Here is a 55,646-nt window from a genome sequence, read left to right as displayed (position 1 = left end):
GACTCGGTACATGGCGTCGACGCTACCGGCGTCCAGGTGCAGCAGGCCCGCGGACACCAGGGCGTAGGGCAGCGACCCGGCGATCGAGATCCCCAGCCCGCCGATGGCAACACGGCGCAGCAGCGTGAGGTGTTTGCCCGGCTCTTCGAGGAGGCGGCGGTTGGCGGCCCAGATGCCCAGCCACACGATGACGATGAACGGGATGACCGTGGCGGTGTGCACGGGCCACTCGGCGAGCCGGTGGACCAGCGACGAGGCGTAGGACGAGGCGTCCAGGGACGGGTTGGGGCTGTTCACGATGGTGGCGTCGCCGGCGTGGGCGGTGGTAACCGCGATGACCGCGAGCACCGCCGCGTAGACGGTCTGGAAACCCCAGAGCCAGAGGATCAGGCGGTGGAAGCGGTCGCTGCGACGCAGCAGCAGCGTCGTGGCGAGAAGACCCACGATTCCGTACGCGCCCAGAAAGTCACCGAAGTACAGCAGCGTCGCGTGCACGAACCCGAAGCCGATCAGCGCGGCGTTGCGGCGCAGGAGCACCCGACGGGTGCGGTTCCGCCGCGAGAGCTGGACCAGCCCGTACCCGAACATCACCGCGAAAACCGGGTAGGCACGGCTGTCGACGAGCGTCGTCATCAGGAAGTTGACCACCCGCTGGAGGCCGTGCGGCGTGCCGTCGAGGCCAGGCTGACCGGCGAAGGCGAAGTTCGCGGCGTTGGCGAGGGCGATGAACAGGAGCATGAAGCCGCGGGTGAGATCGGGGGCGAGGGCCCGCTCGGAGCGGCGGACGGGACCGGCTTTCTCGAGGACTGTCGTCATGCCATCGAGCCTGGTCGAGGCGGGGTTCGGGCACGAGGAGCCTGGAACCCGTCCAGTGGGGGTGCTACTACCCCTATCCGTTGCGGATGAGGCCCCGGCACGCGACAAGCGGTCCACTGATAAGAAAGGAGGGTAGTCACGTGTTTAATGACAATGGGTCGTTCCTGCTGGCGCTGTTCGAGTTCTTCCTCTTCTTCGCCTGGTTCATGTGTCTCTTCTGGATCTTCGGGGACCTGTTCCGGGACAAGAGCCTCGGCGGGTGGGGCAAGACGCTGTGGACGCTGTTCCTGATCATTCTCCCGCTGCTCGGCATGCTGGTTTACCTCATCGTGCGCGGTGGCGGCATGAGCGAGCGGGCCCTCAAGGACGCGGCCGAGTCGCAGAAGCGCCAGGAGGCGTACATCCGGTCGGTGGCGTCGCCCGCCGACGGCAAGCGCAGCGCCACCGAGGAGATCGCCTCGGCCAAGTCGCTGCTCGACTCCGGGGCGATCACGGCGGCCGAGTTCGAGCGGCTCAAGGCGACCGCCCTGGGCCAGACCGCGGCGCCGACCGCGGCCTAACCGACGGACAACGCTGCGGCGATCGCGTCGCGGATCGCGGGCTCGGGCGGCAGCGGCCGCCCCTGCTCCCCGGCGAGACGCCGCAGCGAGGTCATCGGCACCCCCTCGAGGCTGCAAGCCGTGAACCGCTCGTAGACCGACAGGTCGGGGTCGACGTTCAGCGCGAATCCGTGGCTGGTGATCCCGCCCCGGATCCGCATCCCGATCGATCGATCCGCTCCACCCGCCGAGCCTACGTCGCAAAATGGTGAGGTGTTCCGCCTGCCCTCGCCGCTGCAGCCGCTGGCCGACGACCGTCTGACCGCCGCCGGCATCCGCATGTTCCTCAAGCGCGACGACCTGATCCACCCCGATTTCCCCGGCAACAAGTGGCGCAAGCTCAAATACAACGTCGAGGCGGCGCGAGAGGCCGGCCACAGCACGCTTCTCACCTTCGGCGGCGCATTCTCCAACCACCTTCTCGCCACCGCCGCGGCCGGTCACCATTTCCATTTCCAAACCGTCGGCATCGTACGGGGTGAGCGCCGCGACCCGCTCAATCCGGTGCTGGCAGCCGCCGTCCGCCACGGTATGCGCCTCGAGTACGTCGACCGTGCCCGCTACCGCGCCAAATCCATAGACTCATCCGGAGATTTCTTTGTCATTCCCGAAGGCGGCGCCAACGACCGGGGTGTGGCCGGCTGCGCCGAGCTCGTGGACGAGATCGACGTACCCTTCGACGTCCTCTGCTGCTCCGTCGGCACCGGCGCCACCCTGGCCGGCGTCGCCTCCCGGCTCGGACCCACCCGGAAAGCCGTCGGTTACGCCGCGCTGAAGGGCGGCTTCCTCCACCACGAGGTCAATCGCCTCCAGCGGGCCCCCACCGGCAACTGGAAGATGTGCGACGACTTCCACTTCGGCGGGTATGCCAGACGCACCGATTCCCTCGACGCTTTCATCGACGACTTCCGGGAACGGCACGGCATCACGCTGAATTGGGTCTACGAGGCCAAGATGATGTACGGCGTTTTCGCCGGCCTGGACCGCTTCAAGCCCGGATCGACCCTGATCGCCTTGATCGCCTAGCCTGGCCTGATGAGGATCGTCGTGGCCGAGGACCTGACCCTGCTCCGCGACGGCCTGATCCGCATGCTCGAGGCGTACGACTTCGACGTCGTGGCGGCCGTCGACAACGGTCCCGACCTGCTCAAGGCCCTCCTGGAGCACCGCCCCGACGTCGCCGTGGTCGACGTGCGCCTCCCGCCCACCCACACCGACGAGGGCCTCCGCGCCGCCCTGTCCGCCCGCGCCGAGATCCCAGGCCTCCCGGTCCTGGTCCTCTCCCAGTACGTGGAGCGTCTCTACGCCCGCGAGCTGCTGGCCGACGGCAACGGCGGCATCGGCTACCTGCTCAAGGACCGCGTCTCCGACATCGGCGACTTCATCGACAACGTCAACCGCGTGGCCGCCGGCGGCACCGCCCTCGACCCGACCGTCGTCTCCAAGCTGCTGCACAACCACGAGCTCGGCCAGCTCACCCCGCGCGAGCGGGAGGTCCTGTCGCACATGGCCCAGGGCCGCTCCAACTCGGCGATCGGCGCCGCCCTGTTCATCACCGAGAAGGCCGTCGCCAAGCACACCAACAACATCTTCGCCAAGCTGGGCCTCCAGTCCTCCGACGACGACAACCGCCGGGTCCTGGCCGTCCTGCGCTACTTGGACGGGTGAGCGGCGATGACATACAGCGCGTACGGCTCGCCGTCGATGTCGAAGTCCTTGCGGTAGGCGAAGCCCAGCCTCTCCATCACCGCCCGCGACCGCCTGTTTCGCACCTCGGTGAACGCCACCACCTCGTCGGCCCCGAGCTCGTCGAACGCCATCGCCAGCCCGGCCCGGCCGATCTCCGTGGCGTACCCGAGCCCCCAGAACCGCCGGTGCAGCACCCACCCGACCTCGAGCCGCGAACGCCCGTCCACCCGCTGCCGGGACAGCCCGCCCCGCCCGATCAGATCGCCGGTCTCGCGGTCGTAGGCCATCCACTTGTGCACGCCGTCGTCCCGCCAGGCCGTCGCCATCCGCCGGACCTCGGCCTCGATCCCCGGCCGCGTCCACGAGCCGTACCACTCGGCCACCGCCGGATCCTGATACAGCTTCAGCAGATCGTCAGCGTGCCGCGGCGCGACCGGCTCGAGCCGCAGCCGCGGCGTCAGCCGCGTCTCATCCGAGCTCAACGGGCACTCCGGTCGCCGCCGACCGGGCGAGCGCCGCCAGCACGGCCGCCTGCTCCACGGCGTCGTCCCGGCCGAACTCGATCCGCTTTCCCGCGGCGATGGCTTCCGAGACGACGTCGAATTCGATCCGGTACGCGTCGGTCTCGTTCCCGACGAAGCCGGGCAGGCTCGGCTCGTCGACGGGAAACACCTGCGTGCCCGACGGCGTCCGCAGCGAGACCTCGCGGGACCGGCAGATCCACGGGTCGGGCACGACGATGCTGCCCTCCGTCCCGACCAGTTCCAGCTCGTCCCGGCGTACGAGATCAAGCCCCACGTCGAAGAGCGCCAGCACGTCACCGGGCAGCCGCATGGTCGCCGCCGTCCGCAGGTCGACCGGCTCCGGCTTGTCCTCGACCCGCGTGGCCCACACCTGCGAGGGTCGCCCTCCGAACAACCGGGCCGCCGACACGCAGTAGCACCCGAGATCGAGCAGCGCCCCGCCCGCCATGGCAGCCGACCGCCGGATGTCCCCCGGCGGCACGTTCACCGTCAGTGCCGCGCGTATCGTCGCCAGCCGCCCGATCGCCCCCTCGGCCAGCAGCCGCCGGGCCAGCGCCGTCTGCGGATGATGCCGCCACATGAACCCCTCGACGACCATCCGCCCGGCCTCGGCGGCCGCGTCGAAGCACCGCGCCGCGTCCTCCGCGCTGGTGGCGAACGGCTTCTCACAGAGCACGTGTTTGCCGGCCCGCAGCGCCCGCACCGTCCACTCGGTGTGCAGCGAGACCGGCAGCGCCACGTAGACGGCGTCCACGGAGTCCGACGCGAGCAACTCCTCGTAGCTGCCGAACGCTTGCTCCAGCCCCACGGATGCCGCGAACTCCCGGGCCTTCGCCAAGCCGCGGCTGGCCACGGCGACGAACGACGTCGCCGCGGACTCCTGGTTGGCGCCGATCACCAGCCGGGCGATGTTGGCGGCGCCGAGCACTCCCCACCGGACAGGCCTCACGCCCGAGACCCTACTACCGCAGGTGTGACGTCTCGTTCACCGAGCGCACCGCGATGTTGCCGTCCGGCCAGACGTCCATCGTGGAGACTCCGGCCGCGTCCAGGAACAGCCGGTGCAGGAAGGCGTCCGACGCGGCCAGCGCATCCCTCAGGATCAGCTTGATGGGAGAGACGTGGGAGACAACGACGACAACCCCTCCCGCGTACGACTTGAGCACCGTGGCCATGGCGGCGCGCGTCCTCTTGGCGACCGCCTGGAACGACTCCCCGCCCGGCGGCGCCACCGAGGTCGACCCGAGCCACGCCGTCATCTCGGACGGCCAGCGGGACTGCACCTCGGCGAAGGTCAGCCCCTCCCACTGCCCGAAGTCGCACTCGATCAGGTCGTCGACGACCGTCACCGGCACCCCGCCCACCTCGGCGGCGATCAGCTCGGCCGTCCGCACGCAGCGGCCCAGCGGCGACGACACCACCGCCGTGACGTCCCGCGAGATGCCCGCGACCCGCCCGCCGGCCGCCATGGCCTGTGCCTGCCCCTCGTCGGAGAGCGGCACGTCCCCGCGGCCGGAATAGCGGCCCTGCTTGGTCAGCGCCGTCTCGCCGTGCCGCACCAGGATGATCCGGGTCGCGTTCTCCAGCGAGGCCGGCGGCGCCCACGAGGCCTTCACCGGCGGCACGTCGGCCTTGTCCGTGACGTCGGGGGCCGTGCCGCGCGGCACCTTTCCGGCCGCCTCGTCCATGGCGAGGTTGGCGAGCGCGTCCGCCGCCTTGTTGCGCTCGCGGGGAATCCACTCGAACGACACCCGCTCGAACTTGCTGACCAGCTCGGCGGCCGAGGCGGCGAGTGGCCGCAGCCCCGGGTTCTTGATCTGCCACCGCCCCGACATCTGCTCGATGACCAGTTTCGAGTCCATCCGGACGTCGACCTCGGTCGCCTTCAGCTCCAGCGCGGCCGAGAGCCCTTCGATCAGCCCCGTGTACTCGGCGACGTTGTTGGTCGTGACGCCCAGCGCCCCGTACCTCTCGAGGAGGACCTCCCCGGTCGGATGGGTGCGCACCACCGCCCCGTACCCCGCCGGCCCCGGGTTTCCCCGGGACCCGCCGTCGGCCTCGACGGTGACTCTCACAGCCCCGACTCCGCGGTACGCACCATGATCCGCCGGCACTCCTCGCACCGCACCACATCGTCGGCCGCGGCCGCCTTCACCCGGGCGAGGTCCGCCCCGTAGAGCTCGATCCGGCACCCGCCGCACCGCCCCGACCGGAACAGCGCCGCGCCCAGCCCCGAGTCCAGCCGGATCTTGTCGTAGAGCGCGACCAGGTCGGCCGGCAGGTCGGCGGCGAGCGGCCCGCGGCTGGAGGACTTGAACTCCTCCTCCTTGGTGATGTCCGCCAGCGCCTCGTCCCGCCGCTGCTCGGCCGCGGCACGCCGGGTCGACGCGGCGTCGAGGCGCGACCGCACCTCGTTGAGCGCCGCCTCGGCGGTCTCGCGCTGCTCCATCAGCTCGAGCTCGGAGTCCTCCAGCTCGGACTGCCGCCGGTTGAGCGTGGCCAGCTCGTGCTGGAGCCCCTCGATCTCGCGCAGCGCGCCGCCGGCGTCGAGCCGGGCCTGGTCGCGCTCCTTGCGCAGCCGCACCTGCTCGATGTCCTTCTCGAAGCGGCTGATGTCGCGGTCGAGGTCGTCGACCGCGACCTGGGCGCGAACCCGCTCGTCCTCCAGCGCGCTGAGCTCCCGCGACACGGTGTCGATCTCGGCGAGCTCGGGCATCGACTTGCGCTTGTGCGCGAGCTGGGCGAGGGCGGTGTCGACCGCCTGCAGGTCGAGCAGGCGGCGCTGGGCTTCCGGGGAGGCCTTCACGGCTGGGTCTCCTTCTCCGAGGAACTGAAAGCATGGACCGTCCAGGGGTCGGTGTCCACATCGGACACCACGACCTCCACGCCGAACTCGCCGCGGAGCCATTCGGCCACCTCGTCGAGCCACGGGCGCTCGGTCGCCCAATGGGCGACGTCGAGCAGTGCGGGGCCGCCCTCGGCGAGATGCTCACTGGCGGGGTGATGACGAAGATCAGAGCAGAGGTACGCGTCGACGCCCGCGTCCTTGGCATCGGCCAGGAAGGAGTCGCCGGCACCGCCGCAGACAGCGATCGTACGGATCGTCCGGCCGGGGTCGCCCGCGGCCCGGATCCCCGCCGCGGTGCCCGGCAGCCGCACCGCGACGAACCCGGTGAGCTCGGCGAGGTCCATCGGCTCGGGCAGCTCACCGATCCGGCCGAGCCCGCGCCCCTCCCCCGCGGCCGCGCCGATCGCCGGGACCAGCGGCCGCAGGTCGACCAGCTCGAGCCGGCGGGCGAGCGCGTCGGAGACGCCGGGGTTGGCGACGTCGGCGTTGGTGTGCGCCGCGTACAGCGCGACGTCGCCCCGGATCAGCCGGTGGATGATCCGCCCCTTGTACGTGTCGGGGGCGATCGACGACACCGGCTTGAGCAGCAGCGGATGGTGGGACACGACCAGGTCGGCCCGGGCCGCGAGCGCCTGGTCGACGGTCTCGGGGACGCAGTCGACGACGCAGAGGACCCGCGACACCGGGTGCGCGAGGTCGCCGAGCACCAGTCCCACCCGGTCCCAGGACTCCGCCCAGTCCCGCGGGTAACGCCGGTCGAGCGCGTTCACCACGTCGAGGACGGTGGGTGGTGCGGCGTTGTCGGTCACGGCCGACAACTCTATCTGGCTACCCCACCGTGTCCGGTTCGACTCGGCTGCTCATCGTCACCGGATTGCTGACCGCCTGCAGGGCGCGCCGCCACGGGAACTGTCCCCGGAAGCGATCGGTCTGCCCGGGGCCGCCGAGCCGGCACACGTCCTCGCCGTAGAGCACGTGGACTCCCCAGTCCCGCAGCTTCGCCAGGCTCTCGTGCAGGCTCGGATGCAAAGCCATGACCTTGTTCGTGTACGGGACGACGGCGGTCGGCACGCCGTACCCGTAGCCCTCGACGAGCAGGCCGAGGACCAGCGTGTCCGTGATCCCGGCGGCCCACTTGTTCACGGTGTTGACCGTGGCCGGCGCGACGATCATCGCGTCGGCCTCGGGCAGCACGTCCGGGTCGCCGGGACTCTTGTAGTAGGTCCGCACCGGATGCCCGGTCTGCTGTTGCAGCGCGGCCACGTCGACGAACTTCCGGCCGTCCGGCGTCGTGATCACGCAGACTTCCCAGCCCTCCTGCTGGGCGAGGCCGACCAGGATCCCGACGTCCCTGGCGATGGGCGATCCACAGACCAGGATGTAGAGGACGCCGGGTGAGTGGTTTCCGGTAATCACAGGCGGACCCACCTCATACGCCGACTCCCATCTGCTCGGCCAGCTCAGCGATCGGAGCCGGCGGCGTGCCACGCGTACGGCGGAGCACGTCGGAAAGGACTTCGTGGGCGAGCGGGCGGCAGCGGATCTCGGACGGCGCGAGGCGGTCGCCCTCGAGCAGCATCTCGCTCGCCTTCTCGATGTTGCCGATCTGCGTGTACCCGCGGGCGATGTCCAGGAAGTGGTGCGCCCGCCGCTCGGGCAGCAGCGAATGGAAGCCCACCTGGTCGATCTTCTCGTGGGTCTCCACCGCGGTGCGGCCGTCGCCGAGCTCGACCGCCGTGGCGCAGCGGTGCAGCTGCACGTTGGTCGGTCCGAAGCTGGTCCAGTAGTGGTTGTAGTCGCCGCCCAGCTCGAACGACGCCTGCTCGGCGCCGCAGAGCAGGTCCCGCACGGTCGCGCTGTCGCCGATGCGAGCCGCCGCCATCGCGCCGTTGAGCAGCAGCATCCCGTACACGGAGAGCCGGTCGCCCTGGGCGGGCTCGCGGCTCGGCGCGAGCCGGTTCGCGATGTTGACGTTGACCTCGAGGGCGGGCCGCACCCGGCCGAGTGCGAGCAACGCGCTGCCGACGCGATAGCTCGCCAGGCCCGCCAGCAGCTGGTCGCCGGCCCGCTGCGAGACCGCGATCGAGCGGTCGGCCGCGAGCCAGGACAGCTCGTGCTCGCCGACCTTGCGCAGCGCCGAGGAGGCGATCTGGTACACCTGCCCGAGCAGGTGAGCCGCGTCCTTGGCCTCGGCGGTGCTGGCGTGCGCGCTGTCCGCCGCCTGCGCGTCGCGCAGCAGCTTGGGCAGGGTTCGCGCCAGTACGCCGTATTTCGCGTGCTGATAGGTCAGCCAGGCGTGGCTGACCGCCTTGCGCATCTCCGCCAGCGGCGGCGAGTGCGGGACGGTCTGGAAGAACGCACTCATCTGGTCATACCGCTCCAGAGCCGCGCGAATCTCCTCGACCTCTACCTGGTCGATGCAGTTCTGTGTCTCGGGCCGGCGTTCCACGTCCTTGCCCAGCAGCAGCTGGACGTCGACCTGGAGCACGTCGGCGATCTCGTAGACGACGGAGAACTTGTCGAGCCGGCGGACCCCCCGCTCCACCTTGTCGACCCAGCTCTTGGATTTTCCCAGCCGGTCAGCGAAGACCTGCTGGGACATCTTGCGTCGGCCGCGCCAGTAGGCGACGCGGCGGCCGATCGGCAGCTCGTCCACGATGCCTCCCCCGACCCACCGGCGACCCCCGCCGGCGAGCCCTTGTGTCGTTCGCAGTCTGATCGCCGCACGTGTGCGCACGTCGCACATCGTGTGTGATCGCCTGCTCACCGATGCTCGTAGTTTTCGTTGCAACTTGCAAAGGGTGGATCTGCCGAACCCAACGACGCGTGTCGCGCTTGGATACGGCACCGGCGGCTGATATAGCCGTCAAACCGCCCAGATCGGGGGTTATCGAGCCATGCAGTGGACCGCCAACCGGCCGTTCGTCCCACCGCCGCTCGCCGACCGGCTGGACCGGATGCGGCTGCGGCGGCACGCCCTGCGGTACGCGGCCCACGGCTGGGCCGTCACGCCGGGCGCGTGCCTGGCCGGACACCGGTTCACCTGTGGCCGGCCCGGTTGCCCGATCATGATGTGCCACCCGGCGCTGGAGTCCTGGGAGGACTCCGCGTCGACCGACCCCGGCCAGGTGTCGGACTGGTGGCGGCGCCGGCCGTACAGCGTGCTGCTGGCGACCGGCGGGAAGTTCGACGCGCTGGAGGTGCCGGCGTCGCTCGGCCTGCGCGTCCTCGGCGCCGCGCGACTGCACCGCAGCCTGCCCGGCGCCGGCCGGGCGGATGCCCTCGGCCCGGTCGCGGTGACCGCGGCCGGGCGCTGGATGTTCCTGGTGCGGCCCGGCGAGCCGCTCCGGTCCGCATTGGATCATCGGCTGGACGTGGTGCGGCACGGCCGTGGATCGTGGATCCCGGCCGCGCCCAGCCGCATGCTGGAAGGGCCCGTACGCTGGGCCGTCCCGCCCGAGCGGACACAGTGGGCGCTGCCCTGCCCGGACCTCGTGCAGACCCTCATGGTCGACGCGCTCGGCACGACACCCGCCCGCCGACCGGCCGTCCCCCGCCAGCTGTCCACCGCCCGGCGAGGCGCATGAGGCCGAGAACGTCCCACCGACCGCCGGATCGTTGACCTTGCAAGCGGACGGTAACCGGGCATGGGCGGGGGCACGCATGTCGTCAGACAAGGTAGTTGCATTCTTGGTGACGGTCGAGTCACACAAAGGAATGAATTTGCGTGACCGCGGGGCGGGTACCCGTCCGCGCGGGTCACGACCGGTCGGTTCGCGGCCGCCGGGGGCGCCCCGCCGTTACTGAGCGGCGTTCTTCGGACGGGCACGCACGTGGATGCGCGCACCCTGCCGGTCGAAGATCGTCAGGAACTCGACCGGGCCGCCGGTGCTGCCGAACCAGTGCGGAACCCGAGTGTCGAACTCGGCCGCCTCACCCGCCGGGAGCACCAGGTCGTGCTCGCCGAGGATCAGGCGCAGCTTGCCGCTGAGCACGTACAACCACTCGTACCCCTCATGGGTCTTGGGGTCCGGCGCCATCCGCTGGCCGGCCGCGATGATGTGCTTGAACGCCTGCGGCCCGCCCGGGTTGCGGCTGAGCGGCACGATCAGCGCGCCGTGGTCGGCGATCGGCCGGGCGTAGATCCGCGGGTCGCCGGTCTGCGGCGCGCCGACCAGCTCGTCCAGCGGCACCCGGTACGCCTGGGCGAGCGGCAGCAGCAGCTCCAGCGTGGCCTTGCGCTGCCCCGACTCGAGCCGGGACAGCGTGCTCACCGAGATGCCGGTGGTCTCGGCCAGCGCCGCGAGGGTGATGCCCGACTTGCGGCGCAGCGCCCGCAGTCGCGGGCCGACCTCGCGCAGCACGTCGTCGGTTGCCGTCATGGCAACAATGATTCCCTCTCGGCCAGCTCCCGGTAGGCGCTGACCACGGCCGCGGTGCGGTCGGCCAGCTCGGGACCGGCGCCGGCGGGCTCGGGACCCGCGCCGAGCCGGGCCAGGGCCAGCTCGGCCTGCCGGGCGGTGGCGCCGATCCGCTGCTCCTGCAGGAACGACTCGCCGGCCAGGGCCGCCTCGTCGATCGCGCGCAGGATCCGGTTGGCCTGCTCGCCCGTCTCGAGCCACAGCCGCTCGGCGCGATCACGCTGCTCGGCGAGCGCGAGAACGGCGCGGCTTCCGTCGGGAACCTCCTCGTGGCGTACGCCGTCGAGCCCCGCCCGGAGCCGGCGGATCTCCTGCCGCCGGACCAGGACGGTGGCCAGATCGTCGAGGGCCTGGGTGAGCGAGCGGTCGGCGGAGTCGGGATCGATCATGCCGGGCAGCCCCGGCCAGGTGTGCCGGACGCGGCGGGCGGCGACGACGGCGTGGTTGAACGCGGCGCGCTCCTCCCGGGTGCGCAACACCCGCGCCTGCCCGGGCAGCGCGAAGACCGCCCGCTGGGAACGACGCCGATCGAGCCGGCCGAGCGCGGCGACCGTTGCGAGGATCACGCCGGCGAGCAGCCAGCCGGGCACGCCGGCGGCGAACAGCACCGCGCCGGCGAACAGCAGCGGCAGGCTCACCCGGGCCAGGAAGGTCACCCGGACCTCGCGGCTGCGCCCGCTCGGAAGAACCGGCTGCGACTCGATCAGGCTGCCGGTCCGCCGCCGGCGGGCGCGTCCGGCGCGGGTCCTCAGCGCGTACGCCGAGACCACGGTCTTCTCGGCATCCGCGCCGACGTGCAGCTCCACCGTCACCGGTCTTCCCCCCTTCGCGGCTCGTGCTGTGGCCCCAGGTGCTGTGACCCCAGGTGCTGGGCGGGCCCGATCGCCGAGGGGAATCCGACCGCGGCCCGCCCACCTGCGGGACATCCCGCGGGCACCATCACGAATCGGTACCCGGGGTGGCCGGCATGAAGGTTCCCGCGGGTGCGAGCGGGTTGCCGCGGTCCGACCCCCCGAAAACTGTCAGAGGCCACCCCTAAAGTCACCCCATGAACGACACCACACTCCAGAGATCGCCCATCACCCTCGACCGCCGCCTCATGATCGGCGACACGGATTACCAGGTCACGGCCTTCCCGGCCGACGATCACCGCATCGATCTGTGCATCGTGAGCAGCGACGGCGACGGCCAGGTGGTGAGCGAGATCAGCGGCGGCCTGTCCCCCGGCGACCTGGTCGGCCTCACCGACGTGCTGACCTCGACGCTGGCCGGGCTGATCGCGATGACCAGCCCGCCGATGTCCGCCCGGTCCGACCCTCCGCCCGAGCGACGCGGCCGCCACCCCAACCAGGGCGTCCGCTGGACTCCCGATGACGACACCCGCCTGGTCTCCCGCTATCGCGAGGGCGCCCGCCTGCGCGACCTGATCGAGGAGTTCGGCCGCAGCGGCGGGGGCGTCCGCTCCCGCCTCGAGCACCTCGGCGTCCTCCAGCAGGGCGAGCCCTGGCGCCCGGCGGCGTCCCCGCCACCCCCGGCCGACGCTCAGTCCGCACCCGAGCCCCAGCCCCCGGCGGCCGCACCGGCCCCGGCGGCCCCACCGGCACCATCCTCCTGATCACCCCGCGCGCCGGCCGGCGGGCCGTGATGCCCGCCGGCCGGCGCCTCAGCGATAGAGCGTCTTGGCGTAATCGGCGCCGTAATAGCGCTCAAGCGCGGCGATGTCCTCCTCGGGCTGTTCGAGGGCCTTGGCGATCGCCGGGCGCGAGGGCGCGGCGCCCGGCTGCCACGTCTCGGGCCGCCACAGGTCGGAGCGCAGAAAAGCCTTCGAGCAGTGGTGGAAGATCTCGTCGATCTCCACGACCAGCGCCAGCACCGGCCGGTGCCCGCGCACCACGAGATCGTCGAAAAAGTCGGCGTCGCGCACGATGCGGGCGCGCCCGTTGATCCGCAGCGTGTCGCCACGGCCGGGAAGGAGGTAGATCAACCCCACGTGCGGGTTGTCGATGATGTTGTGGAAGCCGTCGGCCCGCCGGTTTCCGGTGCGCTCCGGGATCGCGATCGTCGTGTCGTCGAGCACGTGCGTGAAGCCCGGCGGATCCCCCTTGGGCGACACATCGCACGTGCCGTCGGCGCCCGAGGTCGCCACCAGGCAGAACGGCGATGCGGCCAGCCACTGCCGGTCGAACGGATGCAGACGCGGGCGCGCCTTGCCGGCCACCCGGGGCAACGGCTCGCCCAGGATGGCGCGGATCTCGTCGTGTGTGGTCACCTCGTGCGTGGTTGCTGCCTCCATGGCAGCCACCCTAGAAAGGGGTGTCACACAAGGGCGAGCCATTTGCGGTAGTGCTCGCCGAACGGCTCTTCCTCGGCGGTCAGGGCCGCGCGCAGCTCGGCGGCCCCGCGCAGGGCGCCCGCGACGATCGCGTCGGGGTATCCGAGCGACAGCCGGTGCTCCTCGAACTCGTCCTCGTCCTCCACCTCGACCCGGCCGTCGGCCCGGTAGCGCACGAGGTCGATGTCGAGGTCCACGACGGTGAGCTCGGCCGGCCCGGTCCACTCGGCGGGCGTGGTGACGTCGCAGTACATGTCGCGCGCGTCCGGCTCGGCCAGGCACATCGCCATCCACCAGCCCTCGGTGGGGATGAGCCGCACGGCGTCGGCCCGGGTGAGCCCGGTGGGCCGGTCACCGTAGTGGTAGCTGACCACGCTCCCACGAGGCGTGGCGATCCAGGTGCCATAGGCATCCTCGCCGAGCAGCCGCCCGGTCACCTGCCGATGCGGCCGCCCGTCGAACTTCCGAAGAACAAGATCGACCGCCGTCACGAAGCGAGGCTACCGCGATCACGATGAGCGAACAGCCCCGCCCACCCGACCACTGGGTAAAGCTCAGACGAATGAGCAAGCGACCCGCGAACCGCGGGGCTTCCGGGGGCTCGCCCCCCGGAGCCGGCATGACAAGTCCCGACGGTCCGCGCACTCCGCGGACAGGGGAGGCCAAGGGACTTGTGGGCGCGGCAGGTTTCGAACCTGCGACCCCTCGCTTGTAAGGCGAGTGCTCTCCCACTGAGCTACGCGCCCGGATCAACCGGAGCCGCCATCGTACCTTGCGGGCTTCAGACCTTCAGCGCGGCGATCGCCTCACGCCAGGCAGCCTGGTCGCGGGACGAGCCGGGGCCTGCCTCCTCGGCGAAGACGATCACGCCGCCGCGGTCGATGAGGTACGTGCCGCGGTTGGCGAAACCCGCCTCGGCGTTGAAGACGTCGTAGCTCTGGGCCACCTCGCCGTGCGGCCAGAAGTCGGCCAGCAACGGGAAGTCGAAACCCTCCTGGAGGGACCAGACCTTGTGGCTGTAGACCGAGTCCACGCTGACCGCGACGACCTGCACCGCTTCATTGGCATAAATGCCGATATTGTCGCGGATCTCGGTTAACTCGCCCTGGCAGGTGCCCGTGAACGTCAAAGGGTAGAAGACCAGCAAGACCGCCTTGCGATCGTGGAAGTCACGAAGGCGTACCCACTGATTGTTTTGATCTTTGAGGGCGAAATCCGGAGCGGCGGCACCCAGCTCGAGCGGCATGAACACACCCTAACCGGACCGGCGCCCACGGACGCCGGCCGGCACTGAGGCGACAGCGAGCTACTTCTTCTTGGCACCCCGGGGGGAGACGAGACGGGCGCCCGTCCAGTCCTTGCCGGCGTTGACCGTCGAGGTCTGCTGCAGACCCGCCGTGGGGGCGGACTCGCTGATCTCGCTCGGCTCGACGTGTCCGTCGCGGCCGGCCTTGGGGGTCAGAAGCCACACCACGCCGTTGTCGGCGAGGGGGCCCAGGGCATCGGTGAGCAGCTCGAACAGGTCACCGTCACCGTCGCGGTACCACAACAGCACCGCGTCGACGACCTCGTCGGTGTCCTCGTCGACCAGCTCTCCGACGCGTTCGGTCAGGGCGTCACGGAGGTCCTCGTCGACATCGTCGTCGTAGCCCATCTCCATGACCACCATGTTCGGCTCGAAGCCGAACCGGTCCGCCAGGCTGCGTACGCCGTCGGCCTGACCAGCGGTCGCGCTCACTGTCTAAGTCCTCCTAGCCGTTGAATTGCCGTAAACCTTGGGGTAGTCCACACACTTGCCGCCCCATGCGCAAGTAGCGCACCGGGTGTGTGGCAATTTACCGTGCCAGCAGGGCATGGGCACCCTGTGTGATGGCATCCTCCCCCACCAGCACCTGTTGTGCGGCCGGACCGAGCGGAATCAGCGAGTCTGCCGAGGCTATCCGCCGGGCCGCGCCGACGAATCCGCCGTCCACCAGGGCCGCGAGGATGCCCTCCCCGACGCCGCCGGAGCGCCGCGTCTCGTCGACGATGAGCACGCGGCCGGTGGCGGAGGCCTCGCGGACCAGATCGGCGGCCGGCAGCGGGCTGAGCCAGCGCAGGTCGACCACGCGCGACCCGTACCCCTGCTCGGCCAGCTTGGCCGCCACCCGCAGCGACATCCGCAGCCCGTTGCCGAACGTGACGATCGTCAGATCGGCGGCGTTGCCGACGGGATAGATGCGCGCACGGCCGATCGGCACGTGCTCGCCGGACCACTGGTTCGGCGGCGAGTAGGGCGACAGCCACTCGTTGTCGCCCTGCTCGTAGAGGTCGCGGGTGTGATAGAGCGCGATCGGCTCGAGGAAGACGCAGACGCTGCCGTCGGCAGCGGCGGAGGCGAGGCAGGAGCGCAGCATCGGCGCGGCGTCGGCCGGGCGCGAGGGCACGGCAAGGACCAGACCGGGTACGTCCCGGAGCACGGCGACCGAGTTGTCGTTGTGGAAGTGGCCGCCGAACGCCTGCTGATAGGCGAGCCCGGCCACCCGCACGACCATCGGGTTCTTGTACGCCCCCGAGGAGAAGAACGACATCGTGGCCGCCTCGCCGCGCAGCTGGTCCTCGGCGTTGTGCAGGTACGCCAGGTATTGGATCTCGGGCACCGGCAGCAGCCCGTCGACGCCGGCGCCCAGCGCGAGCCCGAGGATGGTGGTCTCGTCGAGCAGGGTGTCGAAGACCCGCTCGGCGCCGAAGCGTTCCTGCAGGCGCTTGGTGACGCCGTAGACGCCGCCCTTGCGGGCCACGTCCTCGCCGAACAGCAGCATGCCCGGGTTGACCAGCAGGGCGTCGGTTAGCGTCGCGTTGATCGTCTGGGCGAGCGTGAGCGGCCCGGACTGCTCGGGGAGCTTGCCGTCGAAGGCCTGCAGGCGCTCGCGGGAGCCGGGCCCGGCGGCGCGGGTGGCGACCTCGGTGATCTCGTGGGCGACCCGCAGCGGGCGGCGCGGGGCGAGCGGGGCGACGATCTCGGCGACGCCGGCCAGCTTGGGCTCGCCGAGCACCTCCTCGGCGACCTTGCGGACCTGCCACCCCACCTCGTCGTACCGGGTGACGACCTCGTCGGGGGTGAGCAGGCCGGCGGCGACGAGCAGGCGGGCGGTGGCGATCAGCGGGTCGCGCCCGAGGTCGCGGTTGATCTCCTCGGTGGAGCGGTACGCCACCTCGGCGTCGGCGCCGGCGTGCCCCATGAGCCGGACCGTGGACAGGTGCAGGACGGCCGGGCGGCGCTCGCGGCGGACGAAGCCGGCCGCCTCGGCCGCGGCGTCGTAGGTGGCGGCGAGGTCGCAGCCGTCGGCCGAGGTGTAGCGGACGCCGGGGCGGGTGGACAGCATCGCGGCGAGCCAGCCGTCGGGCGAGGGCACGCTGACCCCGATGCCGTTGTCCTCGCAGACCAGGAGCAATGGCAGGCGTACGGAAGAATGCTCGAACCACCCGGCGGCATTCAACGCGGCCGTGGCCGAGGCGTGGTTTGCCGAGGCGTCTCCGAAGGAGGCGACCGCGATGGCGTCGGCCGGCCAGCGCCGCTGCGAGGTGCGCGGACGGGCCAGCGACCAGGCCAGCCCGACGGCGCGCGGCAGGTGCGACGCGACGGTCGAGGTGGTCGGGATGATGTTCAGATCGGCGCTGCCGAAGACCTTGTGCCGGCCGCCGGCGATCGGTTCCTGCGCCGAGGCGACGACGCCGCGCAGCACGTCGCGGGCGGCGTCGGCGATGCTCTTGGCGCGGGCGGCGAAGAAGGCGGCCGAGCGGTAGTGCAGCAGGGCCGGGTCGGTGGGCAGCAGGGCGGCGGCGACGCCCGCGTTGCCCTCGTGGCCGGAGGATCCGATGGTGTAGAAGCCCTCGTTGAAGCTGCGCAGCCAGCGTGCGGCCAGGTCGAGGTGGCGGCTGGCGAGCTGGGCGTCGAACAGCTCGAGGGCACGGGCGCCGGTGAGCAGGGCACCGTCGCGGACGGCGTCGGCCGGTTCGCGGCGCGCGCCGGGGTCGGGCAGCGCGGAGACCGCGTCGCGGAAACGCTCGTCGAGGTTCTGCGGGGTGGTCACGCGACCCAGCATTGCGGACCGGAGCCACCGCTGCCACCGCCTGTGTTCTACTCAAAACATGATCATGCGTACGGTGGTCGTCCGTCTCGGGCTTGCCGTGCTGTGGGTGGGGTGCACCGCGGGCCTTTTTCTCGCTCTCGATCTGTACACATAGGCTCGCCGGATGCGTACCGAAGTCATCACGGTCCGGACCGGCGGGGCGCCGGTCGTGCGGGACATCACCGCCGAGGCCGAGGCGTTCGTGCGGTCCGAAACGGACGGGTTGCTGCACGTGTTCGTGCCGCACGCCACCGCGGGGCTGGCGATCATCGAGACCGGGGCCGGGTCGGACGACGACCTGCTGGCCGCGATCGACGAGCTGCTGCCGGCCGAGGACCGGTGGCGGCATCGGCACGGGTCGAAGGGGCACGGCCGCGACCACGTGCTGCCGGCCTGGATCCCGCCGTACGCGACACTCCCCGTGATCGGCGGAAAGATCGCGCTCGGGACCTGGCAGTCGATCTGCCTCGTCGACACCAATGGCGACAATCACACCCGGCAGATTCGCTTCAGCTTCATCGACGGATAAGAAGTTACTGGTCAGTACGTGTGTCCCGGATCGCGGACACCCCGGGTAGGCGTGACGATGCCCACCGCGAGGGGGCAGGATGGAGTCCTATCCGAGCGACTCACACAATGGGCCGCCCGGTTCCGACACCCGACCAAGAGGATTGCCTGTGGCCACGGAGCGCAAGCGCCCGGTGATCAGCGATGGACTGCCGAGCCAGCTTCCCGACATCGACCCCGAGGAAACCAACGAGTGGGTCGAGTCGCTCGACGGAGTCATCGACGAACGCGGCGCCAAGAGAGCCCGCTACATCATGTTGCGCCTGCTCGAGCGGGCCCGGGAGCGACAGGTCGGCGTTCCGCCACTGACCTCCACCGACTACATCAACACGATCCCGCCGGAGCAGGAGCCGTGGTTCCCCGGCGACGAGTTCGTCGAGCGCCGCATCCGGGCCTACATCCGGTGGAACGCGGCGATGCTTGTGCACCGCGCGCAGCGCCCCGAGATCGGCGTCGGCGGTCACATCTCGACGTACGCGTCGAGCGCCAGCCTCTACGAGGTCGGCATGAACCACTTCTTCCGCGGCAAGGACCACCCCGGCGGCGGCGACCACATCTTCTTCCAGGGCCACGCCTCCCCCGGCATGTACGCCCGGGCCTTCCTCGAGGGCCGGCTGAGCTCCGACCAGCTAGACGGATTCCGGCAGGAGCTGTCGCACCGCCTCCCCGGCGGGGTCAGTGGCGGCCTGCCGTCGTACCCGCACCCGCGCCTCATGCCGAACTTCTGGGAGTTTCCCACGGTCAGCATGGGCCTCGGTCCTTTGAACGCGATCTACCAGGCCCGGTACAACCGTTACCTGCAGAACCGCGGCATCAAGGACACCTCGCAGCAGCACGTGTGGGCGTTCCTGGGCGACGGCGAGATGGACGAGGTCGAGTCGCTCGGCGCGATCGGCCTGGCCGCCCGCGAGGAGCTCGACAACCTCACCTTCGTGATCAACTGCAACCTCCAGCGCCTCGACGGCCCGGTCCGCGGCAACGGCAAGGTGATCCAGGAGCTCGAGTCGTTCTTCCGCGGCGCCGGGTGGAACGTGATCAAGGTGATCTGGGGCCGCGAGTGGGACCAACTGCTCGCCGCCGACACCGACGGCGCCCTGGTCAACCTGATGAACGTCACGCCCGACGGCGACTACCAGACGTACAAGGGCGAGTCCGGGGCGTACGTGCGGGAGAACTTCTTCGGCCGTGACCCGCGCACCCGCAAGCTGGTCGAGGGCCTGTCCGACGACGAGGTGTGGAACCTCAAACGCGGCGGCCACGACTACCGCAAGCTCTATGCGGCGTACAAGGCGGCCACCGAGCACACCGGCCAGCCGACCGTGATCCTCGCCAAGACGATCAAGGGCTGGACGCTGGGCTCGCACTTCGAGGCCCGCAACGCGACGCACCAGATGAAGAAGCTGACCCTGGACGACCTCAAGGGCTTCCGGGACCGCCTCTACCTGGAGATCAGCGACAAGCAGCTCGAGGAGAACCCGTACCTCCCGCCGTACTTCCACCCCGGTGAGAAGTCCGACGAGATGCAGTACATGCTCGAGCGCCGCCGCGAGCTGGGCGGGTCCATCCCGTCCCGGCGGACGAAGCACAAGTCGCTGGCCATCCCCGAGTCGAAGCAGTTCGGCGACGTCAAGCGGGGCAGCGGCAAGCAGAAGGTCGCCACCACGATGGCCTTCGTCCGGTTGCTGAAAGACCTGATGAAGGACAAGGAGTTCGGCGCGCGCTGGGTGCCGATCATCCCCGACGAGGCCCGCACGTTCGGCATGGACTCGCTCTTCCCGACCAAGAAGATCTACTCGCCGCACGGCCAGACGTACACCTCGGTCGACCGGGAGCTATTCCTGTCGTACAAGGAGGCGACCAACGGCCAGATCCTGCACGAGGGGATCAACGAGGCCGGGTCGACGGCGAGCTTCATCGCGGCCGGCACCTCGTACGCCACGCACGACGAGCCGATGATCCCGCTGTACATCTTCTACTCGATGTTCGGCTTCCAGCGGACGGCGGACGAGCTGTGGGCGGCCGCCGACCAGATGACGCGGGGCTTCCTGCTCGGCGCCACCGCGGGCCGCACCACGCTGAACGGCGAGGGCCTGCAGCACGAGGACGGGCACTCGCTGCTCATCGCGGCGACGAACCCGGCCGTGGTGGCCTACGACCCGGCGTACGCGTTCGAGATCGCGCACATCGTGGAGAACGGCCTGCACCGCATGTACGGCGAGAAGCAGGAGAACGTCTTCTACTACCTCACCGTCTACAACGAGCCGATCGTGCAGCCGGCCGAGCCCGAGGGCGTCGACGTGGAGGGCCTGCTCAAGGGCATCTACCGCTACAAGGCGGCGCCCGAGACCACCGGTCCCAAGGCGCAGCTTCTGGCCTCGGGCACCGGCATGGGCTGGGCGCTCAAGGCGCAGGACCTGCTGGCCCAGGACTGGGGCGTGTCCGCCGACGTCTGGTCGGTGACCTCGTGGACCGAGCTGCGGCGCGACGCGGTGGAGTCCGAGGAGCACAACCTGCTCAACCCGGGTGACCAGCCGCGCAAGCCGTACATCCAGCAGAAGCTGGAGAGCACCGAGGGCCCGGCCGTCGCGGTCAGCGACTTCATGCGGGCCGTGCCCGACCTGATCGCCCGCTGGGTGCCGAACGACTACACGTCGCTGGGCACCGACGGCTTCGGCATGAGCGACACCCGGCACGCGCTGCGCCGCCACTTCCACGTGGACGGCGAGTCGGTGGCCGTGGCCGCGCTGCGCCAGCTGGCGCTGCGCGGCAAGGTCCCGATGCACGTGCCGGCCGAGGCGGCCAAGAAGTACGCGATCGACGACGTCTCGGCGGCCCCGGTCGGCGAGACGGGCGGCGACAGCTAAAACCTGATATTCCGGACTGAGGCCCCATCGTTCGCGGTGGGGCCTCAGCATGCTCAGACCGGTGCCGATAGGTACTGGGTGAAGATGAGTCACCGTTTGCTCGCACTCGGCCTGGGCGGGGTGCTCAGCACGGCCGCGGTGCTCGTCGCGGTCGGCGCCTGGGAGAGCGGCGAGTTCGCCGAGAACACCCAGTCCGAGGTGCGGGCCCAGAGCACCGAGAACCTCGACGGCACGACCGACGACGTCACCGCGCTGGTGAGCTCGGTCGGCGACGACGTGCAGAGCCTGGTCAACCAGCAGATGACCGCCTCCGACGTGTTCCTGGCCCAGCGCGGCGGCGCCCGCCTCAGCGACGCGACCACCACGTGGACCGCCACCAACCAGGTGACCAAGGCCAAGAAGACCGTCACCGTCCCGCGGATGACCATCGAGGGCACCACGCTGAACGGCAACACCGATCAGTCCGGCGGGCGCTTCGTGGAGCAGACGAAGGACCTGGTGGGCGGGGAGATCACCGTCTTCCAGCGGATCAACGACGCCGGCGAGCTGCTGCGGGTCGACACCACGATCAAGGGCAACGTCGGCACCTACATCCCGGCCGTCGGCGCCGATGGCAAGGCGAACGCGGTGGTCACCGCGATCAAATCGGGCAAAGGCTACCGAGGCGTCGCGCAGGTCGTGGGCGTCCCGTTCATCACCGGGTACGACCCGATCAAGGACTCGTCCGGCAAGGTGATCGGCGCGCTGTTCGCCGGTGTGCCGCAGGCCGACGCGCTGGCGAGCCTGAAGACGGCGATCGCCGGGGTGAAGGTCGGCGAGAACGGCTGGACCTCGGTCTACAGCACCTCGGCGGCGGACGCCGGCCGGGTGGTCGCCTCCAGCATCGACGGCCAGGTCGGCGAGACCGTGCTGGACGCGACCGACACCAGCGGCAAGAAGTACGTCGAGGAGATCGTCGCGAAGGCGCCGACGCTCGGGGACGGCGAAACCTGGCGGACCACCTACACCCTGCCGGGCGCCGCGAACGGCAAGGCCGGCTCCACCACGACCACCGTGGCGTACTACAAGCCGTACAACTGGGCGATCACGATCGGCGGCTACGACGCCGACGCCGAGGGCGCGATCGAGGCGGTCCGCGACGGGCGGCGCGACATGCTGTTCACGTTCGTGCTGGCCGCGATCCTGCTGGCGGTGGCCGGCGGCATCATGGCGGTCGTGCAGGCCCGCAGCATCGCGGGGCGCCTGCGGAAGCTGACCGACGGGCTGTCCCGGCTCGCCCACCGCGACCTCACGGTCAAGGTCGACGTGCACGGCACCGACGAGATCGCGGTGGCCGGCGAGGAGCTGAACACGGCCGTCGCCGAGCTGCGCAACCTCATGACCGAGGTGACGAGCGCGTCGCATGAGGTGTCCACGGCCGCCCAGCACGTGGCCGCCAACGGTGGGGTGCTCTCGTCGTCGGCGGACGCCGCGGCGACCCGGGCCGGGTCGGTCAACATGGCGGCCGAGGGCGTCTCCAGCGTCGTGCAGACCGTCGCGGCCGGCGCCGAGGAGATGGGCGCCTCGATCTCCGAGATCTCGCACAACGCCCAGGACGCCGCGCAGGCCGGCCGGGACGGCGTGCAGCTGACCGCGGCCGCCGCCGGCGTCATCGCCGAGCTGCGCGGCTCGACCGCCCAGATCGCCGACGTGGTGCGGCTGATCGCCAGCATCGCCGAGCAGACCAACCTGCTCGCCCTGAACGCGACGATCGAGGCGGCCCGGGCCGGCGAGACCGGCAAGGGCTTCGCCGTGGTCGCCAACGAGGTCAAGGAGCTGGCCCAGGAGACGGCCCGGGCGACCGAGGACGTGACCGCGCGGGTCTCGGCGATCGAGGGCGACACCACCCGGGCGGTCTCCGCGATCGAGGCCATCACGGCCCGGATCGCGCAGGTCAACGACTACCAGACGGCGATCGCGGCGGCCGTGGAGGAGCAGGCCGCGACGACCGCCGAGATGGCGCGCAACATCGCCGAGGTGGCCTCGGGCAGCCGGGACATCGCCGAGGGCATCGGCGTGGTCAGCGGCGCGGTGGAGGGCACCCGGCAGACGGTGACCGCCTCGCACGAGGCGGCCGGCGAGCTGAACGCCACCGCCAGCCGCCTGACCGGCCTGGTCGGCCGCTTCACCGTCTAGGGATCAGGCCGGGACGTACGTGATGACCTCGACGCCGGTCGTCGTCTTCCAGCTGTCTGTCAGCGTCAGGGCGATCTTGGTGCCGTCGTCCCAGAGCTTGCGGCCCTCGCCCTGCACGACCGGGTAGATCATGATGCGGTACTCGTCGATCAGGTTGTGCTTACTCAGGTAGTTGACCAGCGACGCGCTGCCGTTGATCAGCAGGTTGCCCGGCTCGGTCTTCAGCTTGGCCACCGCGTCGGCGACCTCGCCCTGAAGGAACGTCGCGTTCCACTCCGGCGTGGTGAGCGTGGTGGTGGCGACGTGCTTGGGCATCGAGTTCATCTTCTTGCCGAAGTCGCCGGTCCCGGCCTCCATCTGCGGCCAGGCCGCCTTGAAGCCCTCGTACGTCTTGCGGCCCAGCAGCAGCGCGTCGGCCTCGGCCAGGTTGGAAGCCTGCCAATTGGCCAGTTCGTCGTTGAAATAGGGCCCGCTCCAGGCCGGCTCCTCGAAGACGCCGTCCAGCGTCACGTACTCGACCGCGACAACCTTTCCCATCGGCACATCATGCCCCATTCGCGCTCTCGTCAAGCTGTCTGACATTCCGTAAGCTCTGCGCTACGGAGAGGAGGCTCGATGACCGTGACCCACGGAGCTCCCGCGCTCGCCGAGCCCGTCGTCCCGGTCCGGCGCCTCTGGATCGGCCTGCTCTTCGCCGCCAACCTCGGCCTCTGGATGGCGTATTACACGCCCCTGCAAGTGCTGTTGCCCGAGCAGATCGAGGACCTCGGCGTCGCGCACAAGGAGATCTGGCTCGGCGTGGTCACCGGCATCGGCGCGATCGTCGCCGTGGTGGTCAACCCGGTCGCCGGCGCCCTCTCCGACCGCACCCGCCCGCGCCTGTTCGGCCGCGAGTACGGCCGCCGGCACATCTGGACCGCCTCCGGAGCGCTGCTCGCCTTCATCTGCCTGCTCGTGCTCGCGGTGGCGCCCAACCTCTTCTGGATCACGGTCGCCTGGGCCGTCGCCAACGTCGGCATCAACATCATGCTGGCCACGCTGACCTCGGCCGTCCCCGACCGGGTGCCGGTCGACCAGCGCGGCCTGGTCTCCGGCTGGATCGGCATGCCGGTCGCGCTCGGCCTGGTGCTCGGCGCCATCCTGGTCACCGCCGTGGTCACCACCCCGTCGCCGGGTTACCTGATCATCGCGATCGGCCTGCTCCTGCTGGTCGCGCCGTTCGTCCTGCGCACGCCGGACGACCCGCTGGGCGATGCGGTGGTCAAAAAGGCGAGCTTCCGGCTCGACCTGCGCGGCAACCCCGACTTCGCCTGGGCCTGGGTCACCCGGTTCCTGGTCATGCTCGGCAACGCGCTCGGCACGCTGTACCTGCTGTATTTCCTCACCGACGCGGTCAAGCTCGACGACCCCGAGGGCGGCCTGCTCTCGATGATCCTGCTGTACACGGTCGGCATGATCGGCACGGCGATGCTCGGCGGCTGGCTCTCCGACCGGGCCGGCAAGCGCAAGGTCTTCGTGGTCTGGTCCGGCGTGATCATCGCGGTCGCCGCCATGCTGCTGGCCCTCTGGCCGACCTGGCCGGTCGCCCTGGTCGCGTCGGTGCTGTTCGGCGCGGGCTTCGGCGTCTACCTCGCCGTCGACACCGCGGTCGTCACGCAGGTGCTGCCGGCCGCCACCGACCGCGCCAAGGACATCGGCGTCATCAACATCGCGCCCTCTGTCTCCCAGGCGCTCGGCCCGGTGCTGGCCGCCCCGGTCGTCGCCTACCTGGGCGGCTATCCGACGCTGTTCGCCCTCACCGCGGTCACGAGCCTCGCCGGGGCACTGGCCGTGCTGAAGATCCGCTCGGTGGCCTAGGTACCCTTAGGCGGTGACTGTTCGCGTACGTTTCGCCCCGTCCCCGACCGGCATGTTCCACGTCGGCGGCGCCCGCTCGGCGCTGCAGAACTGGATCTATGCCAAGCAGCACGACGGCGTCTTCGTGCTCCGCATCGAGGACACCGACGCCGCACGTAACCGTCCCGAGTGGACTGAGGGCATCCTCTCGGCGCTCGACTGGATCGGCATCGAGCGGGGCACGTACGAAGGGCCCCACTACCAGTCCTCCTACGCGGCCGACCACACCGCCGCGGCCACCCGCCTCTACGGCGAGGGCAAGGCGTACTACTGCGGCTGCAAGCGCGAGGACGTCATCGCCCGCACCGGCAACCAGCACTCCGGCTACGACGGCTTCTGCCGCGACAAGGAGCTCGGCCCCGGCGACGGCCGCGCGCTGCGCTTTCGCACGCCCGACGAGGGCGAGACGGTGGTGGAGGATCTGGTTCGCGGCAAGCCGACCTTCGAGAACAAGCTGATCGAGGACTTCGTCATCGCCCGCGGCGACGGTTCCCCGCTGTTCCTGCTGGCCAACGTCGTCGACGACATGACCATGGGGATCACCCACGTGATCCGCGCCGAGGAGCACCTGCCCAACACGCCCAAGCAGCAGATGCTGTGGGAGGCGCTGGGCCACGCCGCGCCGGTGTGGGCGCACGTCCCCGTGATCGTCAACGAGAAGCGGCAGAAGCTGTCGAAGCGCCGCGACAAGGTCGCCCTCGAGTCGTACCGCGACGAGGGCTATCTGGCCGCCGCGATGAAGAACTATCTGATGCTGCTCGGCTGGGCGCCCTCCGGCGACCGCGAGATCGTCCCGTGGCAGGTCATCGAGGACGAATTCCGCATCGAGGACGTCAACCACGCCTCGGCGTTCTTCGACGTCAAAAAACTGCGGGCCTTCAACGGCGACTACATCCGCGCGCTCGCCCCCGACGAGTTCGCCGCCTGCTGCGCGCCGTGGCTGCAGGGCACCGATACGATTCCCGCCCCGCCGTGGCGTCCGGAGGCATTCGACATCCAGGTCTTCACCGCGGTCGCGCCGCTCGCGCAGACTCGCATCGCGGTGCTGTCCGAGATCGTGGATTACGTCGACTTCCTCTTCCTCGACGAGCCGGCCCGCGACGAGGCCTCCTGGGCCAAGGCGATGAAGGGTGACGCCGCCGAGATCCTGGAGGCGACCGCGACCGCCTTCGAGGCCCTCGACGACTGGTCGGCCGAGCCGCTCAAGGCCGCCCTCGAGCAGGTCGGCCTGGCCCGCGAGCTGAAGCTGGGCAAGACCCAGGCGCCGGTGCGGGTGGCGGTGACGGGACGCTCGGTGGGACTTCCGCTCTTCGAGTCGATCGAGGTTCTGGGTCGCGAGCGCACGCTGCGTCGCTTGCGCTCCGCGCGCACCGAGCTTTAAAAGGCCTTTCGCGTACGGGGTGAGCACGGTTTTTTCGTGACGCCGCTCACCCCGGAAACGTTGCACGCCGTTCTCAACTTTTCGTCTTTATCGCAATCGCCGCCTCGCACGCCATCGCTTGCCGTCGTTCCGGTAACGAAAACGTCTGAGCGGGTGACCGGGCCCCCATGTCCTTGCTCGGACTGGGTACTATTCGGCCGCTGATCAACGGCCGCTGTCGTCTCTTCGGTCATCCCCAGATGGCTCCAATTCGTCCGGCTCGAGATGCGCCCGGACGCTCGTCCGGGGAGGCTGAAGGGGCCTCGGCCGGGCCGCGATCCACCGTCGCGGCGCGACCAGCGGCGCGCGAAGCCATGTCCACCACGGGGCGGGAGGCCGGACGATGGTTCGAGGGGCGATGACACGCTTGCTGTCGGCGGCCGGGGCGATTGCCGTCGCCGGCGCGCTCGCGCTAGGGACTGCCCCCGCGGCACAGGCCGCGCCGAAACCCGCCGCCAAGCCGACCAGCGTCCAGATCAAGGGCGGCGAGGTCTCCGGCACGCTCATCGTCGATCCCACGGACGGCGCACGCCTCTTCGACACGCTGCTGGCCGAGGTCAACTGGATGGCGACGGCCAAGCCGCAGACGGTCGCGCCGCAGGCCACCAAGCTCGGCCCGAAATACACGCTGACCGTGATGGCCAAGACCGTCCCGCTGCAGGTCTACGACCTGTACCCGATGGCGGCCGGCGGTCCCCGGGCGCACCGCCCGGCCAACCAGCCCAGCGGCAAGAAGGCCGACGGCTGGTTCTACGGCCGCCTGACGATGTCCGAGACGCTGCGCCTGAGCGGCGTGCCCCTCAAGCCCAAGCCCGACGTGGTCAACGGCGGCATCGGCGGCGGCGTGGGCGAGGACATCAACGTCGACGACCTCGACCCGGTGGCCGGCGTCAACGGCTTCCTGAGCCGCATGCGAGAGCTGCTGCTGCTCAACGGCGCCGTGCTGATCGTCATCCTGTTCGGCCTGGCCGGCATAGCATTCTTGATCCGCCGCCGCGTCTAGGCACGTGTCGGGGCCCGAGGCCCGCTCGAATACGGCCAGCCGCCAGCTCTCGCCGGCTGCGGCGACGGCCCGGATTGCGCCGCGGCCTCTTGAAAGCCGCTAACCGCCTCCGGCCCGTCAATCTTGATGAACCGCCGATCGCCGCGAACAGCAACTCGTCAACCACTGAGCCCCGCCCCCCATCACACCGGAAATATCCGGATATTTCCGGTCGCGGCCGACGGGTTCCCACGATGAGGTCCGCGCGTCAACCACACGATCTGCGCGACCCGGTCGCCCACCGCGTCTACCACATCCGCCGCCCGCAGCCGTCATCCGCAGCGGGTTATCCACAGCGGCGACTTATCCACAGCGCACCGGTCCCGCCGCCCCCGATCTCGCGACTTTCCGACGAAAATGACCAGCGGGGGCTCCCCCTGGGAGGGCGGGGTCGGCAGGGCGGGGTCCGCAGGGCGGGGTCCGCAGGGCGGGGTCCGCAGGGCGAGGTCCGCAGGGCGAGGTCCGCAGGGCGAGGTCCGCAGGGCGGGGTCCGCAGGGCGAGGTCCGCAGGGCGGGGTCCGCAGGGCGAGGTCCGCAGGGCGAGGTCCGCAGGGCGGGGTCCGCAGGGCGGGGCCGGCAGAAGCGCGGGGCCGGCAGAAGCGCGGGGCCGGCGAGGGCGGGGTCGGCGAGGGGGTCGGCTTCAGTCGGCCGGCAGGGGCACCGGAACCTTGAAGGCGGGGCACGCGCCCGACGACGGGCCGGAGCACTGCTCCGCGGCGCCGAAGGCGTCGAAGAAGCGCCGGTCGGTGGCGATCTGCTCGATCTGGGCGCCGGTCAGGCCGGGCTTTCCGTTCGAGGCGTTGTCGGTGCCGCGCTCGCCGGTGGCCATCACGGCGACCGTGCGGCCGTCGGTGATGCGCCGGGCGATGGTCTGGTGCACCTGCCAGTCGAGGTCGCGGTCGTCGTCGTAGCGGACGTACTCGATGCCGGCCGGCGCCCACTCGGTCTTCGCGCATTTGCCGGGGGCAGCGAGCACTGGGAAGCACAGGTCCTCGGCGACCGTGTACACGGCGACCTCGACCGTGCCGCGCGGCTTGCCGTCCTGGTCGACGACCGAGTACTGGCGCCAGCCGCTGCCGCGCTCGGGCGGCCGGGGGTAGATGTGCATCTTGCGGCCGTCGACGATCGGGGCGATCAGCGCGAGCACCGGGTCGGCGACGGTCGAGGGCAGCGGCACGGCGCTGGAGGCCACCCCAGCCGGCGGAGAAGCGTTCTTGCCGGGCATGAGAGTGGTCGTGAGGGCGTACCCCGTCGCCACGATAACGGCCGTCACCGCGACGCCGGCGGCGACCAGCGCCTGGGTGCGACGGCGGCGCAGCCGGTCGGCGCGGCGGAAGACCGCGTCGATCTCGTCGCCGAGCTGGGGCTCGCCGTCGAGGACGTGCTCGAGGAGACGGTTCAGCTGCACGGTCATCCGGCCAGCGCCGCCTCGGAGTCGGTGAGCAGCTGCTCGAGGGCGGCCAGGCCGGCCCGCTCGTAGGCGGCGACCCGCTCGTCGTCGAGGTCGAGCATGGCGCCGACGGCGTCCACGTCGAAGCCGTCCCAGTGCCGCAGCACCAGCACCGCCCGGCAGCGCGGCGCGAGCTTGTGCAGGGCGTCGAGCAGCAGGATCGACTCGGCTTCGACGCCTTCGGCGCCGGCGGAGGCCACGAAGACGTGCTCGCGGCGGCGGTTCCGGCGGCGGCAGGCTTCCATGAGATCCGCGTACGCGTAGACGTCCGGGTCGGCGACGGCGCCCCTCCGGGTATCGGCCACCACCCTGGCCAGGCAGGCTTCGGTGAGCTCGGTGGCCAGTTCCCAGTCGCCGCACATCAGGAACGCGGTACGGCGCAGGTGCGGGAGGCGGCTGGTCACGAAATCGCGCAGACCATCATCGTCGCCGGACATGGTCCCTTTATAGGGAAATATGCGCAGCTACGTTGGTAAACGGGGATCAGGTCGCCCGGACGGCGACTTCCACCAGGCGTACGAGATCGGCCAGATCCTCGTCGAAGTCGCGCTCCCCCGCCTCGCCGGGGAGACCGCCGGGGAGGCCGCCGGTGACCTCGCCGGTCGCGTAGCCCAGCAGGAACGCGCAGATCATCCGGGCCAGCCGGGGTATCCGGTCGGCGGGCACGCCGGCGTCGTGCAGGATCGCGCGCAGGGCCGCGGTGAGCCAGGACGCCGACGCGGCCGCCGCCGACCGGTTCAGCAGCAGCGGAAACGCGCCGGGGTGGGCGTACGCGAGCTGCCGGACCGCGCGGCCCAGCGCGAGCAGCCGCGGGCGCCAGTCGTTGTCCGCGCCTTCGCCGACAACGGAGCCCAGCTCCTGGTGCAGCAGGTCGACCAGACCGTCGAGCAGCGCGTCCTTGCCACCCACGTACGGGTAGAGCGCCATCGAGGTCAGCCCGACCCTCTCGGCCACGGCACGCATCGACATGGCGGCCAGACCGCGCTCGTCGACCAGCGCGAGCGCCTGGTCCAGGATCAGCCGTCTCTTGTCGTCCACACCTCACCGTGTCGAAGCCGCGGCCCGCATGCGCCGGGGCACGCCGGGCGGCTCACTCAACCGGGTGAGTCAGCACCAACGGCCGGGTGGGCGGCCTCTGCCGGTGGATTTGCGGCGCGGGCGCACCGCCCCGTGCAGATGGGCTCCCGCCCAGCCCCGCAACTCGGTGCGGCAGCCCATGCGGCTCGGTACGGGCGGCTCGTCCTCGACGGCGGGCGACGCCATCGGCAGGATCGGCTGTGCGTCCTCGAGCGCTGGATCGATGTCGGCGCGCAGCGGTCCGTTCTCCGGTTCCGTCATCTCGCCTCCCCCAACCTTCACGCGGTGTCACATCGGCGTCGTGGCGCCCGGCTTTACCTTCCGGCCGGGTGAGCCGGGCAACGCTAATGCGCCACCATGCCAGGTCACCGACCGGAATCGCGGGAGGGGCGCACCGCTATCCCGGCAAATAACTCAAACTGGGACATAGAGCCCGCGCATTTGCTGGCATATGCCCCTCCACCTGCGGTCTTGGTCGTTGCCGGACGGAACGACCCCGAGCGGGACAGAGCGGTTCCGAGGAGGCGATTCCGGCCCCGAGCGTGGCAGGCTGTGGTCCGTGGCAGAGAGCGTACGACCCGCCGGGACGGCCAAACCCCCGCTCGCCGCCACCCTGCGCCGCATCGAGCGCAACGCCGGCGCGCTCGCCAGCTCGGCCGTCGCCCGCATGGACGAGACGCTCCCCTGGTTCCGCGCGCTCCCGGCCGACCAGCGCTCCTGGGTCATGCTGGTCGCCCAGGCCGGCGTCCGCTCGCTGGTCGAGTGGCTCCGCTCGGGCGGCGCGGTCGCCACCACCCAGGAGATCTCCGACGAGGTCTTCGCGGCGGCGCCCCGCGCGCTGGCCCGGTCGATCACGCTGACCCAGGCGGTCCAGCTGATCAAGGTGACCATCGACGTGGCCGAGTCCGAGGTCGGCGAGCTGGCCGCGGCCGGCGAGGAGGAGGCCCTCCTGCAGGCCATCCTCAAGTTCTCCCGCGAGATCGCCTTCTCGGCCGCGCGGGTCTACGCGCGGGCCGCCGAGTCGCGCGGCGCCTGGGACGCCCGGCTGCAGGCCATGCTGGTCGACGCGCTGCTGCGCGGCGACTCCTCGGACGTGCTGGCCAGCCGGGCGGCCGCGCTGGGCTGGGCGGACGCGCCGCCGGTAGCGGTGGTGGTGGGCCGCTCCCCGGGTGGCGAGATCACCTCGGTGCTGCACGCCGTCTACCGCGCCGCCCGCCGCGCCCGGCTCGAGGTGATCGGCGGCGTGCACGGCGACCGCCTCGTCGTGGTGATGGGCGGGGTGACCGACCCGGCGGCGAGCGCCACCGCGCTGGCGTCCAGCTTCGGCGAGGGTCCGGTCGTGGTCGGCCCGGCGGTGCCCTCGCTCGACCAGGCCACCGAGTCGGCCCGGGCCGCGCTGGCCGGGTTCCGCGCGGCCGGCGCCTGGCCCGGCGTGCCCAACCCGGTGGCCGCCGACGATCTGCTGCCCGAGCGCACGCTCGCCGGTGACATGGCCGCCCGGCGCATGCTGCGCCACGATGTGTACGGCGCCCTGCACCGCGCCGGCGGCGGCCTGCTCGACACGCTGGACGCCTTCTTCGCGGCGGGCGGGGTGCTGGAGAGCGCGGCCCGCGAGCTGTACGTACACCCCAACACCGTCCGGTACCGGCTTAAGCGGGTCGCCGAGGTGACCGGCCTCTCCCCCCTCGACGGGCGGGACGCGTTCGCGCTGCGGCTCGCGATGACGATCGGCCGGCTCGACCCTGCGACCTAAATCACCGAGCACTCGTTCATGTTTCACACCCCATCAAATGGGGCGCAAATGGGGTACTGAGAAGGGCCTTTTGTAGGATCCCTACAACGGTGGTCGTAGGGTTTCGTTGCCGCCGTCAACCGCGTTACCCCTCCGTATCCGGAAGAGTCAGAACCGTGCTCGCCGTACTCTCGCCCGGCCAGGGCTCCCAGAAGCCCGGCTTCCTGACCCCCTGGCTCGGCCTCCCCGACTCCGAGTCCCGCCTGCGGGAGTGGTCCGCCCTGTGCGGGGCCGACCTGCTCCACCTCGGCACCGACGCCGACGCCGACGAGATCAAGGACACCGCCCGCACCCAGCCGCTGCTGGTCGCGGCGGCGCTGCTGGCCGCCGAGCACCTCGGACTGGCCGCGAGCGGCGCCGAGGTCGGCGTGGTCGCCGGCCACAGCGTCGGCGAGCTCGGCGCGGCCGCCCTCGCCGGGGTGCTGTCCGCCGACACCGCCATCACGCTGGCCGGTGTCCGCGGGCGAGAGATGGCCGCGGCCTGCGCGCTCGAGCCCACCGGCATGAGCGCGGTCCTCGGCGGCGACCCCGCCGATGTCGTGGGCACCATCGAGCGGCACGGCCTCTACCCGGCCAACCGCAACGGCGCCGGCCAGATCGTGGCGGCCGGCTCGCTGGACGGGCTGGCCAAGTTCGCCGCCGAGCCGCCGGCCAAGGCGCGGGTCATCGCGCTCCAGGTCGCCGGGGCGTTCCACACGCCGTACATGAAGCCGGCCGAAACCGCCCTCGGCGCCTTCGCCGCCGGCGTGACGGTGACCGACCCCGCACGCACGTTGCTCTCCAACCTCGACGGCGCCGCCGTCGCGCAGGGTGGCGAGATGCTTCAGCGCCTGGTCCGCCAGGTCACCGCGCCGGTCCGCTGGGACCTGTGCATGCGCACGCTCAAGGAGCTCGGCGTCACCGGCGTCATCGAACTGCCGCCGGCCGGCACCCTGGCGGGCCTGATCAAGCGCGAGCTCAAGGGCGACGGCGCCCCCGAGATCGTCACCCTGAACACCCCGGAAGACCTGCCCGCCGCTCGCGACCTGATCGCCCGGCACGGTAATGGAGGAGCAGCATGACAGCCGCGGGTTCCCGCATCGTCGCGCTCGGGCACTACCAGCCCTCGCGCATCGTGACCAACGACGACCTGGCCAGCACCATCGACACCAACGATGCGTGGATCAAGGACAGGGTCGGCATCGCCGAGCGGCGCATCGCCGGGGCGGAGACCGTCGCCGACATGGCCACGTACGCCGCGGAGAAGGCGCTGGCCAACTCGGGCCTGACGGCCGCCGACATCGACCTCGTCACGGTCGCCACCTGCACCTCGATCGACCGGTGCCCGAACGTCGCGACCCGGGTCGCCGCCCGGCTGGGCATCACCGCCCCGGCCGCGTACGACCTGAACACCGCGTGCTCCGGCTTCTCGTACGCGCTCGGCACCGCCGACCACGCGATCCGGGCCGGCGCGGCCCGCAACGCCCTCGTGATCGGCGCCGAGAAGCTCTCCGACGTCACCGACTGGACCGACCGCACCACCGCGGTCCTCTTCGGCGACGGCGCCGGCGCGGCCGTGGTCGCCGCGGTGCCCGAGGGCGAGCAGGCCGGCATCGGCCCGGTGCTCTGGGGCTCGGCGCCCGACAAGGGCGACGTGCTCAAGATCGAGGGCTGGCAGCCGTACATCCAGCAGGAGGGCCAGATCGTCTTCCGCTGGGCCACCACCGCGCTCGCCCCGTTCGCGCTCGAGACCTGCGAGAAGGCCGGTGTCGCCGTGTCCGAGCTGGCCGCGTTCATCCCGCACCAGGCCAACACCCGGATCATCGACGGCATCGTGAAGCGGCTCGGCCTCGGCCCGGAGGTGGTCGTCGCCAAGGACCTGGTCGAGTCGGGCAACACCTCCGCGGCGAGCATCCCGCTGGCCCTGTCCAAGCTGGTCGAGCGCCGCGAGGTGCCCTCGGGCGCCCCGGTCCTGCTCTTCGGCTTCGGCGGCGGCCTCACCTACGCCGGTCAGGTCGTCCGCTGCCCGTGACGGGCGGCGCGACCCAGCCGGAACACCACCACCATTGAGAGGAATACCCAAGAAATGGCAACTCGCGAAGAGATCACTTCCGGCCTCGCCGAGATCCTGGAGGAGGTCGCCGGGGTGAACCCGGACGACGTCGCCGAGGAGAAGTCCTTCACCGACGACCTGGACGTCGACTCGCTGTCCATGGTCGAGGTCGTGGTGGCTGCCGAGGAGAAGTTCGGCGTCAAGATCCCCGACAACGAGGTGCAGAACCTCAAGACCGTCGGGGACGCCGTTTCCTACATCGAGGCGAATCACTGACATGAGCAATGTAGACGTCGTCGTCACCGGGCTCGGCGCGACGACCCCGTTGGGCGGGGACGTCGCGTCCACCTGGGACGCAATGGTCGCCGGCCGCTCCGGGGTGGGTTCGCTCACCCAGGAGTGGGCGGCCCAGCTCCCGGTACGCATCGCCGCTGAGCTCGCCGTGGAACCGTCCGAGGTCATCGAGCGGGTCCGCCTGCGCCGCCTGGACCGCTCCGAGGCGATCGCGCTGATCGCCGCGAAGCAGGCCTGGGCCGACGCCGGCCTCGAGGACGCCGGGGTCGACCCCGAGCGCCTCGCGGTCAGCATCGGCAGCGGCATCGGCGGGGCCACCACGCTGCTCAACCAGGACGACATCCTGGAGCAGTCCGGCCCCCGCCGGGTCAGCCCGCACACCGTTCCGATGCTCATGCCGAACGGCCCGGCCGCCCACGTCGGCCTGGAGTTCGGCGCCAAGGCCGGCGTTCGCGCCGTGGCCAGCGCGTGCGCCACCGGCGCGGAGGCGATCGCGCTCGGCCTCGACCTGATCCGGGCCGGCCGCGCCGACGTGGTGATCGCCGGCAGCACGGAGGCCGTCGTGCACCCGCTGCCGATCGCCGGTTTCGCCTCGATGCGCGCCATGTCGACGCGCAACGACGAGCCGGAGAAGGCGTCCCGCCCCTGGGACAAGAACCGTGACGGGTTCGTCCTCGGCGAGGGCGCCGGCGCGGTCATCCTGGAGCGCGCCGACCACGCCGCGGCCCGCGGCGCCCGGGTCTACGCGCGCCTGGCCGGCGCCGGCATCACCTCCGACGGGTACGACATCGTCCAGCCCGACCCGGAGTGCGCCGGCGGCATCCGCGCCATGCAGATGGCGCTCACCGACGCCGGCCTGACCGGCGCCGACATCAAGCACGTCAACGCCCACGCCACCTCCACCCCGGTCGGCGACATGGGCGAGATCAAGGGCATCCGGGTGGCCATCGGCGACCACCCGGTCGTCACGTCGACCAAGTCGATGACCGGCCACCTGCTCGGCGCGGCCGGCGCGCTCGAGTCGATCGCCACGATCCTGGCCATCCGGGACAGTGTCGTGCCGCCCACGATCAACCTCGACGACCCCGACGACCGGCTGGATCTGGACGTGGCAGCCCTCAAGTCACGTCCGCTCGACATCCCGGCCGCGGTGAACAACTCGTTCGGCTTCGGCGGTCACAACGTGGCGCTGGTCTTCGCCCGCGCCTGACGCTCGATTTCGACCTGTGGGAGCGGCCCCTGCGGGGCGCTCCCACAGTCATGTGGTCAGCGAGATCTGGAAGCCGGAGCCGGCCGGCTTGGCGCTGCCCGTCACCGAGAATTTCAGGTCGCCGGAGCTGGACCGGTCCGCGAGGTCGGCCGTCCAATGCACGAAGCCGTCGCCGGACAGCGAGACGGTCAGCCCGCTGAGCACCTCGGTGACCTTCGGCGTGATCGTCGGGTACTCGGCGATCGACCACTTCACCCGTGACTTGGTGCCCGGTACGTCGAGCTGGAACGGACATCCCCGCGGCTGCGGGCTGCTGCTGGTCGCGCATTTGTCGAGCGCCTGCTCGACGCCGGTCTGGATCTCCGCGGCGGCGTTCTCGGTCAGTTCCGGCACGCTGAAGGAAACCCCGACCGCCACGCCGCCCATCACCACTTCCGGCACGACGATGAACGACTCCCCCTCGAACATGGCGTTACCCTCCACCGCCACCTCGTACGACCCGGGGAAGACGCCGGTGGTCAGATCCTCGGATCCCAGCGGGACGCCGTTCACGGTGACGGGCCGGCCCCGCGCCCCCGAGACCGAGAGCCCGACGAGCACGTCGCGCAGGCGGTGACCACCGACCACGCTCACCGTCTGCTGGACGGTCACGCCCCGCGCCTGATAGGTGACGTCCACGAGGGCCGCCGCCGAGGTCTGCCGGGCCGCGCCGACCTGGACCGCGGCCGGGCGCCGGACGGGGGCGAGCGCCGCGTCGGTCAGCAGCGGGTCGGCGGCGAAGTCGAAGCCCGGTAGCGGGTCCACGTAGGTCAGAGCCGTTCGCGCGTCACCCGCCACCAGCGCGTCGAAAAAGCCCTGCACCGCCGTCTCGGGGCCGGGCGACGCCGCGACCTTCTCCGAGCCGGCGGCGGCGACCACGATCGCGACGGCGCCGATCGCCGCCACCAGCACGGCGGAGATCGCGAAGGCACGGCCGCGGGTGCGAGGTGAGAGACTCATCGGTCCCCCCGAGTTCGACGCTGAGTCAGCCGCAGGCTACCCGTGGGCCACCCGCGCCGACAGACATCGAACGGTCTGACTATCGACAGGCGGAGGCGGGCAGCCCGGGCACGGCCACCGGCGACCTTCCGGTCGCCTTCGCCTTACCGGCGATCACCGCGGCCAGGGCGGTCAGCGACAGCTTGCTTGACGAGTACGTGGCGAGCAGCGCCGGGGACTTCGCGGAAGCCAGCAGGTACGGCGTGTCCATCATCACCGTCACGGCCGCCGTCGAGCTCAGGTCGGCGGCCTTGTCGCCGTACCCGACGAGGTGTATGACCTTGCCACCCGCGGCCTGGACGTTCACGCCCGCCGCCTGCAACGCCCGCACCAGGTTGACCCGGGCGACCTCGCGGCCCTCGGCCGCGCTGACCGTGACCGGGCCGGTGAGCAACGGGCCGGTGCACGCACCGCGCAGGACGGTGACCGACGCCGCGTCCAGCGCGGAAACCGCCTGCTGGTGGGCCGCCGATCCGACGACGGAGAGGTCGGGCCTCGCGGCCGTACGCGCCTTCAGCGTCAGGATCCGCGTCGCGGCCTCGACCAGCCGCTCCCGCTTGAGCGTGCCGCTCTTGAGCCCGGCCACGATGCCGTCCCGGGCGGCCGTGATGTTCGGCGGCATCAGCAGCATGTCGTTGCCCGCGTTCAGCGCGCGCACCGCGGCCTCGCCGGCCGGCCACTTCATGGCGGGCGGCATGTTCATGGCGTCGGTGATCGCCACCCCGGTGAACTTGAGCTTGCCGCGCAGCTCGTCGGTCATCACCTTGTGCGAGAACGTGGCCGCGGTGCCCTTGTCGAGCGCCTGCACGTCGAGGTGGCCGGACATCACGACGCCGGCGCCCGCGGTCACGCCCGCCTGGAACGGCGGCAGATCCTGCGTGGTCCACTGCTGGGCGTTTTGCGCCACCACCGGCAGGCCCTCGTGGCTGTCGCCGCTGGTGTGGCCGTGGCCCGGGAAGTGCTTGAGGCCGGCCGCCACGCCCGCCGACTGGAGGCCCCGCACGGCCGCGGTGACCTGCGCGGCGTTCGCCTTGGGGTCGGCGCCGAACGAGCGGGAGCCGATCACGGTGTTGGTGGCCGGGCCGAGCGTGTCGGCGACCGGCGCGAAGTCGACGGTGATGCCCATCGCGGCCAGCTCCTCGCCGGCCGCGCGCCAGGCGGCCTCGGTGAGCGGGGGCTGGCCCGCGGCGCCGGCGGCCATCGCCGAGGGCAGCGCGGTCACGCCCTCGGTGATCCGGGTGACGACGCCGTACTCCTGGTCGGTGCCGATCGTCAGCGCCGGGATCCCGGCCTGCTGAGCGGCCGCCTGGAGGCCGTCGGTGAGCTTGCGGACCTGCTGCGGACTCTCCACGTTGGTCGCCGGGTTGGTGGAGCCGGTCGGATCCTGCGCGGTGAAGCCGACCAGGATGAGGCCGCCTAGGTGGAACTTCGCGACCATCTCGGCGGGAGTGTCCACGCCCGCCAGATTCTGGTTGCCGGCCGCCGAGGTCTTGTCCACCGTGGTCGCGTCGCTGCCGTACGCGTACGGCATGAGGACCTGACCGGCCAGATCGGCGTCGCTCATCGCTGCGGCGACGGCCGCGGGGTCACCGGTGGGCGCCCCGCTCGACGGCGCCTGCGTCACGGGCGGCGGTGCGCTCGACGTCGCGGGCGCCGGCGGCTCGTCCTTGCCGCACGACGCGACCAGCAGCGACGTCACCAGCAGAGGAACGGCGACTCGCAGTCTCCTCATCACGTCCGCCATCGAAGCAGTCCAACAGTGCTCGCGCAAATTCGGGGGATATTTCCAAGAAAAACGGTGAGTGTCCGGTTTACGGATGGCGCGCGGCACCCAGGAGCCGGCCCCGCCGCGTCAGCCCACCCGGGTGAGCAGCGTGACCGGGGCGCCGTCGCCCGCGTACCGATAGGGCTCCAGCTCGGCGTCCCACGCCGTGCCGAGCGCCTTCTCGAGCGCATGCGAAAGGGCCTCCGGCGCACGCGCGGAGGCCATGATCGTGCGCAGCCGGTCCTCGCCGATCTGGATGTCCCCGGAAGCGCCCATGATCCCGTGAAAGAGGCCCCGGCCGGGCACGTGCATGAACCGCTCGCCGTCCACGCCCGGGCTTGGCTCCTCGGTCACCTCGAAACGGATCATGGGCCACTGCCGGAGGGCAGCAGCCAGCTCGGCGCCAGTCCCGGCCCGACCGGTCCAGCTGCACTCGGCCCGCCGCGCGCCGGGATCGACGGGCTGCGCGGTCCATTGCAGGTTGACCGGCGCGGTCAGGACGCGCGCGATCGCCCACTCGACGTGCTGGCACACGGCGAGTGGGGTCGAGTGGACGTATACGACGCCACACGTTGGCACGGTGACCTCCCGGAGACCGAGGTGCGTCTTCCCCTACGACCTCGACCGCGGTTGATCGTGTCCCATGATGCCGGTTGGTACGGATGGTGCGCCAGAGAATCGGCAACATCGACATCGGAACTGACGTAGTGGCACACCCATCTCAACGCCTGTACCTGCTCTGACGGCACGGTCCCCGGGGCATCGTGTAGAGTTGCTACGGCCTTTTTTCTGCTTCTCAAGGAGTACCGCCGTGGCGAGCAACACCTCGAAGACCGCCCGCGCATCAGTCCGCGCCGGCCAGGGCACCGGTGGCGCCCTGAGCGTGCTCGGTGAGTACAAATACCTCATCCCGCTCGCCAACGGCCGCTTCGCCTACGTGCGCAACCTGACCAATGGCAAGACCGCGCACCTCAAGACCGACTCAGAGGCTTTCGTCGAGGAGATCCGCATCCTCGCCGCGGCCGGCCACGGCGCCAAGATCCGCGCCGAGCTCGAGTCCCTCGAGGCTGCCAACCCGCAGCACGGCTGGGCCGCCACCGAGAAGCGCCTCGTCGACGCGGGCGTCTTCGAGGGCTGAGCACCAGCGCCCTGATCTGCGCAAAAGGCGCCCCCGGTCCGCCGGAGGCGCCTTTTTCGCGCCCTCTGATCAACATCCCACCAATGATCACCAAGGCACGAACCCGACAAACCCCCCGAATCACACACGATCTTGATGATCTGCCGCGCGCGACGAACACGAACTCATCATCGCCGCGCCGCCCCCCGACTTCGCGTCGCAATCTTGATGAGTTGACGTGCGGGGCGGACGGGAAATCACCATCGCTCGGCCGCCGCAGTGGGCCGGCACCGCTGGACGGCCGCAGCGGCGCAACCGCACGGCGAAGACAGGCGCCGCCTTGATGAGTTGGCGTGCGCGGCGAGCGGGAAGTCATCATCGGTCGGCGCGAGCGGCGGCAGTGGCGGCGACCGCGCGCTCGCCGCCATGGCGCCCAGAGCGCCCACGCACACAGCGAAACGGGCGGCATCACGCTCAGCCACCGACGGCCCGGCCATGGCGACCCAGCGCGACCACCGGCCCAGCGCGACCACCGGCCCAGCGCGACCACCGGCCCAGCGCGACCACCGGCCCAGCGCGACCACCCGCTCAGCGCGACCACCCGCTCAGCGCAACTGGCCGCTCGGAGCGCGAACCCCCACGGCCCGGCCCGTGGCGCTCGGCGCGACCCCGCGGTGAGCGCAAGCTGTCGCACTCGGAGCCCAGCCATGATGCGGCGGGACGGGGCGAACCAGGTGCCTGGCGTTGGCGGGGACGGACATCAGCCCGAGCAGGAGGTGCTTGGCTGCGCCCGTACGATATCGGGCTTTTAGGGCAGGAGATCCACCAAGCCGGTGTCGAGGTCGTAGACCGCGCCCACGACGTCCACGCGGCCGGCTGCCACCGCGTCGGAAACGCCCTCGATCTCTCGCATGCGTGCCACCGTGCGGGTTACGTGGGCGCGCATGGCCTTCTCCGCCACGTCCTGGTCGTCCAGGCCTACCGCGGTGACGGCGGGGGCGATCTGGTCGACCAGGTAGCCGATGTCGCCGGACGGGCGGTCGTCGGTGCGGAGGGCGTCGACGGTGGACTGGACGGCGCCGCAGCGTTTGTGGCCCAGGACCATGATCAGCGGGACGCCGAGCTTGGCCACGGCGAAGCCGACCGAGCCCAGGACGGCGCGGTCGACGACGTGGCCGCCGGAGCGGACAACGCAGATGGAGCCGAAGGTCTGGTCGAAGATCGCTTCGAGGGGGACCCGGGAGTCGATGCAGCCGATGACGACCGCGTGCGGCTGCTGACCGCCGGAGGCCGCGGCCGCGGAGGCGACGCTGTGGCCGTGCTCGGGGCGGGCGCTGACGAAGCGCTTGTTGCCGGCGACCAGCTCGGCGAGCGCGTCGGCGGCGTTGGTGATCGGCGGGGACGGCGGGGCCAGCGGGTCGGTGGTCATGGAGGGAATTCTCGCCGAGTTCGGCCCGGGGAACAGCGAGTGCGAGGCAAGTCACGGAATGCTGATGTACGCGTGGGTTGCGACTGGTCGGGCAAATGGCCATAAATCAGCCTTGGAGGTTGGCGGTGACGCGGATCTCGGGTGATGATTGCTACCCGTGGGTACAACGGGGCCGTGCTACTCGCGGAGGTGCCCATGTCCGAGCGGTCCGTACTGACCCTGCCGGATGGCGTCACTCTCTGCGCGGAAACGTGGGGACCCCAGGACGCGCAGGTCACCGTGGTGTTGCTGCACGGGTGGTGCCTGAGCCGGCGTACGTGGCAGCACCAGATCGCGGCCCTGCAGAGGCTCTCGCCGGCGCCCCGGGTCATCGCCTTCGACGCCCGCGGGCACGGGCGCTCAGGATCGACCCGGCTGGGAGCGGCGACGCTGGGGCAGCTCGGCGACGATCTGGCCGAGGTGCTGCGGCAGATGGCGCCGGAGGGGCCCGTCGTGCTGGCGGGGCACTCGATGGGCGGCATGACGATCATGGAGTACGCGCACGGGCACTCCGATGAGTTCGCCCAGCGGGTCGCGGGGCTGCTCTTCGTGTCGACGACGGCGGAGGGAACAGCCCACACGATGTACGGGCTGCCGCCGCGGCTGGCGGCGCTGATGCGGGCCGGCGAGACGATCGGCGCGGGCGTGCTGGCCCGCTCGGGCGCCTGGCGGCCGCACCGGGCACTGATCCCGGCGCTGCGGCTGCCGCTGCGCTGGCTGCTGTTCGGCGACGACTACGAGGACGCCGCGCTCCGGCTGACCCTGCGGAGCGTGGGGCGGACGACGCTGCGGTCGATCGGCGGCTTCCGCACCTCGATCGGCGAGCAGCAGCGGCTCGACACGCTTGCCCGGCTGGCCGACGTGCCGGCCGCCGTGCTGGTCGGCGACCGGGACCGGCTGACGCCGCCGCCGTGCGCCGAGGGGATCGCCGAGGCCCTGCCCGGCACCGAGCTCACCGTGTTTCCCGGCGCCGGGCACATGCTGATCCTCGAGCGGCACGCCGCGGTCTCCTCCGTGCTGGCGGAGATCGTCGAGCGGGCCGGCGCTCACCGGCGGAAGCCCAAGCGACGGTCCCGTCGCATCGAGGGCCGGGCCGCCTAGAGCGACTTGGCGAGGGCGTCCATCAGCTCCTCGGTGCCCTGCTTGCGCTGGGCGGAGTTGTCCAGGCCGTCGAGGTAAACGCCCTGCTCGGTGACGGTGAAGTCGGTGCCGTCGCCGGACGCCTTGAGCTCGATCGTGGCGACCGAGACCGAGATGCGCTGCCCGTTCATCGACATCTCGTAGGTGTAGACGATCCGCTCGTCCGGCACGATGTCCGTGTAAGTCGCGGAATAGGCGTACGTCGGGCCGTTCTCGAAGCCGGTCTCGGCGGCCTCCCGGCCGCCCTCCCGGAAGTCGAAGGACAGCTGCTTGGTCGCGACGGGACTGCCGAACCACTTGGCCTTGGCCGAGGGATCGGCGAAGGCGCGGAACACCCGGGCGGGCGCGGCGTCGAAATGCCGGTCGATGCGGAAAGTGTCGTGCAGGGCGGAACGCTCGGTCACTGCTCTTCTCCGTTCAGGAATTCTTCGAGGCGGTCGAGGCGGCTCACCCATCCGGCCCGGCGGTCGGCGATCCACTGCTCGGCCGCCTGAAGCGCCTCGGGCTGCAGGCGGCAGGTGCGGACGCGGCCGACCTTCTCGGAGCGGACCAGGCCGCTCTCCTCCAGCACGCGCAGGTGCTGCAGCACCGCCGGCAGCGACATCGTCAGGGGCCCGGCCAGCTCTTTCACCGACGCGGGGCCGCGGCTGAGGCGGTCGACCATCGTGCGGCGGCTCCCGTCAGCGAGAGCGGCATACATCAGGTCGAGCGAATGGTTAAGCACTTGCTTAAGTATCCGCATCCGAACCCGCATGTCAAGAAGCGCTCCCGGCGGAGTAGATTCGATTGCCCCCTTTTTTCACGCAGGGAGAACCTTGAGCGACACCGTCCTGCAGCAAGAGATCGCGGTCGAACAGCAGCACGTGGACCGGGTCTACGCACGCCTCGCCGAGCTCCGCCGGGATGCGTCGCGCGCCGAGAAAGAGGGCTACCAACTGGCCGGCGTCGGCACGTACGGCGCGCTGGTCGAGCGGGACGCGATGGTCTACCACGCGGCCCGGCGCCGGCACGCCCTCGACACCGAGTACGAGGGCCTGGTCTTCGGCCGCCTCGACCTCAAGGCCGGCGCCACCCACTACGTCGGCCGGATGGGCATCCGCGACGAGAGCTCGCAGCCGCTGGTCGTCGACTGGCGGGCGCCCGCCGCGGCGGCCTTCTACCGGGCCACCGCCGCCGAGCCGCTCGGCGTGGTGCGCCGCCGCATGATCCAGTCGAGCCGGGAGAAGGTCACCGGGATCGAGGACGACCTGCTCGATCCCGACGCCGCGCCGCCCGGCATGCGCATCGTCGGCGACGGCGCGCTGCTGGCCAGCCTGTCGAAGGCGACCGGGCGCGGCATGCGCGACATCGTGGCCACCATCCAGCGCGAGCAGGACGAGGCGATCCGCTCCCCCGCCTCCGGGGTGACGATCGTGACCGGCGGCCCGGGCACCGGCAAGACGGCCGTGGCGCTGCACCGCGCGGCGTACCTGCTGTACTCGGACCGCAACCGGTTCGCCGGCGGCGGCATCCTGGTGGTCGGCCCGTCCGGCGTCTTCGTCGAGTACATCGCGACCGTCCTGCCCTCGCTGGGCGAGGAGACGGCGACGCTGCGCTCGCTCGGCTCGCTGGTGGTCGGCTACGACGCCACCCGGGTCGACAGCGGGCCGGTCGCCGCGATCAAGGGCTCGCTGCGCATGCGGCGGGTGCTCGAGCGGGCCTCGCACGACGGCGTCCCGGGCGGGCCGACCGAGCTGCGCCTGCTCTACCGGGGCACGCTGCTGCGGCTGGACGCGCAGGAGCTGGACGCCATCCGGCGCAAGGCGCTGCCGCGGGGCGCGCGGCGCAACGAGGTGCGCGGTCACGGCTTCGACCGGATCTTCGACGCGCTCTGGGCCCAGGCCCGCCAGCACAAGGTCACCGGCCTGCCGGAGAAGGCCGAATTCGAGTCCGAGCTGGCCGACCGCGCCGACTTCCGGGAGTTCCTGAAGGCCTGGTGGCCGCGCTTCACGCCGATGCGGGTGCTGCGCTGGCTCGCCGATCCGGGCCGCTTGCGGAAATACGCCAACGGCGTGCTCTCCCGGGAAGAGATCGCCACTTTGCAGGGGTCCTTCGGGGATGTCCCGACGATCGCCGACGTGGCCCTGCTGGACGAGCTCGACGAGATCCTCGGGCGGCCCCGCCAGGCGCAGAAGAAGACAAAGAACCCGTTCCACGTGCGCGACGGGATCCAGGAGGTCAGCACGTACGCGGACCGTCAGGCGGCGGCCCGCGCCCAGCAGGTGCAGCGCGACGACGACTACCGCGACTACGCGCACGTGGTGGTCGACGAGTCGCAGGACGTCTCGCCGATGCAGTGGCGCATGATCGGCCGCCGCGGGCAGTACGCGTCCTGGACGATCGTGGGCGACCCGGCGCAGACCGCGTGGGCAGGCGATCCCGCCGAGCTGGACCGGTCCCGCGACCGTGCGCTCGGCTCCCGCAAGCGCAACAGCTACGCGCTGACCACGAACTACCGGAACTCGTCGGAGATCTTCGCGGTGGCCGCCCGGGTGATCCGGACGATCATGCCGGACCTGCCGCTGCCGTCGGCCGTGCGCAGCACCGGCGTGGACCCGGTCGACGTGGTCACCGACCGGGCCGGGCTGCCGGGCCTGGTGCGCGAGCTCGCCGAGAAGCAGCTGACCGAGGTCGACGGCACGATCGGGCTGATCACGCCGGTGCCGCGCCGCGACGAGATGGCCGCGTGGGTGGCCGGGCTTGCGGAACGGGTCCAGGTGGTCACGGCACTGGAGGCCAAGGGCATGGAGTACGACTCCGTCGTGCTGATCGAGCCGGCGTCCCTCACTCAGGACCCGGCCGGGATCCGCACCCTCTACGTCGCCCTGTCCCGGGCCACCCAGCGCCTGACCACCGTCGGCACGACGGCCGACTGGGTGCCGGCTACGGGATCTTGATACCGACCGCCGTGTAGGTGGTGTCCGGTGTGGCCGGCGTGGTGAAGCGCGCGTTGGGCAGGTAGAAGCGCTTGCCGTACTCGGCGATCGTGGTCGGGACGTCGAACGCCTTGTCGGTGGTGCTGGAGACGACCTTGCCCTTGGTGGCGTCCTTGTCGAGCTGGATCTTGGTGATCACGTTCAACCGGTTCTGCACGACGTAGAGGGTGTTGCCGCGCAGCCAGAGGCCGTCGCCGTTGAGCACGTCCCGGCCGCCGAGGTCGATCTCCCTGGACTTGCCGTTGTAGCCGACCTTGAAGAGCCGGCCGGTGTTGGACTGCACCACGATCAGCGCCTTGCCGTCCGGGGTCTCGGCGATGCCGTTGGCGTTGTTGCCGGTGGCGTAGACCATGTCGCCGGTGATCGGCACGCGGACGGCTTTGCCGGGAAGACCCTTTCGAGAGCCGAGCGGCAGCTTGAACAGCACCGGGTTGGTGGAGTCGGTGAACCACGCGGCATCGCCGGTGAGCACCACGTCGTTGATGAACGACGGCGAGGTCTGCAGGGTGTACGACTTGAGCACCTTGCCGTTGTGGGTGTCGACGACGCGGGCGTTGCCGCCGCTGCCGCCGGCCACGAACAGGCGCTCCTGCTTGTCGATCTTCAGACCGAGCGACGGGGTGCCGGGCCCCTGGGTGATCACGCGGCGCTCGCCGGTGACCAGGCCGACCCGGAGGATGTCGCCGTCGAGGCGGGAGCCGAAGTAGGCGTACGGACGCTCGCCGATGGCGATGCCTTCCGGCTGGAAGCCGTTCGGGAGCTTGAGGACGGTGGTGGAGGAAGAAGCCACCGCCGGCGGCGCGCCGACGAGGACGGCCAGGACAGTGGAGATGACAATCGCGAGAGTACGTCTGGACACGGATTATCCCTTTCCAGGCGGAGCTATGGGTTGTCAGTGATTGCATACCCCGCCGGATCCGGTTCGGTTCGGGTTGCACATATAGCGATGTACGCATACATTGGCCGAAGCGGGCCACCGCGACGGAGGGTTGACTCATGGGTGCCGGGCACGACCACGGGACGCAGGCGTTGCGCGCCGGCGCCCGTCATCGCACCCGCCTCTGGTGGGCGGCGGGCCTGCTGGCCGGATTCATGCTGGTCGAGGCGGCCGCCGCGATCGCCACCGGCTCGCTGGCGCTGCTCTCCGACGCCGGCCACATGTTCACCGACGTGCTCGGCATCGCCATGGCGCTCGCCGCGATCACCGCGGCCGGCCGGGCCGCCACCGACTCGCACCGCACCTTCGGGCTCTACCGCCTCGAGGTGCTGGCCGCGCTGGCCAACGCCGTGCTGCTCACCGCGGTGGCCGGCTTCGTGCTGGTGCAGGCGGTCCGCCGGTTCACCGACCCGCCGGAGGTGCCGGCCGGGGCGATGCTGGTCGTGGCGGCCGGCGGCCTGGCGATCAACCTGGTCGCCTTCGCGCTGCTGCGCTCGGGGGCCAAGGAGAGCATCAACGTCCGCGGCGCCTACCTCGAGGTGGTCGGCGACCTGCTCGGCTCGGTCGGGGTCATCGTGGCCGCCGTGGTCATCGGGCTCACCGGCTGGTCGTACGCGGACCCGATCGTCGCCGTGCTGGTGGCCCTCATGATCCTCCCGCGCACGTTCGCGCTGGGCCGCGACGCCGTCCGGATCCTCGTGCAGGCCGCGCCCGAGCATCTCGACATCACCGAGGTCCGCGCCCGCCTGGCCGCCGTCCCCGGCGTCTGCGACGTCCACGATCTGCACGTCTGGACGCTCACCTCGGGCATGGACGTCGCCTCGGCGCACTTGAGCCTGGAGCCCGCGGCCGAGCTTGCGGCGGTGCTCAGCACGGCCCGCGAGGCGCTGCACGACGACTTCGACATCGAGCACGCCACGCTCCAGGTGGAGCCGGTCGGCGCGAGCGGCGGGTGCGCTCCCGCCGGCTGGTGATCCCGGGCTATGGCGATCATCACAGCTCGCGAGGATGATGATCGCACGCATGCCACCTCCCTACGCTAGGTGGTTATGCCATCACGGGAGGACATCATCATGACGCAGACGGTCGTCCACCAACCGCGCGTGGCCTGGGACGGCGCCCGGGCATTCGTCCGGGCCGCCGGCAGCCAGCAATCCGACCAGTTCGCGGCCCTCGTGCTCGCCCGGCTCGGCAGCGAGGTCTACGGCCAGTTCGCCGACACCCGGCAGCGGTTGCTCACCGCGCTGGTCGAGACCGGCGGCGACCGCTACGCGAGCGATGTCGAGGCCGGCAAGTGGCGGGTCCGCCTGGAGGATTTCCTGCGGACGCATCCCGAGCTGACCGACGCCGTGCACGAGCTCACGATTGAGGCGCACGAGCTTTAAACGCGTTTCCCCCGTCCGGCCGCCCGCAAAAGTGGACAATGTCGGATATGAGCGACGCTCGGGTCATGGTCTTCGCGCCTGCACCTCAACTCACCGTGACTATCGAGCAGCAACACGAGCTGCCCGAGTTGCACGTGCACCCCGGTGGCCAGGGCATCTGGCAGACCCGCATGATCACCTCGCTGGGCGCCGAGGTGATCCTCTGCGCCGCGGTGGGCGGTGAGGTCGGCCGGGTCCTCAAGCCCCTGCTCGACTTCAAGGGCGTCACGCTGCGCACGGTCCCCCGTGAGACCGGCAGCGGCTGGTACGTGCACGACCGCCGGGACGGCAAGCGCCGCGCCATCGCCGAGATCGCCGGCTCCCCGCTGACCCGCCACGAGCTGGACGAGCTCTACAACCTGGCTCTGGCCGAAGGGCTGCGGGCCGGCATCGCCATCCTCAGCGGCCCCGCGCACCCGTCGGTCATCCGCCCCGACGTCTACGGCCGCCTCGCCGCCGACCTGCGCGCCAACGGCTGCAAGGTGATCGCCGACCTGTGCGGCGACCACCTCAAGGCGGTGCTCTCGGCCGGCCTCAACGTGGTGAAGGTCAGCCACGAGGAGCTGATCGCCGACGGCCTCTCCGCCGACGACTCCGAGAAGAACCTCACCAGCGCGCTGCTCAAGCTGCACGACGACGGCGCCGAGGCGGCCCTGGTGTCGCGGGCCGACGCCGGCGCGCTCGCGCTGATCAACGAGGAGATCTACCGGGTCGGCACGCCCAAGCTGACCCCCACCGACGGCCGCGGCGCCGGCGACTCGATGACCGCCGGCGTGGCCGCGGTGCTCGCCCGCGGCGGCGAGATGAGCGAGGCGGTCCGCACCGGGGCGGCCGCCGGCGCCCTGAACGTCACCCGGCACGGACTCGGCACGGGACACCTGGACGCGGTCCAGGTGCTCACCGAGCGCATCAGGCTCACCCCGATCAAGAAGGCACGATGACACGAATCCTGGTCACCAACGACGACGGCATCGACTCGCCCGGCCTCCGCTACCTGGCGCGGGCCGCCGCCCGGGAAGGGCACGACGTGGTCGTGGCCGCGCCGGTCACCGAGTCGAGCGGCTCCAGCGCCGCGATGACCGCGATCGAGGAGCACGGCAAGATCATTCTGCACAAGCGCGAGCTCACCGGGGCCAAGCACATCCCGGCGTACGCGGTCGCGGCGTCGCCCGCCTACATCGTGCTGCTCGCCCTGCGGGAGGCGTTCGGCCCGATCCCCACGATGGTTCTCTCGGGCATCAACCGGGGCGCCAACGCCGGATCGGCCGTCGTGCACTCCGGGACGGTGGGGGCGACCTTCACCGGCTCGTACGCGGGTCTGCACGGCCTGGCGGTCTCGCTCGACGTGCTCTCCCCGCGGGAGGCGTCCTCGCGCAGCGGCGGAGCCGCGATGGACGTGATCACCGACACCGACGACGAGAAGCGGCACTGGAGCAGCGCGGCCGAGCTGGCGGTGCGGCTGATACCGACGCTGCTGCACACGGCGCCCGGCACCGTCTTCAACCTCAACGTGCCCGACCTGCACCTGGACGGGATCCGCGGGCTGCGGCGGGCCGCGCTCGCGCAGTTCGGCCAGGTGCAGATGAGCATCGCGGAAGCCGGCGAAGGTTTCGTCCGAACCGCCGTACAGGCCGCTGACGAGCTGCTCGAGCCGCAGACGGACCTGGCCGCCCTGGCCGAGCATTTCGCCGTCGTGACGCCGCTACGGGCGCCGGTGGAGGCCTCCGACGTCCGCTTCAACCTCGAAACGGTGGCGGTGCACTCCCCGGCGCTCTAGAGGGCGCCGGCCGTCTGCTCGTTTTCCGCCTCGCCGTACGGCTGGGGGTTGCCGAACAGGCCCAGCAGGCCGGTGACCCACAGCTGGCGGTGCGCGAACCGGCTCGGCCGGGTGACGATCAGCTTGACGTCGCTGACCGCGGCGAGCTGGAAGGCGGCGACGAGCGCGCTGATGCCTACGGAGTCGATGAAGGTCACGGCCTGCATGTTGAGCTCGATGCGAGTGGGGTGGCTCTCGGCAAGCTGCGTCGCCACGGCCTCCCGGATCTCATATGCGTTCTCCACGTCGATCTCACCGCTGGGCGAGACCTCCACCACTGCGTCGGCAAGCGTCGACGTCATTATCGACAGCGTCACGCCAATCCCTCCACCCGCCCGGCTGGCCCGGGCGTTCAGCTCCTCTGTGCGCGGGCCGCGACGCAGCGTAGTGCAACGCCGCACGCGGGCTCGCGCCGGGGGGAGTCGAGACTACCCCCGAAAGGTTCGGTGAAACTGACCGAAAGATTAGGCCCCGAACCTGTTAGCCACCTGAGTGGCCCGTGTGAACCGCGTCAAGACTACCGGGGCCCGTCCAGTCGTTTCCGAAACGTGATGGCGTCCACAGCGGACACGTTTGCCGCATGGCGCATACGGGCAGGTGAATGAGGTACGGCGAGCGCAGGAGGAGAAAACAGACCATGTTCTCGACGAGCAGCAAAGCCGAGCGAACCGCCGACCAGGCTTGGGAGTACCTGTCGTCCGCGATGTCGTCGGCGGGCGACACCGCCACGAAGGCGGCGTCGGCCGCCACCGACAAGAGCCAGGACTGGGCCGATGAGGCCTGGCGACGGGCCAGTGCCGCCGCCGACGCGCTGGCCGGGCGCCGTCCCGGCCGCCCGTGGGGCACGATGCTGCTGGCCGGCCTGGCCGGCGTGGCGGTCGGATGGGCCGCCGCGGCGTACGCCCGGCGAGCCCTGGCCCGCCAGGCCGCCGAGGAGGAGCAGGAGCTGGCCCAGACCGCGGTCGTCATCACGGGCGACCGCTGAGCGCTGAAACGGGGAGGTCCGGCCGTCGGGCGGAGCCCTTTGCCGCCCGACGGCCTCTAACCTGTGCCGGTGGACGCACTCTTCTTCGACACCGCCGCTGACCTGCGCGCCTGGTTCGAGGTGAATCATGACTCCGCGCCCGAGTTGTTCGTCGGGTACTGGAAGAAGGGGACCGGCCAGACCGGCGTCTCCCACCCCGAGGCGATCGAGCAGGCGCTCTGCTTCGGCTGGATCGACAGCGTCGCGCGCCGGATCGACGAGCGGAGCTACCGGGTGCGGTTCACGCCGCGGCGCCGCGGCAGCGTCTGGAGCGCGATCAATGTGGCCAAGATCGCTGAGCTGACCGAGCGGGGGCTGATGGCGCCGGCCGGGCTCAAGGCGTTCGAGGAACGCAAGATCGATCAAGCCCCGGCTTACGCGTACGAGCAGGCCGAAGTGGGCTTCGACGCCGATCAGAACGCTCTTTTCCGGGCAGATCAGGGCGCCTGGGAGTGGTTCTCGACACAGAGCGCGTACTACCGGCGGGCCGCGACCCACTGGGTCGTGAGCGCCAAGCGCGCGGAGACACGTGAGCGTCGTCTCGCCCAGCTCATCACCGACTCGGCGGCGGGACGTAGGGTGCCACCGCTGGCCCCCCGCTAGAGGCGGGGCGTCTGTAGAGTTGAGCGACGTTCGCTTGTGTGGCTGAGCCACCCGACTAGATAAGGTCCGACGGTGCTGTCTGCGGGGAACCTCCTGGGCAACCGGTATCGGTTGGACGAGCGCATCGCCACCGGCGGCATGGGCGAGGTGTGGCGCGGCACCGACGTGGTGCTGGGCCGGGTGATCGCGGTCAAGGTGCTCAAGACCGCGATGCTGGCCGACCCCGAGTTCTCGGCCCGCTTCTACGGCGAGGCCCGGATGATGGCCTCGTTCCGTCATCCCGGCGTCGTCGAGGTGTACGACTACGCCGGCGCCGAGGAGGACAGCGACGACCGGGTCGCCTACCTCGTGATGGCGTACGTGGAGGGCGAGCCGCTCTCCGCCCGGGTGCGCCAGGGCCCGATGAGCGTCACCGAGACCATGTCGATCGTGGCCCAGGCCGCCGACGCGCTGCACGCCGCGCACGAGGTCGGCGTGGTGCACCGCGACGTCAAGCCGGGCAACCTGATCGTGAAACCGACCGGCGCGGTCGTGCTGGTCGACTTCGGCGTGGCCCGCTCGGCCGCGGTGACCAGCGTCACACAGCTCAACGCGATCGTCGGCACCGCGCTCTACATGTCGCCCGAGCAGGTCGCCAAGGGCAAGGTCACCGCCGCCACCGACATCTACGCGCTCGGCGCGGTGGCCTATCACTGCATCGCCGGGCACCCGCCCTTCGACGGCGACAACGCGCTGCAGGTGGCGCTGCGTCACCTCGAGGAGGAGCCCGAGCCGCTGCCCGCGCACGTGCCGCCGGCGGTGCGCGACCTGATCGCCCGGGCCATGGCCAAGCAGCCGGCCGACCGGTTCGAGACGGCCGCCGAGTTCGCCGAGGCGGCGTTCGAGGCGGCCGGCCCGCTCGACTGGAAGCGGATGACCGGCACCACCATGGTCGCCCCGAGCAGCCCGGCCGCGCCGACCCGCGCCGTGCCGATGCCGCGCGACCTGCCGCTCGCGGCGCCGTCGCCGGCCCGCCGCACGCCGCGCAGCCAGACCGCGCTGCTGGTGGCAATCGTGGCGATGGCGGTGCTGGCCATCGGCCTGACCATGGCGATCATCTTGAAGCCCGACAACAGCCCGGCCGGCACGGACAACCCGATCAACGTGGCGCCCAGCGAAAACCTTCAGGAGCAGCAGACCGAGACGCCCGAGCCGCTGCCGTCGGTCACCGCGACCACGGCCCGCTCGAAGCCGAACGGGACGGGCAAGGCCTCCTCGGCCCCGGCGAGCGCCTCGGTCAAGCCGAGCACGTCGGTGTCGCCCAGCGCCACGCCCACCACGACGCCGACCACCACTCCCCCGACCACGCCGCCCACGACCGAGCCGGCCACGACTCCCCCGACGACCGACCCGACCACCCCGGCGACCACGACCGCACCCGTGACCGGGGGTTGACCCTGACACAGTGTCAGGCCGGAAGGTACGAGGACCATGTTCAGTATCGGAGACTTCGCCGGCCTGGGCCGGGTGTCGGTGCGCATGCTGCGCCACTACGACGCCATCGGCCTGCTGCGCCCCGCCCACGTGGACCCGCACAGCGGGTACCGCTACTACACCGCCGCCCAGCTGAAACGGCTCAACCGGATCATCGCGCTCAAGGACCTCGGCTTCTCGCTGCAGCACGTACAGGTCCTGATCGAGGAGAAGGTCGACGTCGGTGAGCTGCGCGGGATGCTGCGGCTGCGGCGGGCCGAGCTCGAGGCCCAGGTGCAGCGGGACAACCTACGCCTGTCCCAGGTCGACGCGCGTCTCCGGATGATCGAGATCGAGGGCCACATGGACACCGGAGACGTCATCCTCAAGGAAATCCCGCCGCTGCGGATCGCCGAGCTGTCGGCGACCGCCACCAGCTACGACGACCCCAACTCCATCACCGAGAACCTCTCGCCGCTCTACCCGCGGCTGATGGAGCTGATGGAGAAGGCGGCCGTGCCGATGTGCGGGGCGCCGATCGCGTACTACCTGCCGGCGCCGACCGGCCCGGGCGACGAGACCATCACCGTGCACGCGGCGTTCCCGATCGGCGACGCCGAGGTGGGCGACGACCCCGGCTTCGAGGTGCGCGTGCTGCCGTCGATCGAGCAGGCGGCGACGGCGCTGCACGAGGGCGCGATGTCCGAGGCGTTCCGCACCGGGCAGAAGATCGCGACCTGGATCGACGACAACGGATACCGCACGGTCGAGCCGGGCTTCGCTCGCGAGGTCTACCTCGACTGCCCGCCGGGCGAGTTCGACAAGTGGGTCACCGAGATGCAGGTGCCGGTGCGCAAGAACGACGGGGACTGACCTCAGGTCGGGGCCGGGCCTGCCGATGAGGCGGGTCCGGCAACCGAAAGGCAACCCGCCCCGTGACCACACAGCTCCCTTACGGCCCGCCGCAGCACCCGCAGTGGGGTCAGCAGCAGCCGCCGCCGTATCAATATGGCGGCCTCATGGTTCCGCACCCCGAGCTCATCCATGTCGTGGGCCGTCCCAAGCCCTCGTGGAAGCCGGTGGCGGCGTGGACGTTCTTCTTCGGCATCTTCGGGATCATCTCGGCGGCCCGCCGCGCCGACAAGGCCAAGCGTGTGGGGCAGGACCAGGGTCCTTACTGGATCGCGTTCGGCGTGACGCTGGTGGTCGCGGGCCTGTTCTGGACCATCGTGCCAAAGGTCTTGCTCACGGCCTACATAGATCATCGGCGTGGGGCCGTGGCGAAGTCGATTGAGGGTGAGCTGATGAACAGGCCAGCGGCGAAGGGTGCTCACATCACCGCCGCCGACTGCAAGCCGCTTGATGCCACGCGCCATGGCGGAGACAACGCGTACTCGTGCCATGTCACGCTGAGCAGCGGATCGCGCGGAACCGTCACTGTTCGCTTGAACAGTGACGGTTCCGGCACGATCACGGATCAGAACTGAATCGGCACGCCGTTGCGGACGAGCTGCCAGTTCTTGACGAAGAAGTCGGCCGGGTTGATGGCGCCCTTCGCCTGGGCCCAGTCGATCAGGAGCTGGCGGATCTCCTTCTGCTCGTTGTAGACCTGGGTCTTCACGATGCCGGGGAAGTTGCCGCCGCCCGAGCGCCGGTAGTTGTTCACCGCCACCACGAACTGGGCCGCCGGGTCGACGTCGGCGCCGTTGATCTGCAGGCGGGTGATCCGCGAGCCGACCGGCTTGCTGATGTCGATGTCGTAGTCGACGCCGGAGAGCGTGTCGTAGTTGTAGTCGGGCACCGACGGGTCGCTGATCGTGTTGGGGTCGACCGGCGCGTCGGGGGCGAGGGTCACGAAGTACTTCGCGGAGTACTCCAGGTACGCCTTCACCTCGGCGCCGGTCAGCACGACCGCCTCGAGCGTGTTGTCGTAGATGTACAGCCCGGCGACATCCTTGATCTTGACGTCGCCCTGCGGGAACACGGCGGTCCGGCTGAACGGCGCCGCGATCGACAAAACGGGCAAGTTCGCGTACGACGAGCCGGCCAGCGCGGCGGCGACCGTGTCGGTCTGCACCTTGTTGATGTAGTCGAGGATCGGGGTGTCCTCGTACCGCGAGGTGGCGGCGGACAGCTCCTCGGTGGACCGCGCGACGACCTGGTTGACGTACGCGACGGTCTTGGCGTGCTGCGCCTTGGTCACCGCCAGCACCGCCGGGTCGGCGTCGACCGTGTTGGTGTTCAGCGTGGTGGACGCCTTGGTGACGATCTCCCACTTGCCACGCGAACGGACCAGGTCGAAGTCCATCTTGGTGAGCCGCTGGCCCCACTTCGACGGCTCGGACATCAGCACCTGCGCGCCGGTGGCCGTGTTGGTCACGAACCGCTGCGGGATCTCCAGGTGGGCGTGGCCGAACAGGATCGCGTCGATGCCGGGCACATTCTGGGCGATCAGCGCGGCCGGGTTCTCGTTGGGCAGCTCGGGGCCGTAGCTCGAGGTGCCCGAGTCGCCGCCGTGCGCCGAGATGATCACGATGTCGGCCCCGCAGCGCCGCATGACCGGCACCCACTTGGCCGCGGTGCTCACCATGTCGAGGAACTCCAGCTTGCCCTCGACGTTGGCCCGGTCCCAGATGGCGACGCCCGGGTTGGTGAGGCCGAGGATCCCGACGCGCAGCGTCGGCGCGTGCTTGCCGAGGGAGACCTTCTTGATCACGTACGGCGTGAAGGCCGGCCGGCCGGTCCTGGCGCTGACCGCGTTCGCGGCCAGGGCCGGGAAGCCGAGCTGGCGGATCCACAGGTTCAGCAGCGGCAGGCCGTAGTTGAACTCGTGGTTGCCCAGGGTGACCGCGTCGTAGTGCAGGACGTTCATGGCGCGGGCCATCGGGTGCTTCTCACCGGTCGTGGTGATCGGCTCCTGCTTGGCGTAGTACGTGGCCAGCGGCGTGCCCTGGATGGTGTCGCCGGCGTCGAGCACCAGCGTCGCCCCGGTCGCCTCCTTGCGGATCTTGTTGACCAGCGCGGCCAGCTTGGCCACGCCGACGTCGTTGTGAGCGCTGTCGTCGTACTCGGCGTCCTTGTAGTAGTCCCAGTTATACACATTTCCATGCGTATCGGACGTACCCAGCACGGTGAGGTGGTAGGTCTCCGCAGCGTTGCCGTGGCCATGGGCCTGGGCCGCTTGGGAACCCACGAGCGGGGCCGCCGCAGCGGCTGCCGAGGCGGCGATAACCGTGCGCCGCGATACACCGGCGGGAGGAGTCATCACGAACCTTTCAGAACGGGAACGCGCGCCCGGTAGGGCGCTGAACGCACCCTAACCGCCGGGACATCGACGATGAAGAACCCATTCGCTACATCTCATCGGGAAGATCGATGCCTAGCAGTGACAGGCCGAGGGCCAGCGTGCGGGCGGTCCGGTCGGCCAGTGTGAGCCGGCTCGCCCGGGTCTCGCCGGCCGACCGCAGGACCGGGCACGCCTCGTAGAAGCCGGAGAACGCGACCGCGAGATCGTGCAGATAGGACGCGAGCCGGTGCGGCTCCCGCAGGTCGGCGGCGGCCGTCACGGCCGGCTCGAAGCCGAGCAGGGCCAGCGCGAGCCGCCGCTCGGCGGGCTCGGTCAGCACCACCGGCCCGAGATCAAAAGCGGACCGGGCGAAGATCGAGCGGATCCTCGCGTACGCGTACTGCAGGTACGGCCCGGTGTTCCCGGTGGAGGCGAGCATCC

At 70.9% G+C, this 55,646-nt stretch carries 59 protein-coding genes and 1 tRNA gene (2 of these 60 only partly in view); 28 read left to right on the top strand and 32 right to left on the bottom strand.

Going from position 1 to position 55,646, the window contains the following annotated elements:
• Positions 1-816, bottom strand: the 5' portion of a protein-coding gene (locus ACQPZX_RS08835; protein WP_433376959.1) for a DUF418 domain-containing protein. It extends 327 nt beyond the left edge of the window; 816 of the gene's 1,143 nt are visible here — the first part of the coding sequence; the start codon lies at positions 814-816; its stop codon lies beyond the left edge, outside the window.
• Between the two features lie 140 nt (positions 817-956).
• Here ACQPZX_RS08835 and ACQPZX_RS08830 point away from each other — a divergent pair, with 140 nt between their 5' ends.
• The gene (locus ACQPZX_RS08830) at positions 957-1,376 is read left to right on the top strand and encodes an SHOCT domain-containing protein (protein WP_433376956.1); all 420 of its coding nucleotides are present in this window, start codon (positions 957-959) and stop codon (positions 1,374-1,376) included.
• Here ACQPZX_RS08830 and ACQPZX_RS08825 read toward each other — a convergent pair.
• Positions 1,373-1,576: a hypothetical protein gene (locus ACQPZX_RS08825; RefSeq protein WP_433376954.1), complete on the bottom strand. Its 204-nt coding sequence runs from the start codon at positions 1,574-1,576 to the stop codon at positions 1,373-1,375. The genes ACQPZX_RS08830 and ACQPZX_RS08825 overlap by 4 nt on opposite strands.
• 52 nt (positions 1,577-1,628) lie before the next feature.
• On the opposite strand from ACQPZX_RS08825, the gene ACQPZX_RS08820 reads away from it, so the two are divergent.
• Both ACQPZX_RS08820 and ACQPZX_RS08815 read left to right on the top strand, forming a co-directional pair.
• The gene (locus tag ACQPZX_RS08820; protein WP_433376951.1) at positions 1,629-2,441 is read left to right on the top strand and encodes a 1-aminocyclopropane-1-carboxylate deaminase/D-cysteine desulfhydrase; all 813 of its coding nucleotides are present in this window, start codon (positions 1,629-1,631) and stop codon (positions 2,439-2,441) included.
• Positions 2,442-2,450: 9 nt separating this feature from the next.
• Positions 2,451-3,083 (top strand): LuxR C-terminal-related transcriptional regulator, encoded by a 633-nt coding sequence (locus ACQPZX_RS08815; RefSeq protein ID WP_433376948.1) that lies wholly within the window; start codon positions 2,451-2,453, stop codon positions 3,081-3,083.
• Here ACQPZX_RS08815 and ACQPZX_RS08810 read toward each other — a convergent pair.
• From ACQPZX_RS08810 to ACQPZX_RS08780, 7 genes are read right to left on the bottom strand one after another with little or no spacing between them, the layout of a single operon-like run.
• Positions 3,068-3,586, bottom strand: coding sequence for a GNAT family N-acetyltransferase (locus tag ACQPZX_RS08810; RefSeq protein ID WP_433376945.1), 519 nt, complete (start codon positions 3,584-3,586; stop codon positions 3,068-3,070). The two genes, ACQPZX_RS08815 and ACQPZX_RS08810, sit on opposite strands and share 16 nt — an antisense overlap.
• Positions 3,573-4,577 (bottom strand): Gfo/Idh/MocA family protein, encoded by a 1,005-nt coding sequence (locus ACQPZX_RS08805; protein WP_433376942.1) that lies wholly within the window; start codon positions 4,575-4,577, stop codon positions 3,573-3,575. The genes ACQPZX_RS08810 and ACQPZX_RS08805 overlap by 14 nt, the downstream gene beginning before the upstream one ends.
• A gap of 13 nt (positions 4,578-4,590) precedes the next feature.
• Complete coding sequence (locus tag ACQPZX_RS08800) at positions 4,591-5,703, bottom strand: bifunctional RNase H/acid phosphatase (protein ID WP_433376939.1); 1,113 nt, start codon at positions 5,701-5,703, stop codon at positions 4,591-4,593.
• Positions 5,700-6,434, bottom strand: a complete 735-nt coding sequence (locus ACQPZX_RS08795) for a zinc ribbon domain-containing protein (RefSeq protein ID WP_433376936.1) — start codon at positions 6,432-6,434, stop codon at positions 5,700-5,702. Before ACQPZX_RS08795 ends, ACQPZX_RS08800 begins: the two co-directional genes overlap by 4 nt.
• Entirely contained in the window at positions 6,431-7,294 is an 864-nt protein-coding gene (locus ACQPZX_RS08790; RefSeq protein ID WP_433376933.1) for a Nif3-like dinuclear metal center hexameric protein, read from the bottom strand. The genes ACQPZX_RS08795 and ACQPZX_RS08790 overlap by 4 nt, the downstream gene beginning before the upstream one ends.
• A gap of 10 nt (positions 7,295-7,304) precedes the next feature.
• Positions 7,305-7,892: a flavoprotein gene (locus ACQPZX_RS08785; protein ID WP_433376930.1), complete on the bottom strand. Its 588-nt coding sequence runs from the start codon at positions 7,890-7,892 to the stop codon at positions 7,305-7,307.
• 13 nt (positions 7,893-7,905) lie between these two features.
• Positions 7,906-9,132 carry a helix-turn-helix domain-containing protein gene (locus tag ACQPZX_RS08780; protein ID WP_433376927.1) on the bottom strand — a complete coding sequence of 409 codons (1,227 nt, stop codon included), beginning with the start codon at positions 9,130-9,132 and terminating at the stop codon, positions 7,906-7,908.
• A 241-nt stretch (positions 9,133-9,373) separates the two neighbouring features.
• Between ACQPZX_RS08780 and ACQPZX_RS08775 the strand changes: the two genes are divergently transcribed.
• Positions 9,374-10,063 (top strand): bifunctional DNA primase/polymerase, encoded by a 690-nt coding sequence (locus ACQPZX_RS08775; RefSeq protein ID WP_433376925.1) that lies wholly within the window; start codon positions 9,374-9,376, stop codon positions 10,061-10,063.
• 213 nt (positions 10,064-10,276) lie between these two features.
• Here the strand turns inward: ACQPZX_RS08775 and ACQPZX_RS08770 are convergent, their stop codons facing one another.
• The gene (locus ACQPZX_RS08770) at positions 10,277-10,858 is read right to left on the bottom strand and encodes a helix-turn-helix domain-containing protein (protein WP_433376923.1); all 582 of its coding nucleotides are present in this window, start codon (positions 10,856-10,858) and stop codon (positions 10,277-10,279) included.
• The gene (locus ACQPZX_RS08765) at positions 10,855-11,709 is read right to left on the bottom strand and encodes a hypothetical protein (RefSeq protein WP_433376920.1); all 855 of its coding nucleotides are present in this window, start codon (positions 11,707-11,709) and stop codon (positions 10,855-10,857) included. The genes ACQPZX_RS08770 and ACQPZX_RS08765 overlap by 4 nt, the downstream gene beginning before the upstream one ends.
• Positions 11,710-11,945: 236 nt before the next feature.
• On the opposite strand from ACQPZX_RS08765, the gene ACQPZX_RS08760 reads away from it, so the two are divergent.
• The gene (locus ACQPZX_RS08760) at positions 11,946-12,512 is read left to right on the top strand and encodes a hypothetical protein (protein WP_433376918.1); all 567 of its coding nucleotides are present in this window, start codon (positions 11,946-11,948) and stop codon (positions 12,510-12,512) included.
• Between the two features lie 48 nt (positions 12,513-12,560).
• Here the strand turns inward: ACQPZX_RS08760 and ACQPZX_RS08755 are convergent, their stop codons facing one another.
• The 6 genes from ACQPZX_RS08755 to ACQPZX_RS08730 all read right to left on the bottom strand — a co-directional run bounded on the left by ACQPZX_RS08755 (position 12,561) and on the right by ACQPZX_RS08730 (position 17,314).
• Positions 12,561-13,190, bottom strand: coding sequence for a pyridoxamine 5'-phosphate oxidase family protein (locus ACQPZX_RS08755; RefSeq protein WP_433376916.1), 630 nt, complete (start codon positions 13,188-13,190; stop codon positions 12,561-12,563).
• A gap of 23 nt (positions 13,191-13,213) precedes the next feature.
• A complete protein-coding gene (locus tag ACQPZX_RS08750; RefSeq protein ID WP_433376913.1) occupies positions 13,214-13,720 on the bottom strand; it encodes a DUF402 domain-containing protein in 507 nt (168 codons plus the stop codon).
• A 183-nt stretch (positions 13,721-13,903) separates the two neighbouring features.
• A tRNA-Val gene (locus tag ACQPZX_RS08745) sits at positions 13,904-13,975 on the bottom strand.
• Between the two features lie 35 nt (positions 13,976-14,010).
• Entirely contained in the window at positions 14,011-14,475 is a 465-nt protein-coding gene (locus ACQPZX_RS08740) for a peroxiredoxin (protein ID WP_433376910.1), read from the bottom strand.
• Positions 14,476-14,535: 60 nt separating this feature from the next.
• On the bottom strand, positions 14,536-14,967 hold the full coding sequence (locus tag ACQPZX_RS08735; RefSeq protein ID WP_020516653.1) for a DUF3052 domain-containing protein: 432 nt from the start codon (positions 14,965-14,967) through the stop codon (positions 14,536-14,538).
• Between the two features lie 97 nt (positions 14,968-15,064).
• Complete coding sequence (locus ACQPZX_RS08730; RefSeq protein ID WP_433376908.1) at positions 15,065-17,314, bottom strand: thiamine pyrophosphate-dependent enzyme; 2,250 nt, start codon at positions 17,312-17,314, stop codon at positions 15,065-15,067.
• Positions 17,315-17,465: 151 nt separating this feature from the next.
• Between ACQPZX_RS08730 and ACQPZX_RS08725 the strand changes: the two genes are divergently transcribed.
• The 3 genes from ACQPZX_RS08725 (at position 17,466) to ACQPZX_RS08715 (ending at position 22,947) form a co-directional block, all read left to right on the top strand.
• Positions 17,466-17,870: a YjbQ family protein gene (locus tag ACQPZX_RS08725; protein WP_433376905.1), complete on the top strand. Its 405-nt coding sequence runs from the start codon at positions 17,466-17,468 to the stop codon at positions 17,868-17,870.
• A gap of 148 nt (positions 17,871-18,018) precedes the next feature.
• The gene (gene aceE, locus ACQPZX_RS08720; protein ID WP_433376902.1) at positions 18,019-20,772 is read left to right on the top strand and encodes a pyruvate dehydrogenase (acetyl-transferring), homodimeric type; all 2,754 of its coding nucleotides are present in this window, start codon (positions 18,019-18,021) and stop codon (positions 20,770-20,772) included.
• Between the two features lie 84 nt (positions 20,773-20,856).
• Positions 20,857-22,947, top strand: a complete 2,091-nt coding sequence (locus ACQPZX_RS08715; RefSeq protein WP_433376899.1) for a methyl-accepting chemotaxis protein — start codon at positions 20,857-20,859, stop codon at positions 22,945-22,947.
• A 3-nt stretch (positions 22,948-22,950) separates the two neighbouring features.
• Here the strand turns inward: ACQPZX_RS08715 and ACQPZX_RS08710 are convergent, their stop codons facing one another.
• Positions 22,951-23,484: a dihydrofolate reductase family protein gene (locus ACQPZX_RS08710; RefSeq protein ID WP_433376896.1), complete on the bottom strand. Its 534-nt coding sequence runs from the start codon at positions 23,482-23,484 to the stop codon at positions 22,951-22,953.
• A gap of 78 nt (positions 23,485-23,562) precedes the next feature.
• On the opposite strand from ACQPZX_RS08710, the gene ACQPZX_RS08705 reads away from it, so the two are divergent.
• From ACQPZX_RS08705 to ACQPZX_RS08695, 3 genes are all read left to right on the top strand, one after another.
• Positions 23,563-24,804, top strand: coding sequence for an MFS transporter (locus ACQPZX_RS08705; protein WP_433376893.1), 1,242 nt, complete (start codon positions 23,563-23,565; stop codon positions 24,802-24,804).
• Between the two features lie 13 nt (positions 24,805-24,817).
• The gene (gene gltX, locus ACQPZX_RS08700) at positions 24,818-26,224 is read left to right on the top strand and encodes a glutamate--tRNA ligase (RefSeq protein WP_433376890.1); all 1,407 of its coding nucleotides are present in this window, start codon (positions 24,818-24,820) and stop codon (positions 26,222-26,224) included.
• 397 nt (positions 26,225-26,621) lie between these two features.
• Complete coding sequence (locus ACQPZX_RS08695) at positions 26,622-27,266, top strand: hypothetical protein (protein ID WP_433376887.1); 645 nt, start codon at positions 26,622-26,624, stop codon at positions 27,264-27,266.
• A 679-nt stretch (positions 27,267-27,945) separates the two neighbouring features.
• Here the strand turns inward: ACQPZX_RS08695 and ACQPZX_RS08690 are convergent.
• From ACQPZX_RS08690 to ACQPZX_RS08675, 4 genes are all read right to left on the bottom strand, one after another.
• Positions 27,946-28,719: a hypothetical protein gene (locus ACQPZX_RS08690; RefSeq protein WP_433376885.1), complete on the bottom strand. Its 774-nt coding sequence runs from the start codon at positions 28,717-28,719 to the stop codon at positions 27,946-27,948.
• Positions 28,716-29,192, bottom strand: coding sequence for an RNA polymerase sigma factor (locus ACQPZX_RS08685; RefSeq protein ID WP_433376882.1), 477 nt, complete (start codon positions 29,190-29,192; stop codon positions 28,716-28,718). The genes ACQPZX_RS08690 and ACQPZX_RS08685 overlap by 4 nt, the downstream gene beginning before the upstream one ends.
• Positions 29,193-29,238: 46 nt before the next feature.
• Positions 29,239-29,793, bottom strand: coding sequence for a TetR/AcrR family transcriptional regulator (locus tag ACQPZX_RS08680; protein ID WP_433376880.1), 555 nt, complete (start codon positions 29,791-29,793; stop codon positions 29,239-29,241).
• A gap of 69 nt (positions 29,794-29,862) precedes the next feature.
• Complete coding sequence (locus ACQPZX_RS08675) at positions 29,863-30,093, bottom strand: hypothetical protein (RefSeq protein ID WP_433376877.1); 231 nt, start codon at positions 30,091-30,093, stop codon at positions 29,863-29,865.
• A gap of 298 nt (positions 30,094-30,391) precedes the next feature.
• On the opposite strand from ACQPZX_RS08675, the gene ACQPZX_RS08670 reads away from it, so the two are divergent.
• From ACQPZX_RS08670 to fabF, 5 genes are all read left to right on the top strand, one after another.
• A complete protein-coding gene (locus ACQPZX_RS08670) occupies positions 30,392-31,585 on the top strand; it encodes a PucR family transcriptional regulator (RefSeq protein WP_433376874.1) in 1,194 nt (397 codons plus the stop codon).
• 155 nt (positions 31,586-31,740) lie between these two features.
• Entirely contained in the window at positions 31,741-32,685 is a 945-nt protein-coding gene (locus ACQPZX_RS08665) for an ACP S-malonyltransferase (RefSeq protein WP_433376871.1), read from the top strand.
• Complete coding sequence (locus ACQPZX_RS08660) at positions 32,682-33,635, top strand: beta-ketoacyl-ACP synthase III (protein WP_433376868.1); 954 nt, start codon at positions 32,682-32,684, stop codon at positions 33,633-33,635. Before ACQPZX_RS08665 ends, ACQPZX_RS08660 begins: the two co-directional genes overlap by 4 nt.
• A 54-nt stretch (positions 33,636-33,689) precedes the next feature.
• A complete protein-coding gene (locus tag ACQPZX_RS08655) occupies positions 33,690-33,932 on the top strand; it encodes an acyl carrier protein (protein ID WP_020516670.1) in 243 nt (80 codons plus the stop codon).
• A 1-nt stretch (position 33,933) separates the two neighbouring features.
• The gene (gene fabF, locus ACQPZX_RS08650; RefSeq protein WP_433376865.1) at positions 33,934-35,160 is read left to right on the top strand and encodes a beta-ketoacyl-ACP synthase II; all 1,227 of its coding nucleotides are present in this window, start codon (positions 33,934-33,936) and stop codon (positions 35,158-35,160) included.
• Between the two features lie 48 nt (positions 35,161-35,208).
• Here the strand turns inward: fabF and ACQPZX_RS08645 are convergent, their stop codons facing one another.
• The 3 genes from ACQPZX_RS08645 to ACQPZX_RS08635 all read right to left on the bottom strand — a co-directional run bounded on the left by ACQPZX_RS08645 (position 35,209) and on the right by ACQPZX_RS08635 (position 38,542).
• Positions 35,209-36,159, bottom strand: a complete 951-nt coding sequence (locus tag ACQPZX_RS08645; protein ID WP_433376863.1) for a hypothetical protein — start codon at positions 36,157-36,159, stop codon at positions 35,209-35,211.
• Between the two features lie 79 nt (positions 36,160-36,238).
• Positions 36,239-37,930: a glycoside hydrolase family 3 protein gene (locus tag ACQPZX_RS08640; RefSeq protein WP_433376861.1), complete on the bottom strand. Its 1,692-nt coding sequence runs from the start codon at positions 37,928-37,930 to the stop codon at positions 36,239-36,241.
• A gap of 120 nt (positions 37,931-38,050) precedes the next feature.
• Positions 38,051-38,542: a DUF3145 domain-containing protein gene (locus ACQPZX_RS08635; protein WP_433376858.1), complete on the bottom strand. Its 492-nt coding sequence runs from the start codon at positions 38,540-38,542 to the stop codon at positions 38,051-38,053.
• Between the two features lie 232 nt (positions 38,543-38,774).
• On the opposite strand from ACQPZX_RS08635, the gene ACQPZX_RS08630 reads away from it, so the two are divergent.
• Complete coding sequence (locus tag ACQPZX_RS08630) at positions 38,775-39,101, top strand: hypothetical protein (RefSeq protein WP_433376856.1); 327 nt, start codon at positions 38,775-38,777, stop codon at positions 39,099-39,101.
• Positions 39,102-39,888: 787 nt separating this feature from the next.
• On the opposite strand, the gene ACQPZX_RS08625 is transcribed toward ACQPZX_RS08630, so the two are convergent.
• On the bottom strand, positions 39,889-40,509 hold the full coding sequence (locus tag ACQPZX_RS08625; RefSeq protein WP_433376853.1) for a carbonic anhydrase: 621 nt from the start codon (positions 40,507-40,509) through the stop codon (positions 39,889-39,891).
• Between the two features lie 195 nt (positions 40,510-40,704).
• On the opposite strand from ACQPZX_RS08625, the gene ACQPZX_RS08620 reads away from it, so the two are divergent.
• Entirely contained in the window at positions 40,705-41,649 is a 945-nt protein-coding gene (locus ACQPZX_RS08620) for an alpha/beta fold hydrolase (RefSeq protein WP_433376851.1), read from the top strand.
• On the opposite strand, the gene ACQPZX_RS08615 is transcribed toward ACQPZX_RS08620, so the two are convergent.
• The gene (locus ACQPZX_RS08615) at positions 41,646-42,092 is read right to left on the bottom strand and encodes an SRPBCC family protein (RefSeq protein ID WP_433376848.1); all 447 of its coding nucleotides are present in this window, start codon (positions 42,090-42,092) and stop codon (positions 41,646-41,648) included. The genes ACQPZX_RS08620 and ACQPZX_RS08615 overlap by 4 nt on opposite strands.
• Positions 42,089-42,412: an ArsR/SmtB family transcription factor gene (locus ACQPZX_RS08610; RefSeq protein WP_433376845.1), complete on the bottom strand. Its 324-nt coding sequence runs from the start codon at positions 42,410-42,412 to the stop codon at positions 42,089-42,091. Before ACQPZX_RS08610 ends, ACQPZX_RS08615 begins: the two co-directional genes overlap by 4 nt.
• Positions 42,413-42,503: 91 nt before the next feature.
• Between ACQPZX_RS08610 and ACQPZX_RS08605 the strand changes: the two genes are divergently transcribed.
• Entirely contained in the window at positions 42,504-44,624 is a 2,121-nt protein-coding gene (locus ACQPZX_RS08605; RefSeq protein ID WP_433376842.1) for a HelD family protein, read from the top strand.
• Here the strand turns inward: ACQPZX_RS08605 and ACQPZX_RS08600 are convergent.
• A complete protein-coding gene (locus tag ACQPZX_RS08600) occupies positions 44,611-45,522 on the bottom strand; it encodes an SMP-30/gluconolactonase/LRE family protein (protein WP_433376839.1) in 912 nt (303 codons plus the stop codon). The two genes, ACQPZX_RS08605 and ACQPZX_RS08600, sit on opposite strands and share 14 nt — an antisense overlap.
• Positions 45,523-45,659: 137 nt before the next feature.
• Between ACQPZX_RS08600 and ACQPZX_RS08595 the strand changes: the two genes are divergently transcribed.
• The 4 genes from ACQPZX_RS08595 to surE all read left to right on the top strand — a co-directional run bounded on the left by ACQPZX_RS08595 (position 45,660) and on the right by surE (position 48,801).
• Entirely contained in the window at positions 45,660-46,574 is a 915-nt protein-coding gene (locus ACQPZX_RS08595) for a cation diffusion facilitator family transporter (RefSeq protein ID WP_433376836.1), read from the top strand.
• Between the two features lie 99 nt (positions 46,575-46,673).
• On the top strand, positions 46,674-46,985 hold the full coding sequence (locus ACQPZX_RS08590) for a hypothetical protein (protein ID WP_433376833.1): 312 nt from the start codon (positions 46,674-46,676) through the stop codon (positions 46,983-46,985).
• A 47-nt stretch (positions 46,986-47,032) separates the two neighbouring features.
• The gene (locus ACQPZX_RS08585; protein WP_433376831.1) at positions 47,033-47,965 is read left to right on the top strand and encodes a 1-phosphofructokinase family hexose kinase; all 933 of its coding nucleotides are present in this window, start codon (positions 47,033-47,035) and stop codon (positions 47,963-47,965) included.
• Positions 47,962-48,801 (top strand): 5'/3'-nucleotidase SurE, encoded by an 840-nt coding sequence (gene surE / locus ACQPZX_RS08580; RefSeq protein ID WP_433376829.1) that lies wholly within the window; start codon positions 47,962-47,964, stop codon positions 48,799-48,801. Before ACQPZX_RS08585 ends, surE begins: the two co-directional genes overlap by 4 nt.
• Here the strand turns inward: surE and ACQPZX_RS08575 are convergent.
• Positions 48,798-49,157: an STAS domain-containing protein gene (locus ACQPZX_RS08575; RefSeq protein WP_433376826.1), complete on the bottom strand. Its 360-nt coding sequence runs from the start codon at positions 49,155-49,157 to the stop codon at positions 48,798-48,800. The genes surE and ACQPZX_RS08575 overlap by 4 nt on opposite strands.
• Before the next feature lie 320 nt (positions 49,158-49,477).
• Here ACQPZX_RS08575 and ACQPZX_RS08570 point away from each other — a divergent pair, with 320 nt between their 5' ends.
• The 5 genes from ACQPZX_RS08570 (at position 49,478) to ACQPZX_RS08550 (ending at position 53,406) form a co-directional block, all read left to right on the top strand.
• On the top strand, positions 49,478-49,825 hold the full coding sequence (locus ACQPZX_RS08570) for a hypothetical protein (RefSeq protein WP_433376823.1): 348 nt from the start codon (positions 49,478-49,480) through the stop codon (positions 49,823-49,825).
• A gap of 69 nt (positions 49,826-49,894) precedes the next feature.
• Positions 49,895-50,467: a YdeI/OmpD-associated family protein gene (locus ACQPZX_RS08565; protein ID WP_433376820.1), complete on the top strand. Its 573-nt coding sequence runs from the start codon at positions 49,895-49,897 to the stop codon at positions 50,465-50,467.
• Between the two features lie 72 nt (positions 50,468-50,539).
• Positions 50,540-51,901: a protein kinase domain-containing protein gene (locus tag ACQPZX_RS08560; RefSeq protein ID WP_433376817.1), complete on the top strand. Its 1,362-nt coding sequence runs from the start codon at positions 50,540-50,542 to the stop codon at positions 51,899-51,901.
• 36 nt (positions 51,902-51,937) lie between these two features.
• Entirely contained in the window at positions 51,938-52,792 is an 855-nt protein-coding gene (locus ACQPZX_RS08555; protein ID WP_433376814.1) for a MerR family transcriptional regulator, read from the top strand.
• Between the two features lie 62 nt (positions 52,793-52,854).
• A complete protein-coding gene (locus ACQPZX_RS08550) occupies positions 52,855-53,406 on the top strand; it encodes a hypothetical protein (RefSeq protein ID WP_433376811.1) in 552 nt (183 codons plus the stop codon).
• On the opposite strand, the gene ACQPZX_RS08545 is transcribed toward ACQPZX_RS08550, so the two are convergent.
• Both ACQPZX_RS08545 and argS read right to left on the bottom strand, forming a co-directional pair.
• Positions 53,397-55,184 carry a bifunctional metallophosphatase/5'-nucleotidase gene (locus ACQPZX_RS08545; protein ID WP_433376808.1) on the bottom strand — a complete coding sequence of 596 codons (1,788 nt, stop codon included), beginning with the start codon at positions 55,182-55,184 and terminating at the stop codon, positions 53,397-53,399. The genes ACQPZX_RS08550 and ACQPZX_RS08545 overlap by 10 nt on opposite strands.
• An 88-nt stretch (positions 55,185-55,272) precedes the next feature.
• Positions 55,273-55,646: the 3' portion of an arginine--tRNA ligase gene (argS, locus tag ACQPZX_RS08540; RefSeq protein WP_433376805.1), read on the bottom strand. It continues 1,264 nt past the right edge of the window; 374 of the gene's 1,638 nt are visible here — the last part of the coding sequence; its start codon lies beyond the right edge, outside the window; its stop codon occupies positions 55,273-55,275.

This window comes from Actinoplanes sp. CA-142083 (genome assembly GCF_050942195.1).
Taxonomy (GTDB): domain Bacteria; phylum Actinomycetota; class Actinomycetes; order Mycobacteriales; family Micromonosporaceae; genus Actinoplanes.
The sequence above is the reverse complement of the archived record's forward strand: the minus strand, read 5'-3'. Positions and strand labels throughout refer to the sequence as shown.

Coding starts and splice junctions, on each gene's coding strand:
- ACQPZX_RS08625 (WP_433376853.1), bottom strand. CDS start 40,509: ATGACCACCGACCCGCTGGCCCCGCCGTCCCCGCCGATCACCAACGCC.
- ACQPZX_RS08695 (WP_433376887.1), top strand. CDS start 26,622: ATGACACGCTTGCTGTCGGCGGCCGGGGCGATTGCCGTCGCCGGCGCG.
- ACQPZX_RS08620 (WP_433376851.1), top strand. CDS start 40,705: ATGTCCGAGCGGTCCGTACTGACCCTGCCGGATGGCGTCACTCTCTGC.
- ACQPZX_RS08545 (WP_433376808.1), bottom strand. CDS start 55,184: ATGACTCCTCCCGCCGGTGTATCGCGGCGCACGGTTATCGCCGCCTCG.
- ACQPZX_RS08740 (WP_433376910.1), bottom strand. CDS start 14,475: ATGCCGCTCGAGCTGGGTGCCGCCGCTCCGGATTTCGCCCTCAAAGAT.
- ACQPZX_RS08555 (WP_433376814.1), top strand. CDS start 51,938: ATGTTCAGTATCGGAGACTTCGCCGGCCTGGGCCGGGTGTCGGTGCGC.
- ACQPZX_RS08705 (WP_433376893.1), top strand. CDS start 23,563: ATGACCGTGACCCACGGAGCTCCCGCGCTCGCCGAGCCCGTCGTCCCG.
- ACQPZX_RS08595 (WP_433376836.1), top strand. CDS start 45,660: ATGGGTGCCGGGCACGACCACGGGACGCAGGCGTTGCGCGCCGGCGCC.
- ACQPZX_RS08775 (WP_433376925.1), top strand. CDS start 9,374: ATGCAGTGGACCGCCAACCGGCCGTTCGTCCCACCGCCGCTCGCCGAC.
- ACQPZX_RS08760 (WP_433376918.1), top strand. CDS start 11,946: ATGAACGACACCACACTCCAGAGATCGCCCATCACCCTCGACCGCCGC.
- ACQPZX_RS08690 (WP_433376885.1), bottom strand. CDS start 28,719: ATGACCGTGCAGCTGAACCGTCTCCTCGAGCACGTCCTCGACGGCGAG.
- ACQPZX_RS08715 (WP_433376899.1), top strand. CDS start 20,857: ATGAGTCACCGTTTGCTCGCACTCGGCCTGGGCGGGGTGCTCAGCACG.
- ACQPZX_RS08675 (WP_433376877.1), bottom strand. CDS start 30,093: ATGACGGAACCGGAGAACGGACCGCTGCGCGCCGACATCGATCCAGCG.
- ACQPZX_RS08815 (WP_433376948.1), top strand. CDS start 2,451: ATGAGGATCGTCGTGGCCGAGGACCTGACCCTGCTCCGCGACGGCCTG.
- ACQPZX_RS08585 (WP_433376831.1), top strand. CDS start 47,033: ATGAGCGACGCTCGGGTCATGGTCTTCGCGCCTGCACCTCAACTCACC.
- ACQPZX_RS08660 (WP_433376868.1), top strand. CDS start 32,682: ATGACAGCCGCGGGTTCCCGCATCGTCGCGCTCGGGCACTACCAGCCC.
- ACQPZX_RS08655 (WP_020516670.1), top strand. CDS start 33,690: ATGGCAACTCGCGAAGAGATCACTTCCGGCCTCGCCGAGATCCTGGAG.
- ACQPZX_RS08770 (WP_433376923.1), bottom strand. CDS start 10,858: ATGACGGCAACCGACGACGTGCTGCGCGAGGTCGGCCCGCGACTGCGG.
- ACQPZX_RS08710 (WP_433376896.1), bottom strand. CDS start 23,484: ATGGGAAAGGTTGTCGCGGTCGAGTACGTGACGCTGGACGGCGTCTTC.
- ACQPZX_RS08570 (WP_433376823.1), top strand. CDS start 49,478: ATGTTCTCGACGAGCAGCAAAGCCGAGCGAACCGCCGACCAGGCTTGG.
- ACQPZX_RS08590 (WP_433376833.1), top strand. CDS start 46,674: ATGACGCAGACGGTCGTCCACCAACCGCGCGTGGCCTGGGACGGCGCC.
- ACQPZX_RS08645 (WP_433376863.1), bottom strand. CDS start 36,159: ATGAGTCTCTCACCTCGCACCCGCGGCCGTGCCTTCGCGATCTCCGCC.
- ACQPZX_RS08725 (WP_433376905.1), top strand. CDS start 17,466: ATGCGTACCGAAGTCATCACGGTCCGGACCGGCGGGGCGCCGGTCGTG.
- fabF (WP_433376865.1), top strand. CDS start 33,934: ATGAGCAATGTAGACGTCGTCGTCACCGGGCTCGGCGCGACGACCCCG.
- ACQPZX_RS08640 (WP_433376861.1), bottom strand. CDS start 37,930: ATGAGGAGACTGCGAGTCGCCGTTCCTCTGCTGGTGACGTCGCTGCTG.
- surE (WP_433376829.1), top strand. CDS start 47,962: ATGACACGAATCCTGGTCACCAACGACGACGGCATCGACTCGCCCGGC.
- ACQPZX_RS08685 (WP_433376882.1), bottom strand. CDS start 29,192: ATGTCCGGCGACGATGATGGTCTGCGCGATTTCGTGACCAGCCGCCTC.
- ACQPZX_RS08825 (WP_433376954.1), bottom strand. CDS start 1,576: ATGCGGATCCGGGGCGGGATCACCAGCCACGGATTCGCGCTGAACGTC.
- ACQPZX_RS08755 (WP_433376916.1), bottom strand. CDS start 13,190: ATGGAGGCAGCAACCACGCACGAGGTGACCACACACGACGAGATCCGC.
- ACQPZX_RS08730 (WP_433376908.1), bottom strand. CDS start 17,314: ATGCTGGGTCGCGTGACCACCCCGCAGAACCTCGACGAGCGTTTCCGC.